Genomic DNA, 57,671 nt, shown 5'->3' on the forward strand with positions numbered 1-57,671 from the left:
TGCGAGCGCGTCGCCGGCCGCGTTGCCGGCGGTGTCGATGCCGGGCACTTCGGCCGGCAGCGTCACGACGAACTCGCTGCCTTCGCCGACCACGCTGCGCACGTCCACATGCCCGCGCAGCGTCGTCACGATTTCGCGCACGACGGCGAGCCCCATGCCGATCCCGTCCACATGCAGCCCGACCGCGTCGTTCGCGCGATAGAACGGCTCGAAGATCTTCGACAGGTGCGGCTTCGCGATGCCGGTGCCGGTGTCGCGCACGGCGATCTTCACTTGCTGGCCGGCGGGTGCGTCGACGAGTGTGATCGACACGTCGATCGATCCGCCGAGCGTGTATTTGACCGAGTTCTCGATCAGGTTCGACAGCACCTGGCGCAGCAGCTTGCGATCGGAACGGATCTGGAGGCCGTGCGGCTCGACCTGCTGCGCGACCGCGATCCGCTTGGCCGCGATCTTCTCGCGCAGCGGGTCGAGCACCTCGGCGATCAGCGACGCCATGCCGACGGTTTCCCGTTCGGCGAGGCGCTTCGTCGAGCGCAGCTTGATGTAGTCGGTCAGGTCCTTGACGAGCGCCTCGAGCGACAACGCGGAATTCTGCAGCCGCCGGATCGTTTTCAGGTTCGCATCCGACTGCGGGCGCGCGAGCAGGATCTCGACCGATCCGCAGATCGCCTGCAGCGGCGTGCGCAACTCGTGGCTGACCATCCCGAGGAACGCGTTCTTCGCCTCGATCATTTCGAACGCGCGGTCGGACGCCTTGCGTTCCGCGTCGAGCGCTGCGTCCTGCCGTTCGAGCAGGTCGTCACGCGTGCGCATCGTATAGAACAGCAGCAGGAACAGCGCACACAGGATCACGCCGAGCACGATGCCGAGGATCAGGATCGCGCGCTGCTTTTCCTTCAGCTGATGGAACGTGAAGTCGCGCTGCGCCATCTCGATCGCGCGGAAATAGTTCGCGAGGGCGTTGACCTTCGGCCAGTACGCGTTGACCTCGTCGATGACCTGCTGTGCGCCTTTCGGCGAGTCGCGCAGCAACGGCACGTTGCTTTTCAGGCGCGTCATGAATTCGCCGAGCGCGTCGATCTCGTTGCGCGCGCGCGGGATGCGCAGCCAGTATTCGGACACTTCCGACGGCCGCTGCAGAAAGCCGAACGACACCGACAGGCTGTCGAGCTGCATTTGCACGTGATCGAAGTCGTCGTCCTGGTGCGTCGCGTAGAGGATCAGCTGCCGGTCGAATCGCGTATAGACGTTCCGGTATTGCGCGGCGGTCCAGAACACGCCTTCGCGCGGCCCTTCGAGCACGCCCTCGTTGACCGAGGTGGCAAGCAGGTCCCACAGCAGGAACGCCCACGCGGCGAACCCCATGATCCACAGCGAGCCGAGGACCAGGATGATTTTTCTATTTTTCCATCGCCCGCGCTTCATTTCACCGTCAGGCCGATGATCTGCCACGCGAACTTGGCTTCGCCGAGCGGCGTCTTCAGTTCATCGGGATACTGGTCGCGCGGGTACATGATCCACAGCGGGCCGTAGTTGTCGTTGCCGAGCACCTTGCCGTTCATCGTCCGCGCGAGGATCACGCCGTAACGATCGGCGTCGGATACGGGAATCGTGAACGTGTACTCGTCGATGCAGCGGAATTCGATCTGCGTGCCGTGCGCGCCGACGGTCTTCAGGATGTCGGACAGGCGCGGGCCGGTGAAGGTCGCCTTCGGCGTCCAGCTCGTCGACGTGACGATCGTGTGCTGCGGCAGCGCCATCAGCGCCTGCTCGGAAAACACGTATGCGGTGTTGCCTTGCTGGTTGTGCTTGTCGATCTTGCCGTCGACGGTGAACGTGAACGACGAAGCGGCCCAGGTCGCGGCAGCCATGCCGAGCAGGCAGGCGGTCAGCAGGCTTTTGGTCCAGATGGTCGAAATTCGCATGTCTTGCCCTCGGTCGTGCGGTGGTGATTTGTCGTTGTGGTCTCAGTTCGCGGCGGCCGTGGCCGGCAGCGTGATCTTCAGTTCGCGCGCCACTTCGGCGAACAGGATCGGCAGGCGCACCGGCTTTTCCTCGCAGCGCGCGTTGTAGTGCGACACGATGTGCGCGATTTCGTCCTCGCTGGCTTCGCCGGTCGAGATCTTGCCGGTCAGCAGGAAGATCGGCGCGCCGCTGTTCTCGCTCGAGCGGATGCCGCGCACGAGTTCGGCGGCGGTCTGGTCGCCGAGCATCCAGTCGAGGATGTAGCCGTCGAAATCCTCGACCTCCAGTGCCTTGCGGAACGCCGCGCCGTCGAAATACGGGATCGCGTTCACGCCTTTCTCGATGAAATATTCACACACCGTTTCGGCGACATCCTGCGAATCGTCGACCACGGCGATCCGCGCCGCATACACGTTCGGCTGGGTCGAGCGCAGCTCGATGACGTCGACCGGATACGTGCGGCCCTCGCGCGCGTGCTGACGCTCGGTGATCAGCCATTCGCCCTGCCACTGCAGCGCGACGAAATCCGTCTCGCTCTGGCTGCTGGCCTTGGTCGAGATCGCCGCGCGGCAGCGAAAGCGCCGCGACTCGATCACGAGCGTCGCGTCGATCATTTCGGCGGCGGCCGGCTGCGTGCCCTTGTCGTCGAGCAGGATCGCGGGCGGTACGCCGAAGTGCGTCGCGATGTCCTGCAATTGCGACAGGTTCCACGGGATCAGGCCTTTCATCTTGCGCGTGACGACCGAGAAGCTCAGGCCGAGCACGTTCGCGATCGTCGTGTTGTGACTTCGCGGCGGAATGCCGTTCCGGTTCAATAGGTCGCGCACCTTGTTGGCGGTGATCAGATCGACGTTGGCCTGCTCGGTGGTGGACATCTCGATGGGGTCTCCAGGGGTTTTTGGCGAAGGTGAGCATATCAAAACTGACGTGTCACGCAAACTTCGAAAAAGCGAATGACCTTGACATGCCATTTTTCTTCATTATTATTGCTCACCACGTCACTATTGTTTGTCGCGTCATGTTTGGAGATCATTGACGACAACAGTCGGTACAGCGAAAAGCGACAACAATGAAACAGTGACTGAACGATTCGAAGAGAGAACCTGAGAGAGCCTTGGAGTGCGTGTCGGCGTCGGCGGATTGTATCCGTTGCGCCGCGCGCCGCCGGGTGCGAGCTCGCGGGGGTGGGATAGCTCGAAGAATTGCGGCGCCAATAAAACTTGAGGAAGGTAACAATGTACCGCCGTTTACTCGCACCGGGGCTGCTGTTGCTATTGGCCGCGTGCGCGCAGGATCCGTCCATCACCAGCAACACGGTGCGGATCTGCGACGACACAGGTTGTTCCGACCGTCCTAAAGATCAGGTGTCCTATCAAAAAAGGGACGATTCGGAGGACCAGGAAAGCCCGCGCATCGCTGCGCTGAAGCAGACCGCGAAGACCCAGCCGAAGGCCGCCTACGACCTCGGCCTGCGTTATTTCCGCGGCGACGGCGTGCGCCAGGACAGCTACCAGGCACTCAAGTGGATGCGCGAGGCCGCCGAGCGCGGCGACCTGCAGGCGCAGAAGGCGCTCGGCAGTTTCTACCTGTTCGGCCTCGAGGAAATGGGCTCCGACGCGCGTGAAGCGGAGAAGTGGCTGTCGATCGCGGCCGGCCGTGGCGACAAGGAATCGAAGAAGCTGCTCGACCTGGCGCGCAAGGCGAAGAAAGAAGATGAAGAAGACTGGAAATGGCGCACGGAATGGCGTGACCGCTATTACGGCTACTGGTACTCGGGCTATCCGTACTACGGCGTCTGGCAGCAGACGTACTGGTACTACTGACCGGGCCTGAAGCAACGGGGGCAGCAGCGGGGAGACCACCATCGCGCGCCAGCCGGGGGGCTTATCGAAGTTCGCACGAACACATAAGCCGAACAACGACTCTAATCGATCGACAACGACATGAAGACCATCCTTTCCCAACGTCTCACTCAAGGTGCGCTGGTGGCAGCGCTTTGCGCGTCCGTGGCAGGCTGCGGCGGCGTGGTGACGCCCGGCGGCCAGAACGCGGGCGTGACCGGTGCCGCTGCGGGCGGCACGAGCGCCGGCGCCGATTCGGGGCTGCAGCGCTGCACGTCGCCGCTCGGCACGATCGCCGTCGATGACGGCCGCAACGCCGACTGGTGGGGCCCGTTCGGCAGCGCAACGAAGATGACGACGATCGACCCGCTGCTGCGCCTGGCCGTGCAGCAGTCGAACTGCTTCGTGATCACGTCGATCGGCAACCAGAAGAGCGACGCGCGCCTGTCGCGCATCACGCAGCTGCAGCGCAACTCGGGCGAATACCGCGCGGGCTCGAAGCAGCAGAAGGGCCAGCGTGTCGCGGCCGACTATTACATGGAACCGCAGATCGTCATCAACGATTCGCCGATCGGCGGCATCGGCAGCATGATCGGCGGGCTGATCGGCAACAGCGCGGTCGCGGCGGTGGCCGGCCACCTGCAGACGAAGGCATCGGTCGTCACGCTGACGCTGTTCGACGTGCGCTCGGCCGTGCAGATCGCGGCGTCGGAAGGCAGCTCGACGGCGACCAACTACGGCGCGGCGCTGGGCGGCTTCGGCGGCGGCGTGGGCGGGGCGCTCGCCGGCTTCTCGTCGACGCCGGAAGGCAAGGCGACGGTCGTCGCGTTCATCGACGCGTACAACAAGATGGTCGTTGCACTGCGCAGCTACAAGGCGCAGGACGTCAAGGGCGGCCTCGGCCGCGGTGGCCAGCTCCAGGTCAACTGACGTTCTCCCGGGCCGGCGGTGCGCCGCCGGCCGGTTTCTGATTCGTGATGCTTGACTGCCCGTGCGCGCGGCGTGATCCGCGCGCACCGGCTTCGTTCGTCCTTTTTGCATTGAGGTGATCCCGATGAAAGCCGTTGCTCTGATCGCATTGACCTGTCTGGCGCTGACCGCTTGCGGCGGCGACGATTCCTCGCCCGCGGCGTCCGGTGGATCGGGCACGAGCAACAACGGCGGCACCGGTGGGACCGGCGGCACGGGGTCGGGCGGCACGGGAAGCGGCGGCAGCGGCGGTTCGGGTGGTTCCGGTGGCTCGGGCGGCGGCACGCTGACGTGGCGCTACGAGGCGCAGCCTGTCGCGGCCGACAAGGCGAGCTTCCTGACGCTGGTCAACAGCGAAGGCGCGAAGGGTTACCGTTATCTGGGCGACTACTACTACAGCTCGAGCAACGGCGGGACGCAATCGATCTTCGTGAACGACGGCACCGTGCAGACCTACACGTACCAGCTGCAGAACGCCCCGGCCGACATGACGTCCTTCGTCAACACGGCCAATGCGCAAGGGGCGAGCGGCTACCGCTACGAAGGCCCGCTCACGTTCGGCGATCTCTACCGCAAGGATGGCGGCTCGTCGGCCACGTACACGTACGCGACGACGGGCCTGCCGGCCGATGCCAACGCGTTCCTCACGCAGGCGAACGGCCAGGGCCAGTCGGGCTACTGGTTCCTGGGGCCGATCGCGGTGGCGTCGGTGCAGGCGAACATCTACATGAAGAACAACGCGTCGAGCGCGACCTATACGTACGACGCGCTGGCACCGACGTCGACCGTCAGCGACTTCATCGCTCAGGCCAACAGCGAAGGGGCGAAGGGCTATCGCGCGAAGGGCGCGATGGCGTTCGGCATGGCGATCTCGTGGGTCTACGTGAAGGACCAGACGCAATCGCCGACCTTCACGTACCAGTCGGCCGCGATCCAGTCGACCGGCGCGAGCTTCGTGCAGCAGTCGAACACGTTCGGCGGGCAGGGCAGCGCGTATTTGAGCGACATCGCGCTCGGTACCACGCCGCCGCTCGCGATGGCATCGTTCTATTTCACACCGAAGAACTGCACGGGCTTCCTGTGCACGACGCTGAATCCGCTCACGCAGAACTGAGCGAACCAGGCGGCTGCGACAGCCGCCGGCCGGGCATTGTTTTGAAGCGGGGCGAGCGTCGGAGAACGGCGCTCCCCCGCTTTTTTGCATCCGGCGCAGATCCGGCAATCATGACCGTCGTCCTGACCCTCGTCGATCGAATTGGGACGTGGATTTCGTTCAAGTTCCAAATCCGAATCCAATGATATTGGACTTGTACTAAACCGTTCATTCCGGACTGATTTTAGGAAAGTCGTTTGGCATGATCGTGGCATTCCAATCCCCTGGGCCACTTTCGTCCGCGATACCGGAGCCGGATGCAGATGCGTCCCGGTGCTCCGGCGTCGTCGCATTGCGACATGCCATACAGTCCGCTCCAATCCATTCGCCGCTATCAGAACATCTCGGTGTTCGGCGGCGGGATCGTCGTCACGATCCTGATCCTGATCGCCTGTGCGCTCGGGATGGGTTCGATCGTGTACGGCTATCTCGATGGCGAGCGGCACAACTTCCTGACGGGCATGGTGCAGACGCTCAACGAGATCAAGGTGAGCGAGACGTCGTTCCGCAACGGCGTGACCAATGCGCAGCTGATCTGGCGGGAAACCGGGCCGGTGCCCGACAGCGTCGTCGATGCGTTCTATGAAGCGGGCGAGCGCACCGCGATCAAGCCTTATCCGTCCGTCGTGTTCGGCGTATCGAAGCAGCCCGCCGACCGCACCGAGGTGGCCCGCTACCTGTCGTTGTCGGTGCTGCTGGCGCGCATCTGCGCGGCGAGTTCGATCAATCGCGGGCAGACGCTCGCCGGCTATCACTACAGCACGCGCGCGAGCCTGCTCGGGCTCGTGCCGGATTCGGGCGCAGGCGGCGGCGCGCTCGCGACCCCGGAGGGTCGCGTGCAGGTGATGGAGGCGCTGCGGATCGATTTCGGCACCAGCCCGGCGCAGGGGGCCGGCACCACCGGTCGCCCGCACGTGCACTGGTTGCCGCCGTTCATCGATCCGATATCGGGCGCCGCGCGCATCCGGCTCGCCGCGCAGGCGCAGGTCGACGGCGAACCGTTCGCGGTGCTCGTCACCGAATATGCGCCCGAGCACCTGCTGTCGTGGCAGCCCGAGCATCCGGTCGACGGCGTGTTCTTCGTGACGACCGGCGACAACCAACTCGTCTCGGCGAGCCCCGGCGTGGCCGGCGATGAAGCGCGCACCGGCCGCCTGCTGGCGCTCGATCCGTCGCGCGACCGCACGAAGCCCGAGCAGGCCGCGTTCCGCGACGGCTTCGTGATCTTCCACGGCACGCTCGATGCAACGGGCTGGACGCTGGCATATGCGTTGCCGTGGACGGACGTCGTCGCGAACGTCGCGTGGCGTGCGAGCCTGCTGCTCGGCGCATCGCTGCTCACCATCGCGATCATGTGGATCCTGCTCGTGCGCTTCCATCGCCGGGTGTTCGCGTCCGTCTATGCACGCTCGCAGCGCGTGTTCGACAGCGAAGCGCTGTGCCGCAGCGTGATCGAGACGGCGCCGATCGGCCTCGGCCTGATCTCGCGCGCCGATGGCCATTTCTTGCTCGTCAGCCCCGCGCTGGCCGAGATGATCGCGCGGCTCGGCAGCGACTACCGTGCACTGTCCGCGCAGGCGGTGGCGCGCTACGACGCGTTCATCGCGGGCGGCGCGGCCGGCGGCACGCTGCAGACCGATTTCGTGCTGGCCGAGGCGGATGTCGGCGCCGCGCCGCTGCATCTCGAGGTGAGTGCGTGCGGCGCGCGTTACCAGGAGATCGATGTGCTGATCGTCGCGGTCGCCGACGTCACTGCACGGCGGCAACTCGTTCAGCAGCTCGAGGAAGCGGTGCGCGCGGCCGATTCGGCGAACGCGGCCAAGTCGTCGTTCCTGGCGGCGATCACGCATGAAATCCGCACGCCGCTGAACGTGATCCTCGGCAATCTCGAACTGCTCGACCGTTCCGCGCTGGATGCGTCGCAGCACGGCCGCGTGCAGACGCTGCGAGCGGCCGCGTCGGGGCTGCTCGGCCTCGTCAGCGACATCCTCGATTTCTCGAAGATCGAAGCGGGGGCGATGACGGTCGAGGCGATCGAGTTCGACGTGATCGGCGTAGTCGAGCGCACGCTCGGCGCGTTCGCGCCGGTCGCGAAGGCGAAAGGGCTGTCGCTGTTCTGCGAAATCGACGTGAGCGACACGCAGCGGATGCGCGGCGACCCGACCCGGCTCGGGCAGGTGCTCGGCAACCTGCTGAGCAACGCGATCAAGTTCACCGCCAGCGGGCACGTGCTGGTGCGCGTGTCGGTGGCGTCGGCCGGACGCGGCGACGCCGAGCTGTCGATCGCGGTCGAGGACACCGGCATCGGCATCGCGGGCGCCGATCGGCACAAGCTGTTCAAGGCGTTCTCGCAAGTTGACGCGTCGATCACGCGCCGCTATGGCGGCACCGGGCTCGGGCTTGCGCTGTGCGATCGCCTTGCGGCCGCGATGGGCGGACGGATCGACGTGGCGAGCGTGCCGGGCACCGGCAGCCGCTTCACGTTGACGGTGCCGCTCGGCGTGGCGGTCATGCCGCTCGGCGCGCAACCCGCGCGCGGCGCGCGTGTGCCGGTGATCGTCGTCGCGCGTACCGAATGGCAGCGCTTCGCGTTGCCGCATCTGCGTGCATGGGGCTTCGACGTCGACGCGTACGAGCGCCCGGCGTGGATTTCGGCCGACCGTCGTGCGCGGGCCGCCGCGATCGTGCTGTTCGGCGATTCGGATGCGTGGTCGCGCGCGGAGCTCGACAGCCTGGGCGGCGACTGCCCGGTCGTGCTCGCCACGCCGGACGGCCCGCCGCAAGCGTACCGGGCGGGCAGGACGATACGTGTGTCGAGTTATGCGCTGGGTGGTTTCAAGGCTGCCCTGGCGAAAGCGATGACCGACACCGGCGTCCCTGCCACGCAACGGCCGGCGAGTACGCACGTGGAAGCCGTTCGTCCGGGCGCATGGCGCGTGGTACTCGCCGGCATCGATTCCGTCAGCAGCACGTTGTTGCGGGAACAACTGCACGTGCTGGGCTGCGAGGTGCAGGCGGCCCGTTCGGCAGAAGCGGCGCTCGACCTGCTGGCCACCGGCGCGTGGCACGTGCTGCTGGTGGATGCCAGCCTGCCGGACATGCCGGTCTGCTCGCTGGCGAACGCCGTGCGCGCGCTCGGCATGGGCAGCGACGTGGTAGTCGTGACGTCGCATGTCGCGCCCGTCGACCGGCGGCGGTATGCGGACGCGGGAATCGACTGCGTGCTGACGAAACCGGTAACGCTCGCGCATCTGCGCGGCACATTGGCAGACATCGCTCGACGGCGTGGTGCACCGGAGCAGGGAGTTGGAAAAGAACAGGACGTCGCGCGCTTCGCACACGGCGGCACGGTATGAACACGTGTCGACTGTCGTGGGGAGTGACGACGAGGTCCGAAGAAGGGAAGGCAGCGCGACGCATCGGCAACGGCGGCGCAGATCAATCAGGTGAGAAGAGGGGAAGACCGTGCGCTACATGGTGAAAGTCTTCGTGATGTTGCTCGATTTCGCCACGCTTCCCGAGAAGTCCCGAAGGGATTTCCTCGGCAGGATGAATGAATTCCTGATCATGTCGCCCCTGCAGAAGCGGCGCGCGATCACCGAATGGAAGCAGGCAATCGAGGAACGGGGCGAATCGGGCGAAGGCGTCCACAGACCATAACGACGATCCGGATGCCGGCAAGCAGTTGATGCGCGGCAGGCTCGCTGTTGCGCGAGTGATTGCGATGGCGAAGGATCGGGTGGGGCGTGGCGTTGCGCGGTGCGGCATTCCGGCCCGGGCAGCCACAGCATGCGTCGGCGCGTGTCTCGCGCCTATGCGTGGCGCCGGCCCGGAAGGGCCTGCCGATCGGCAACGCCCGCTCACGTTCGGCCGGCGCACCCATGCCGGGCATGTCGCAGGGCGACGCGACAGGGAGCTTGCCTCAGCCTGTCGGCCAGTGCTTACGGTCTTACCCGCGTTTTATCTTAAAATCGAGTCGCGCTTGCATTCTCCGATGGGTCGAATGCGACGGGTCGAATCGACGGCCTGTCGGCTGGATGGAACGGAACCGGAACGGTTGCCCGCATCCTGCGGCCGTCGGCGGATGCGCGATCAAAAGCCTCGGGGAGAAATGGGACGATGGATGAATTCTTTGTGCGTGTGATGGTGGCCGACGACCACCCGTCATCCGCGATCGGGATGTCGCAGGCGCTTGCCGATAGCAGCACGATCCGGCTCGTCGGCTCCGTGTCCAATTCGACCGATCTCGTGGCGGCACTCGACGAAAAACCGAGCGACGTGCTGGTGGTCGACTACGTGATGCCCGGCGGCAAGTTCGGCGACGGGCTCGTGCTGCTGTCGTTCCTGCAGCGCCGCTATCCGGCGCTGAAGCTCGTGACGATCACGATGATCGACAATCCCAGCGTGCTGCATGCGATCCGCAAGCAGGGCGTCGGGTGCATCCTGAGCAAGTCGGATGCGATTTCCCATCTCGTCGGCGCGGTGCACGCCGCGTACGTCGGCGCCAATTACCTGTCGCCGCATATCAAGCAACTGCTGGAGTCGGCGGGCACGACCGATACGGCTCGTCCGCTGACGACGCGCGAGATCGAGGTGGTGCGGCTGTTCGGCGCCGGCTACACGGTCGGCGAGATTGCCGCGCAGCTCCACCGCAGCAAGCAGACGATCAGCTCGCAGAAAACGAGCGCAATGAAGAAGCTCGGTATCGTGCGCGACGCCGACCTGATCCGCTATGCGAGCGACGGCAACCTGGTCGACGCGGCGGCGCCCGATGCGCCGGCCGCCAGCGAATAGCCGGCATGCCGAATGTGGCGATGCCGGCCGCATCGACGATCTCATCACGCGCCGGCGGCCCGGGCAGCCGTCCCGCTCGCCGCATGTGCGCGTCCCGCGCGTGATTTCCTCGTCCGGCGCCGCCGATAGCGATCCATGCCCGCAAAACTGAAACGACTTCTCGCGCACGCGGCGGCGGTAGGCCGCAAGCCATTCGATCCGGGCCGCGTCCGGCGGCAGCAGCAGGTGTTGCTGTACGGCGGTGGGAGCGCGGTCACGGCGTTCATCGTCGTCTGCGCGGCGCTGGTCATCCGGCTCGACGTGCAGGACAGCCTGGGTCAGGCGCGGGCGACGTTTCTGCAGCGCGGGGCCGAGTTGCACGCCAACCTGCAGACGGCGGACCGGGCACTGTCGGCTTTCGGCATTCGCACGGAGCAACTCTGGGACCAGCGTGTGCAACCGCCGCAGGATGCTGTTCAGTCCTTCTCGGCGGACCACGGCAGGTTGCTGGTCCGCGCTGCCGGCGGCTGGGAGCCGTTTCTCGCGATCGCCGAGGTTACGCCGGATCGGCCGGCCGAATCCTATGCACGCTATCTCGGCGCAACGCTCGCACAAATCGATCGAAGCTCGCACTATCCGCCGAGTCCCGCGAGCGCAGATCTCATTGGCGGTTACCTGATCGGGCTCGATGGCGCGTTCCTCGGTATCGTGGGCTCCGGGAACGTCGCGCGTGCACGATCGCTGCCGCCCGATATTGACGTGCCGGCACTGATTGCTCGCCTGAGGCCGACCGGCGAGACGAAGCAGAAGTCGGACATGCTGGGCGGCACGTTCACGCTCGATCGCCGTTACGACCCGATCCTCGGCCGCACGATCGTGCGCTTCGCGCGGAGGCTCGACGATGTAGCCGGTCACCCGTTCGCTTGGCTCATCTTCAACGGCACGTCCGACCTCGACGACATCATGATGCCGCGGTCCGACGATGAGGACGTGGCGGTTGTAGACGTGCGCGGCAGGATCGTGTTCGGGCGGCAGCGCGATCCGGCGATGATCGAACGCGCGATGAACGGCACGCGCGCTTCATCCGGCGGGCATGTTGTCGTGCGGCGGGTCGGCACGCGCTTCGTCATCAGCGACCGGTTGCCTGAATCCGGCCTGACCCTGATCACGGCTTTTTCGTGGCGCAGCGTGGCGAGCGCCACCGCTGTCGGCGTGAGCGTGACGCTGGCCGCCGCACTGTTTGCAATTTCGATGTTGTGGATCGCGATCGTCACGTTCGATCTCCGTGCGCTGCGTCCCGCGAACCGGCGCGCGATCCGCCTGATCGAAAGCGAAGCGTTCAACCGCACGCTGATCCGCACGGCGCCGGCCGGCTTGTTGCTGTTGTCTGCGGCCGACGGTGAAACGATGGTGCGCAACGATGCGGTGCTCGCGTACGACGACGGCGTATCGGGGCTGCCGCTCGGCAAGCGTATCTGGCAGGCTTGCCGCGAACGACAGCGGGCCGGCGCGGATGAGCGGCGCTTCGTCATGCAGCAGGAACTGGCCGTCGAGCGCGCCGGTCACGACATGACGTATCTCGCGGCGCACGTCGTGCGCACCAAGTTCCGGGGCGTCGACGTGCTGCTCTGCACGCTGACCGACGTCACGGCCCGCAAGCTGACCGAGGACAAGCTGCGCGAAGCGCGCGTAGCTGCGGACGACGCCAACAAGGCGAAATCGACGTTCCTCGCGACGATGAGCCACGAGATCCGCACGCCGCTCAATGCGATCATCGGCAACCTGGAGCTGATGGGGCGGGCCGAATTGCCGCCGACGGAGCAGCGCCGTCTGAAGACGATCGTGTCGTCGTCGGATGCGCTGCTGAACATCATCAACGACGTGCTCGACCTGTCGAAGGCGGAATCGAACCAGATGGCGCTGGAGCACATTCCGTTCGATCTGCGGCGTGTGCTGCAGGACGTCGCGTCGATCTTCCGGCCGCTTGCCGATGCGAAGGGGCTTTCGCTTGAATGCCATGTCGCGGCGGAGCTGGCCGACGGATACGTCGGCGATCCGACGCGGTTGCGTCAGCTGGTGTCGAACCTCGTCGGCAACGCGATCAAGTTTACGGAGCATGGCGGCATCACGATCGACGCGCGGCTGGCGCATGGCGGCGCGAGCGCCGGTTGCGTCGAGATTGTCGTGCGCGATACGGGCGTGGGTATTCCCGAAGAGGCGTTGCCGACGCTGTTTGACGTGTACATGCAGGCCGATGCATCGATCTATCGCCGCTTCGGCGGCACCGGGCTCGGCTTGCCACTGTGCCGCCGCATCGCGCGGTTGATGGACGGCGAACTGACGGTCGAGAGCCGGTTGGGCGAGGGCTCGACGTTCGTGGCAACGTTGCCGTTGGCCGACGCGCCGGCCGGCTGTCTGGATGCGGTGTCCGACCCGGATGAGGCGTCCGTCGCACCAACGTCTCCCCGCCGTGACGACATACCGCCACTGCGGGTACTCGTGGCCGAGGATCACCCGGCCAGCCGTGCGCTGCTGCGCGATCAGCTCGATGCGCTCGGCCACGATGCGACGATCGTCGAGAACGGCATGGAAGCGATGCGCGCATACTTCGCGCACCCGTTCGACATCGTGCTGACCGATCTGAGCATGCCGCAGCTCGACGGGTTCGCGCTGGCGAATTTCCTGCGCGAACAAGGGGCGAACGTGCCGGTGATCGCGATGACCGCGCACGCGACCGACGAAGATCGTGGCCGCTGCCGGCAAGTCGGCGTGGCCGAGGTGGTGCTCAAACCGTTGTCCATCGACAGTCTCGATGCGGCGCTGCGACGGCATGGCAGTCGCGATGGCGCGGTGGCCGGCGCGGTGGATTCCGGTGTACGCGAGGTCGCGCCGGTGATGACCGGCGAAATGCGACGGACTTTACGCGAGGCCACGCTGCGCTCGCTGGCTGCGATCGAAGCGGCGTTGTCCGGTGATGACGGAGAGGTGCTCCGGGTGGAACTCCATTCGATGCGCGGTGGCTTCGCGCTCGCCGGCGACAGGGCCGCGCGCGACGCATGTGCGCAGATGGAAGCGACCGTGAACACGGGCGGCGCGGCGGCATTCGAATTGCACTGGGCGGCGTTCCGGCAGGAGATGGAACATGCGCTGGAGCGGATCGACCGTTGAGGAAGCGCGACAATCGCCAAGGCGAGTCGCATTGCTTGCCGGGCATGGCGTCATGAAGCAGGCTCTATCTCGAATTGATATTGTCTGAAGCGAAATCGGGCAGCGGCCGTTTCATTAAAGAAAATTAAAACATCGCCCGCGAGTGGGGGGCAGTCGCGCGCCCCCGCAGCGCATGACCGAGGCCGAACACCCAACGGCCGGGCCGGCCCCGGCGATGCGTCCTGCTGCCCGCCGCAGCCGTACCTGTACGGACGGAAAGTTAAAACGATCTGACAATCAACGATTTAAAACGACCAATCTTCTAATTTCGTACTTGTACTAGCTGTTTTGACGCGACGGCGAAAGGTTGTCCTATCGCTCGCTTGCTTCTGCTCATCGAAAATAACGTCAGTGGAATTGATCTTCCACGCGTTTGAATACTGATTGATTAATTAATCGGTATTCGATCTCCGTAAATCAATTTTTTCAATAGAGATCCATCGATGAAACTCAGCAAACTCGTTCTGGCAATGGGCGTCACCACGGCACTGTTCGGCATGGCACACACGGCACAAGCCGAAACGGCGTCGAACACGGTGTCGAAGAAGATCACGCTGACCGCGCAGATCAACGACGCTCTGTTCGTGTCGAAGCCGGACGGCTCGACCTGGTACGGCACGGAAGAACTCTCGGCCACTGACTACACGCAAAAGAATTTCGAGAAGTCGCTGCCGGTTCGCATCTGGTCGTCGAACGCGGACGTCAACGTCTCGCTCGCACAACCGCTGAAGATGTCGAGTGGCAAGTTCGAAATGAAGGGTGTGAAGGTCGAGCTGTCGAGCAACGCGGGTGACACGGAAGTCAAGTTCGGCAAAGCCCAGACGATCAAGCAAGTGAGCGGGGCCGTCGGCAACTACGACGAAGTGCACAACCTGAAGATCAGTGCCGCGGCACCGGATGCGCCCGTAGGTGTCAGCACGAACGGCAGCTACAGCGGCGATCTCGTGATGGTGTTCGAGCCGGTCGCGGCAGCGGGCGGCGGCGAGACGACGAAGTAACTGTCCTGCACGGAACCCCGATCCCATCGGGGTTCCTCTTCCTGTGTAATTCCCGCCGAATTCCCGTGGCCGTTCATCCTATTCCTCCTTAGAAGAAAACAGCGTGTTCGCCTATCAAGCTCCTTTTCGATTCAACAAGCTGTGGTTGGGTGCATTTCTTTTTGTTTCGTCGCACTCATTTGCAGAGCTAAAGGTTACGTACGGCGTACCCGAAGGGTTCAGTGCGGCCGAACTGGACGATAGCGCGAACTATGTTGCGACCTTCAACGGACGCACGCTGCCGGGGTTCATCGGTTATTCGCAGAAGGACACGTCGCTGCAGTTCGATGCGGCGAAGTATGCAGCCAACGGCATTTCGCCGGACGACGTCGATACCATCCGGAACGTCATCTCCCAGCTCGATTACAAGCGTTGCAGCAAGGGCTGCGACGTGGTCATCGCCGGGTACTACGTCACCGTCGACAAGCTGAAGCGCTCGATCTCGATCCGCAATTCGAGCGCGGATTACATCGCGCCCGAAACGGGTTTCGGCCTCGTCAACAACCAGTCGATCGACTTGCGGGCGTCATCGGACGGCTACCGCGCGGTCAACGTCAACGGCAACACCTATGTCGGGCTCCCGTTCCAGAGCTTCGGCTACATGAGCTGGTACGCGAACCGTACCGAATCGAACAATTCCAGCGGCAGCCAGAAGGGGCTGTCGTCGTATTACCTGCAGAAGAATTTCTCCAGCACGTATGTGCGGGCAGGCAAGCAGAACAACATCGATTACGCGGCCGGATCGGTCAGTACGCTGTTGTCGCCGAGCTTCGACCAGTTCGTGACGGTCGGCAGCCAGACCCACCTGCGGGTCGAAAGCAAGGCAGGTTCGCTGGTGCTCTATGCATCGGCGGACGGCAACTACGAGTTCTACCGCAATGGCCGCCTGATCCTCAAGCGGCCCGCGGCAATCGGCCGTAACGAAATCAGCTTTGCCGATCTGCCGGGCGGCTACTACTCGGTCGAAGTCCGCCTGGTCGACCGCAACGGTAACGTCGTCAACCGGGAAACCCGCGAGGTCAACAACCTCAACTTCGGTGCGAACGGCGGCAACGCGTGGCACGTGACGGCCGGCAAGGAGATGGGCACCGGCGGCTATTTGCTCGAAGCCGCGATGAGCCGGAACTTCAAGCAGTTCTATCTCAATGCGTCGATGCTCGCGGGCAAGGGTGGACGCTGGGCGGCGGAAGTCAACGTCACGCGCCCGATGCAGCTCGGCGGCGTCGACATCACGCCCACGCTGGGCGTGTTGAGCGGCGAACGCAGCACCGGCGGCTACGCGAACATCTCGATGGCGAGCGAGGCGCTCGGCAGCCTGATGGTCAGCCGTTACCAGAACACGGAGGTGTCGCGCTTCTACTACGGTCAGCCGAGCACCGCCGTGAGCTACAGCCGCAACATTCGCGGCGTGACGTTCGGCTACAACTACCAGCGCTCGCGATACAGCGAGTCGCAGCAGGCTGAAGCGCGCTGGAACTACCGGCCGAACGGGCTGTGGGGCACGTTCGCGCTGGGCGTGCAGAAGGGCGGCTACCAGGGCAGCGGCGGCTATGGCGTGTATTTCAACATGACCATGATGCTGGATAAGGTGCAGGCGAGCTTCAGCGCCGCGCATTCCGGCGGGCAGACGCAGCTCAGCGGTGACGTTCGCAAGGATTTCCAGGATGGTTTCGGTACGACCAGCGTCGGCCTCACGGCGAGCCGGATTGGCACCGATTACAGCGTGAACACCTACGGCACCCGCTCCGGCACGCGTGGCGACGCGTCGCTGAACCTGGGCACGAGCAGCGCGGGCAGCAACATCGATTTCAACTACCGCGGCATGGTTGCGGCCAGTCGCCAGGGCGTTGCCTTCGGCCGCTACAGCTCAGGCGGCAGCGCGATGCTGTTGAAGACGCCGAACATCCCGGGCATGAAGTATGGCTTCAACGTCGAAGGCAGCCCGGTGGCCGGCAACAGTACCTATGCGGTACCGCTCAATGCCTATCGTGACGTGCCGTTCGCACGCGTGATGAGCAGCAGTGAAAAGGTCGACATGAACGTCGAGGTGCCGGCGAACATCGTCCGCGCCCATCCGGGCCAGGTCTATGCGGCAACGGCGAAGGTCGACATCAACATGGTGTACAGCGGCTTCCTGAAGGATGCGAACGGCAAGCCGATGAGCGGCAAGGTGGTCGAAACCGGCGACACGGTACACCCGAACGGTCTGTTCTCGATCGTCAGCAAGACGATGCTGTCGCAGATCACGCTCGACCAGAACGGGCATCAGTACACGTGCAGCCTGAAGGACGTAAACGGAAACGACTTCCGCTGCCAATGACGACGTATTCAACCAAATACAAGGATTGACGACATGAATTTGAACTTGCGAACCACGTTGCCGATCTTGTGCGGTCTGCTGTTTGCCGTGGCTCAACCGGCGCATGCCGAAGGCGAGCTGATGGTCATGCCCGCCACCACCAAGGTATTCAGCAACCACGACCAGAACGTCACGGTGAAGAACATGGGCGATGCACCGCTCTACCTGTCGATCTCGGTGCAGAAAGTGATGAATCCGGGCAAGACGCCGGAAGAGAAGCAGGATCTGGGTGAACTGCAGCATCCCGGCATGCTGGCCAGCCCGGACAAGCTCACACTCGGGCCGAGCCAGACGCGCTCGATCACGCTCAAGTCGCTCGCGGAACCGGCAAACGAGGAGTTGTATCGGCTCTATATCGTGCCGGTCAGGTCGCTCACCGTGGACAACGAGCCGCAGGACAAGATCAGTGCGCCGATGTCGGTGGCGGTCGGCTACGGCGTGCTGGTCAGGCACATGCCGCCGCCGGGCAAGCAGCGCGGTGGCTGGACGCATCGTTGCGAGAGCGGCGGGCTGACGCTCGAGAGCACGGGTAACGTGCGCCAGATCTTTACCGATGTGAAATATGACAAGGCGTCGCAGGCTCAAACGATCGCCGTCTTTCCGGGTACCCCCCAGCACTTTGCGACGAAGCGGATGACGTTGAATGCCGGCGACAAGCCGCAGACGCTGGAGTGCTCGTGATGATGCGCACCGCGCGCGTCGCAATCGGAATGCTCGCGGCGCTGGCCTGCACTGGCAGCATGGCCGCTGGCGTACTGAAGCTGTCGCGCGTGGAGCTGACGCTGGAGCCGGGGCAAGCAGCGGTGCGTGAGCTGTATGCCGAGAATGTGGGTGATACACCGCTCTATCTGAATATCGAGCAGCACCTGCTGACCAATCCGGGCGAATCGCCGGAGCATCTGGTGCCCGTTGCCGAAGTGGCGCAACCGACCTTGCTGGTATCGCCTGCGCGATTGACGCTGGCGCCGAATCAGAAATATCGAATAGCGCTGAAAGAACTGGCCGTGCCTGAGCAAACGCAAATCTGGCGCATCACGTTCCGGCCGAAGGAACGGATCGTTGTGGATGCCGAACAAGGAGAAGGCGCTCCGGCCCCGCTGTTCGTCAATGTCGGGTATGGCGTCGTGATTTACCAGCGTGCGGCACGAGTGCAGTAGTGCGTGTATCGAAGCGACACGCATCGGTGCGTGGGAGCGGCATGCAATCGCCCATCGGGTACCAAGCCGGCAAGGCCATTTCATCTCGTTATCGAATATGAGATGCCGGCCACGGAGGTCACTTGCCTGGGTACTGGACTTGACATATTGACCTAATCGGAATGAAGAGATCGATGATGAAATTCACAATTTTCCGGCAATGGCGAGGGTACGTACTTGGCGCGATTCTGGCGGTGCTTTCCTCCAATGCAGTTGCGTGGAAGCTACAGTACGCCAAGGTGATCGACAGCTATGGTAGATGCGAGTGGAGAAACAACGGCGACGGAACCAGTACGATCGATCTTGACGTTAGATTTCGATCCATTAAAGGTGCGCTTGGGAAAGATGATAAGGGTTACCCCAAGCCCGACTCCGTTTTTGCTTCCCGCGGTATCTTGGTTTATACGTACAACGCCGAGGGGAAGATGAATCCAAGCGAGGCCGTGGCCAAGTATGTCGCGATAAATGGTGCAAAAGCCACGGGCATTTTCAAGCGCGGCGATAATTACGTGATGTATTTCGTTGGGTTTGACGATAACGTACCTGAATGGACGATCAAGGATCCGTACTCGGTCACGGTCCAGGTGATGATCGACAATTCCGTGATCAAGGATTGGCCGGGCGTTGCCATTCGTGCCGGTAATTTTACGAGTAGCGACGACGTTGCCGAGAGCACGGGTGGAGCCTATGTCAGCAACATGGGCAGCAACAACGCATGTACGGTAGTCGATCCGGCAACTCCGCCGCCGCAACCACCGGCTGCTATCGAGATCAACATGGCGGCGCCGAACTGGAATCTGGGTGAATTGCCGCGCAACGATGGCACGAAATCGCTCAGTGGCCCGGCAGATCAACTTTGCTTTACGTACAGCGGCAAAGCAGCCTCTCACGCCTTTTTGATCGACGCGACGAGCGAGAACGGCATCGTGGGCGGCCGGTACCAGCTCAAGAATGCCAAAAAAACCCAGACGGTTCCGTACGACGTGACGCTCGACAGCGGCAGTGCAAGGTTCAATCTACCGAATGCGTACGGAGACCTGGTGAAACTGGATAAGGATCATAAAACCTGCTTCGTTCCGACGTTCAGGACGACGGTGGACATGAGCGTGGATCCGGACGACTTCAGCGACGTGTTGTCGTTCACGATCGTCACGAAGTCGTAGGAGGCAACATGCGGAAATTCATTCTGAACGGAATGCTGGCGGCGGTGGTGTGCCTGCCGATGTTCGCGTCGGCGGCAGCGTCGCCGGAAGAATTAGTCCTGTTGATCAACGGCAAGAGGACGAGCACGGTCACGGCCAAGGTCGTGCGTCCGAACAACCTGATCATCACCGATGAAAAGGGCACCTGGTTCCCGCAGGGTCTGACGATGCAGCAGTTGGGCGCCTGGGAGACTGCCTATGAGGTCGAGGCGCGGTTGCACGTGGTGTCGACAACGGGCAAGTTCCAGGTCCGCATGGATCAGCCGCTCGATATCCGGAATCAGGCCAAGCCGACGCTCGCGTTCCGGAAGACGGCCGTCAGCATCGGTGCCGAAGGTGGGGAGCCGAAACCGATGGTCGTCGGGCAGGCGATCGAGTTCGACAACCCGACGCCACCGTCGCCGAATGTCGATTCTGAGGGCTTTTACAGCCTGGCGGTTTCTGCGTTTCCGCCGGAAGGCGATTTCAAGAGCACGGCGGGCACCTACACGGGCGAGCTGTCGCTGGTGTTCGAACCGATCGTGCCGAAGCAAAAGTAGCGATGGCGGCCTCCGATGCCGGAGGCGATTCAGTTTCCGACCGCCCGCCGTGTTGCGGGCGGTGTTCTTTCCGTTTCCAGTTTCCGATTGTCGTCGACGTCCTTCCGTGCGTGCCGTGCAGGTGCATGACGGCGCGAGCCGGACGGCGGTCCCGGCCTGTTTTCCCCAAGGGCCGACTCACCAGGATCCGAACATGAGATTGCATGCATTCTTTCTTTCGATTGCGGTAGCGGCCGTCGGATTCGTTCCCGGCCTTGCCGCTGCGACGATCGATGTGTTTCCGAAGGAGACCGTGCTCGACTCGCGCACGACCACCGTACAGATCGTCAACAACGGAGATCGTCCCGAATATGTGACCATTTCGTTGTCGCGCTTGCTCAATCCCGGCGTGCCGCTGAAGGACGAGAAGCTCGAACCGGTCGGCGAAGAGGCGCAGCCGACGCTGGTTGCGTTTCCGTTCAAGTTGAGTCTCGCACCCGGGCAGACCAAGAAGATCATCGTGAAGTCGCTGAAGGCGGTTCAGAACGAGACGGTGTACCGGCTGGACGTCAAGCCCTCGATCAAGGCGATGACGCAGGGGCATCAGACGACCGCAGGGACGGTCGTCGTCAACTTCGGGTTCAGCACGCTGGTCCGGCAGATGCCGGAGCGCGAGAGTGCGAAGTTGTCCGTTGTGTGCGACGCGCAGGGGGCGCGGCTGACTGCGACGGGTACCGTGCGTTATCCGGTGAAGGGCGCCAAGGTGGATGGGGAGATCACGGAACCCTTCAATGTGTATCCGGGCGTGCCGCAAACGCTGGAAGGGCGTGTCGTCGAGGTTCCGGAGCAGAAGACTTGCCGGGGTGGTGAGGCTCCGGTGAGTGCGGGCGCGACTGAACCCGGTCATCGGTGATCGAGGCGTTGCATCACCTTTAGTGGTTCAAGTGCGGAGGCCGGTGTCGTGATGCGCGACGCCGGCCTTTTTCTATTCTTCCGTGAATTTCATTCGTCCGGGTTGCTGTCGACAAGTGCCACACCGCTTCTGACATGCGCGATGCTTGACGATTAGTCTGCCTTTGAGTAGGTGCGGTCTATTCAAGAAAGATTGGGACAAATCCAGTTCGAAAATTAAAAAACTTAGTACCTGTCCGATTTTTCGTGTGAGCCCGTGCTGGCAGTATTCGTACTTCACCGTGTCGCCGGCAAAGAAATTAATCAATGTCCGACCGGGTAGCTATTTCGAATCGATGAGTTACGTCGTCTGAATCTGAAAATTGATGATGTTTGGCGTTGATTGGTAACTCTTTGAAACGATATGAATCTGCAATCCTAAATAGGGGAGCGGTCTTCATTCGAGCGCGGCGCCTGTACGGGTCGTGACGACGCGACGGGCGGAAAGAATCGCACCGGTGTCGTTGGTCTGCTTCGAGGGGAGATCGACCAGGTGTTATGCATTCGTTCGAACATGCTCGAAATACTCATGTCGTCAGCAGAAGAGCCGTCTGGTATCGGCTGGTGGATGTGTGTCTGCTGGTAGCCGCCGCAGCGGTGGCGAAGCAATGGGCGGCCGACTCAACGTATTCGCTGTCCGATGCGATGCTGATCGCGCTGTTGATGCCGCTCATGCTGATCCTGTTCTCGACGAACGGCATGCAGGGCAAACCCGTGCGGCGCGCGATTGCCGGGTTGCTGGTCGTGCTGGCGGGCGGCGCAACCATCGGGGCACTGTTCGGTGGACAGGGCACGCCCATGCCTGAATGGCTGGCGTGTTGGTTTGTCTTGTCTGCGCTCGGTTGTGTGGCGTTGCGCTGCGTGCAGCGAAGGTTGGCCGGTCGCGTGGCGGAGTCGGGCGCGAAGCGTCGCCCCGTAGCTGTCGTCGGGCTGGGCGAGTACGGCTTCGTGTTCGCACGGCATGCCGAACAACGCGAGGACGCCCGGGTACGCGTCGTCGCGATATTCGACAAGGCGCCGGCGTCGGCGGTCGACGCAGATACCGCCAACGTCCACCGCGATCTGGCGAGCTTCGTGGCCTGCGCACGCCGTGAGGACGTCGAGGAAGTCTGGATCGTGCTGCCGCTTTCTGCGGCCGATAGCGTCAACGAGATCGTTCGCGCGTTCAGCAAGGATCTCGTGGACATCCGCTTCATACCGGATCTGACGGAGATGGCGCCGTTTGGTCCGCCTCGGGCGAATCCTTCGTTTGGTCCGGCGCTCGATCTCGTCGTGCGCCCGCTGTCCGCGCAGGCGCTGGCAGGCAAGGCTGCGTTCGATCGTGTGTTCGCGTGTGCGGCGTTGATCGCGATCGCCCCGCTGATGGTGGCCATCTCGATCGCGATCAAGTTGTCGTCGCCGGGCCCGGTGCTGTTCCGGCAGCAGCGGATGGGCGCCTACGGGCGGCCGTTCACGATCTACAAGTTCAGGACGATGCACACGCATGACGCGGGTGCGTCAGGGGAAATCCGTCAGGCGACGCGAGGCGATCCGCGCGTGACGCGTATCGGTGCGTTGCTGCGGCGGACGAGCCTCGACGAATTGCCGCAGTTCTTCAACGTGCTGGTGGGCGACATGTCGGTGGTTGGCCCGCGGCCGCATGCGGTGGAGCACGACATCTTCTATCAGGACCTCGTCGATGGGTATATCCAGCGTTATCGGGTCAAGCCGGGCATTACCGGCTGGGCACAAGTCAACGGCTTGCGAGGCGAAACCGATCGCATCGAAAAAATGCAGTGGCGGATCGAGCACGACTTGTATTACCTGCGGCACTGGTCCCTTGCATTCGATGTGCGCATCGTGCTGGCAACGCTGCTTAACGTAAAGGCACACAGCAATGCGTACTGATCGAACTCTTCCTGCGCGCACGCGCGTTGTGCCGGCCACACGTCTCCGGCCGATAGCCCGTTGCGCGACCGCGTGGCTGATATGTGCCGTGCTGGCCGGGTGCGCTTATGCACCCGGCATGCGAATGACTGCATCGGTCGATCCGCAGAATCCGCAAGTGGTCTATGCCGACACTGACAGCAATGGCGCGCAAACCGATCGGCATGCTCCGATCGTCGAACTCGATCTCGGTCGCGTCCGGCAGATGCGTGGTCACGCTGTGCAGGCGTCGCTCGATGTGTCGCGCGCGCTCGCAGGGACAGCTGTGCCCTACACGATTGGTCCCGGTGACGTGCTGCGAATCGTCGTCTGGAACCATCCCGAACTGGCTGCCGCGCAGGGGCCGCAGCAACAGGGCGCCACGCGCGACGCCGATCCGGTCGCCGGGTTCGTCGTCGATCAGGACGGCGCACTGTCTTTTCCATATGCAGGACGGATCGAGGTCGCTGGATTGCGGCCGGAGCAGGCGCGCGAACGCGTCGCGGCCGCGTTGTCCCGCTACTTTCGCGATCCGCAAGTCACGCTCGGCGTTGCGTCGTTCCGGTCGCGCCAGGTGTTCGTCGAGGGTGAGGTGCGCAATCCGGGCGTGCTGTCGTTGAACGACGTGCCGACGACGCTTTACGACGCGATCGGCCGTGCGGGCGGGCTGAGCGATTCGGCCGATCGCAGCAGGATCGAGCTGATCCGTGCGGGCACGTCGCACACGCTCGACCTGACGCAACAGGCGGCCGGGCATGCCGGTGCCGCGCGTGTCGCGTTGAAGCCGGGCGACCTGCTGCGCGTTACGTCGCGCAACGACAGCTTCGTCTACGTGATCGGCGAGGTTGGCAAGCCGGTCGCCGCGACGCCGGACCGCAACGGGCGCATCACGCTGGCCGACGCACTAGTGCAGGCCGGCGGCCTGAATCCCGGCTCGGCCGATGCCGCGCAGATGTACGTGATCCGCGGTTCGCTCGACGAGCAGCCGCAGGTGTTCCACCTCGACGGCACATCGCCGGTCTCGATGCTCGTCGCGAAGGAATTCGACCTGCAGCCGAAGGACATCGTCTACGTCGATGCGAACAATCTGGTGCGCGCGAGCCGCGTGCTGAACCTGCTGCTGCCCGCCATCAATGCCGGCCTGACGGCCGGGCTGGTCACGAAGTGACGCATGGCGATGCCGTGCGAATTTCATGACACCTACTACGCATTCCTAATTCATGATCGCTCACGTTCTCTTTGTCTGCAGCGGCAATCTGTGCCGCAGCCCGATGGCCGCCGGCCTGTTTGCTTGCTTGCTGCCCGAGGTGGCGGTGACGTCGGCCGGCCTCGATGCGCCGGTCGGCCACCCGGCCGCGCCGGAAGCGGTCGCGGTGCTGCGATCGCATGGCATCGATCTGTCCGGCCATCGCGCGGTACGTCTGTCGGACGCGATGTGCCGGGCCGCCGACCTGATTCTCGTGATGACCGTGGCGCAACGCCGCGAGATCGAAGCGCGTCATCCATTCGCGCGCGGCAAGGTGTTCCTCGTCCGTGAGTTCGATCGTGTCGACGTGTTCGACCCCGTCGGTGAATCGCGCGAACGCTTCGACGCGTGCTACGCGTTGCTCGCGACGGGTCTGGCCGACTGGATCGCCCATCTCGGCTACGCGGGCCGGCGCCGCGCGGGAGGATGGCAATGACGAGGGCCACTGCACCGGAAGTCGGGTTCGACTTCGCCGCGTTGCTCGATACGTTCCTGATTCATCGCCGGACGATGGCGGCAGTCTTCGCGTCGGTCACGATCGCGGGTGTCGGCTGGGCCGTGCTGTCGCCACCGGTTTATCAGGCCGACATTCTCGTTCAGGTCGAGGACAGCAGCACGGATTCAATGGCGCGTTCGGCGTTCGGCGATCTGTCGTCGATGTTCGGCATCAAGACGTCCGCCGAGACGGAAAAGCGCGTGCTCGGATCGCGCTTCGTCGTCGCGCGCGCCGTTGACCGGCAGCGTCTGTTCATCGATGCGCGGCCGGTGCGTTTCCCGGTGGTCGGCGATGCGCTGGCGAGAATGACGGCGGGTGGAGAGTCGTCGGGCGGGGCTGGATGGGGCGGTTATGCATGGGGTGACGCGCATGTTGCGATCGACCTGTTCGACGTGCCGTCCCGGTTCGAAGGCAACCGGTACGACCTCGTCGTGCTGCCGGGGGGACGTTATGCGCTGTCGGGGCCGGGGCTTGAAGGGCAAGTGACCGGTGAGGTCGGACAACGCATCCGGTTCGACGGCCCGAGTGGGCCGATCGCATTGAAGATTGATGCGCTTGAAGGAGCACCGGGCACGCGCTTCGAACTCGTCCGGCATGCGCGGCTCGACGCGATCGTGCGCTTGCAGGACGCACTGCGCGTGGCCGAAGCAGGCAAGGATTCGAATGTGCTGAGTGTCCGGCTGAGGGGCGCCGATGCACACCGGATCACGGCGACGCTCAACGAAATCGCCGGGTTCTACGTCGAGCAGAATGCTGCGCGCAAGGCAGCCGAGGCCGCGCGATCGCTCGATTTTCTCGAACGGCAGCTTCCGGAACTGCGGCGCACGCTCGACGATTCCGAGGCGGGGCTCGCGGCTTTGCGTAGCAAGCTGGGGTCGGTCGACGTCGCGGGCGATGCGCAGGCGATCCTGCAGGCGGCGACCGACAACGAGACGCAGCGTGTGCAGTTGCGCCAGAAGCGTGCCGAGCTGTTGAGCCGTTTCACGGCGGAGCATGAATCCGTCGTGTCGCTCGACCGGCAGATCGCCGTGCTCGGCGCGCAGGCAAATGAAATTGGCACCCGGATCGCGCAACTGCCGAAGCGGCAGGGCGAGCTCGTGCGGCTCGAGCGCGACGTGAAGGTGAACAGCCAGCTCTACGTCGGCCTGCTCGACAACATCGAGCAGTTGAAGCTGCTGCGGGCGAGCCGGATCGGCAACGTCCGCGTGCTGGATCTCGCCGAGGAGCCGCAGCGGCCGATCCGCTTCCGGCGGGTACTCGGCATCGCGGGCGCCTGCCTGCTCGGCGCACTGCTCGCGATGGCGGCTGCCTACGTGCGCGGGCTGCTGTGCCGGGCACCGTCCGATCCGGCGGAACTCGAGGACGCAACCGGCTTGCGGGTAGTGGCCGCCGTGCCGCGCGTGAGCGGCAGGCGCGGCTCGCGCGCCGCTCGCGGCACCGACTTGCGGCCGCTCGCGAACCGCGATCCTGACGATCCGGCGATCGAGGCATTGCGCAGCCTGCGGGTCACCTTGCAGTTTGCGATGCGCAGGTCGGACAACAACGTCGTACTGATCACGGGGCCCACACCTGGCGTCGGCAAGTCGTTCGTGTCGGCCAATCTCGCACTGGTGACCGCGGCGGTCGGCCAGCGCGTGCTGCTCGTCGACGGCGACTTGCGGCGCGGCCGGCTCGACGAGATGTTCGGTGCCGCGCAGGCCAGTTTTGCCGACGTACTCGCGGGCGATTCGCCGGTCGATGACGCGATTCGTGCGACGGAGCATTCCAATCTCGATTTCATGGCGTCCGGCGTAGGCGGGCGCAATGCAGCGGACCTGCTCAATGCCGGGACGCTGCCGGCCGTCATGGCCGAACTGGCGGGCCGCTATGACGTCGTCGTGATCGACAGCCCGCCGCTGCTGCTGGTGACCGACGCGACGCTGATGGCACCGTTTGCCACAGGCAATGTGTACGTGGTTGCCCGCGCCGGGCGTACCGAGCGTGGCGAATTGCAGGAGGCAGCACGTCGCTTGCGCCACGTCGGCGTCGAGGTGAACGGCGTGATCCATAACGGCATTGATCCGCATGCCGGCCGGTTCCGCTACGGCATGAAGTACGCGACCTATCGGTATGGCGCGTCGAAGGGCCGCGATGCCGAAACCATGCAGGAGGTTCGGCCATGAGCGCCGCGACGAGACGGGATGCGACGGCGCTCGTGCTGCTCGTGCTGAGCGCGGGCGGAGCGGCGGTGCTGGCATTCGCGGTGCAGGCCGTGCTCGCGCGCACGTGGGATGTCGAAGCCTATGGCCATTTTTCGACGGCCTTGGCCGTCGTGACGATCGCCGCGCCGGCGATCGGGTTCGGCGTGCCGGCATTCTGGCTGCGCGCATACGGGATGGAAGGCGCGCGCGCCGCCCGCTGGGTACCGGCGTCGCTGCGCTTCATCTGCATCAGTGCGGCCGTGACCACGGCGGCGGTCGCCGCGTGGGCGTGCCTTGGCGTCCACGAAAGCGACACGGCGAACCTGTTGCTGTGGATGCTGCCGGCCCTGCTCGGCCAGAGTGCAATCGAGCTGTGTGGTGCGCGGTATCAACTCGAAGGCCGGTTTGCACGGGTGAGCGCATGGCAGCTCGTACAGCATGCGGCACGGCTCGTCGTCGCGCTGCTGGCCGGTTGGCTGCATGCGGGCGCGATGCCGGTTGCCATCGCTTTCGGCGTGATTGCCCTCTGCATGACGGCCGGCGCGTGGCGGTCGATTCGCGCGCTGCGCAACGGGCGGGCTGTGCTCGACGGTCACGGTGGCCGGGCGGAGACGAGCGATCCGGTCCAACCGGTACCCGGTGTTGCAAAGGTTGCGCGGCAGGCATTTCCATTCGGCATCGCGAGCCTGTTGTATTTCGCCTATGCGCAGGGTGTCCTGATCGTCGCGGCCGTCGTGCTCGGGCCACGCGACGTAAGCGCGTACAACGTCGTCGTCACGACGATGGCCGCGGTCTACCTGCTGCCCGCCGTGCTGTTCCAGAAACTGCTGATGCCGCGCCTGCACCGCTGGGCGGCGACCGATCCGGAGCGCCTGCGGCATGCGTTTCGTGCCGGCAATCGCTGGATGGCGATGGCGGGCGTGGCAGCGGGCGCGGTGCTCGCCCTGGTGGCGCCCGTCGTCGTTCCGCTCGCATTCGGTGAGCGCTATCGCGACGTCGTCCCGCTCGTGCAATGGATGGCGCTTTGCGCACCGCTTCGATTCGTGACGACCAGTGCATCGTCGGTGATGACCACGGGCGATTTCGTCGCGATTCGGAATCGGTGTGCGTTCGTCGCGCTCGTCGTCAGCATCGGGCTCGGTGCGGGCCTGATGCCGGTCTGGGGATTGGCCGGTGCGGTGGCCGCGACGATCGCGGGCGAGGCGCTCTGGTGTGTGCTGGCGCTGGCGGCGGGACGGCGTTGCGTGGCTTTTGTGCAGTCGCCGCGCTTCCCGACCGGAACCGTCGAGGCGCCGGACGCCACGTGCGGCGTGTCGGCCGAATCCGCCCGCCCGCCGGTCGCGCCGGTCAGCGTGATCGTGCCGTGTCATCGCAGCGTCGCGACGCTCGAGCGGGCCGTGGCGTCGGTCTACGCGCAGACGTGGCGGCCCGCCGAGCTGATCCTGGTCGACGATGCGAGCCCCGACGACACGCTCGCCTGTATCGACAGCCTGCGTTCGAAATACGGCGACGAATGGATTCGCGTGATCGCGCTGCCGCGCAACGGCGGTCCGGGCGTGGCACGCAATATCGGCTGGTTCTTTGCGACACAGCGCTTCGTCGCGTTCCTCGATGCCGACGATACGTGGCATCCGGACAAGATCGCGCGCCAGTGCGGCTGGATGGAGGCGAATCCCAAAGCGGCGATCACAGGCCATCCGGTGCAGCAGCTTGCGGAGGGCGCCGCGCTGCGGGCCGATCATGCGGAGCATCGCGCGCCCGTGCCGGTCTCGCGCCGCGCCGTCCTGTTCTCGAACCGCTTTACGCCGTCGAGCGTGATGGTGCGTGCCGATGTCGCGGCCCGTTTCGACGAGCGCAAGCGTCATGCCGAAGACTATTTCATGCTGCTGCAGCTCGTGCTGGTCGAGCGCGGCGGCGCCTATCTGTTCGACATGCCGCTGTCGTACGTCTACAAGGCGCAATTCGGCGCAGGGGGCCTGAGCGGCCAACTGTGGAAGATCCAGCAGGGTGAGCAGCACAACTATCGGCACTTCCGCCGAGTCGGCGCGATTGGCCGCGTCGAGTGGTGCGTCTACGCGGTGCTGAGCTTCGCGAAGTACCTGCGTCGATGCGCGTTGTCGGGTCGGTTCGCATGAGCTGGCGCGTGTGGTTGAAGCGGAGCGTTCGATGATTCACTACCTCGTTCCGCTCGCGATCTTCTATTTCGGCATTGCACTGTGCACGACCTATGGCGGCACGAGCCGGACGGTGCTGCTGGCCGCGGCATTGCCGATGGTCGCGCTCGTCGCGTTGCGCGGGCACGCCGGTACCGACACTGCGGCTTACTACGCCGCGTTTTCCGGACTGGAAGCGGGTGCCGGCTACGGGTCGGAGCCAATCTTCCAGGCACTGACCGGGTTGCTCTGGTCCGTCTGGCCCGATCCGCGCTTCGTCGTCAACGGCATCTCGCTGCTGATCGCGCTGACCCTGCTGTGGGCGCTCGGCGGCGCGCGATACGGCGCGTGGTTCGGCGGTCTGCTGATCGTGCCCGGCATGTTCTACGAGCTGTCGATGAACGTGATGCGGTTCGGGCTCGCGGCTGCGCTGTTCCTGGTCGCGACACGCGTGCCGGCACACGAGCGGCCCTGGCGCTACGTCGTCTTCACCGTGTTGGGCGCAGGCATGCATTACTCGTCGGTCCTGCTCTTCGTCCTGTTTCCCGCCGTTACGCGCCGCGGGCAGGGCCCGGTGCTCATGTTCGGCGTGTTGTGTGCATTCGTGGCGGCGATCGCGATGCCCGCCTACCTCGGCGACAAGACCGATCTGTATGTGGGCATGGCTGCGCCGAATGCGTCGTCGGGCCTGCTGTTCGTCCTGCTGCAGACCAGCATGCTCGCCACGCTATGGCGCTTTCGCGGCGAGTTCGCCGTGCCCCGTGCGGGGTTCTGGCTGCTGGCAGGGCTGGAAGCAGCGTTCTACGGCCTCACGCGGATCAGCTATGCCGGCATCCGCTTCCAGTTGCTGCTCACGTTCCTGATGGCCGTGGTGATGCTGCGCCAGTACCGGCCCGCGAACGGCCGCATGTCGCACGCACTCGTCGTGTGCCTTCTCCTCATCGGCCTCGTCGCGCTGGCGGGCCGGTTCAACAACATGCTCGATGAAGCCGGGCGCGGTGCGTCTCCGTTCCTGCCGTACCGCGTGTTGCCGGCACTCGAAGCGATCTTCCGATAAACAGAAGACCAGACCCATGAAACCCTCTCCCAGAAAAATCGTGCACATGACGGAGGCGCTCGGCGGTGGCGTGCTTCACTGCATCGCGCTGCTCGCCAACGCACAGGCTGCGGCCGGCGATCAGGTGATCGTCGTGCATTCGGTCCGGCCCGACACGCCGTCGTCCGACGTACTCGATACGTGGTTCGATGCCCGGGTCGAGCGTCGCGTGCTGCCGATGTCGACTTCGATTGGGCCGCGCGACGTGCTCGCATTGCTCCGGGTCACTGCCTGCCTGCGGCGCTTGCGGGCCGACGTGATCCATCTTCATTCGTCGAAGGCCGGCGCGCTTGGCCGGATGGCCGCGCGCCTGCTTGGCAGCGCGAATCGAACCCTTTACTCGCCGCACGGTTTTGCGTTCCTGCGGCGAGACATTTCGAGCCGGCGGGCGCGGATGCTGATCGGGATCGAGCGGATCCTGCACGCCATCGGCGGCCAACTGGTTGCGTGCTCGCGCAGCGAGGCGCGCTATGCGGCGATGCTGTTGTCGCGCAAGCGTGTGCACATCGTCGACAATGCCGTCGATCTGAGCCGCTTCGTCGAACCGGGTGACGTTCCGGCACGCACGACGGCCGTGGTCTGCACGTCCGGTCGGGTCGTGTATCAGAAGGCGCCCTGGAGATTCGCGCGGCTTGCGCAATCGCTCGCCGGCCGATACGACGTGCGGTGTACCTGGTTAGGCGACGGCGCTTCCGATCAGGTTCACCAGTGGCTCGCCGGTGCCCCTGTCGAGCCCTCGGGCTGGATCGACCCGGATGCGATGCGCGATGCACTGGCGCGCAGCGACGTGTATGTCCTGCCGTCGCTGTGGGAGGGCATGCCGATCGCGCTGATCGAGGCGCAGGCGATGGGGTTGCCGGCCGTGGCGAGCCGCATCGTCGGCAATCGGGACATCGTCGAGCATGGCGTGACCGGTTTTCTCGTCGACAACGATGACGAATTGCTGCACTACACGGAACGGCTGTTGCTGGATGCCGCGTTGCGGCGGCGTATGGGTGATGCGGCACGCGCCCGCGCGTTCGCGCGCTTTGGCGCGGCGCGGTTCGTGCGGGGGTTCGACGCACTCTACGACGCCGCAAGCGGGTGCTGCGCGCCGCGTCTGCCGTTGCGTCGCGGATGGCGCGAGGAAACGCCATGAACGAGGCGACACCACTCACACGACCGGGCGAGCGAGTCCGCACGACGCGACGGCGTGCGGTTCGAATCGCGTTCTTCGGCTTTTACGGGCGCCACAATTTCGGCGATGACTTGTTCGGTTATGTGCTGCAGCGGATGGCCGAGCGCGCGGGTGATGTGAAGCCGATGGTCGTCGGCGCGTCGGTGCGGCCCGAACTTTGCGCGGCATGGCGATGGAAGCCGCTGGGGCGCTACTTGGCTTGCAGTGGCTGGATGGGAACGATTGCGCGCTTCGTGACCTATTGTGCGGCGATGATGCGGGCCGACGTCGCTGTGTTCGGCGGCGGGTCGCTGTTCGGCGCGCAAGCGTCGCTGGCATTCGCGCGTCTGATCGTCGTCGGGGGGGCGCTGATGCGCAAGCCGGTCGCCGCGCTCGGTATTTCGGTGGGACCGTTCGACGAAAGCAGGCGGCGCGGGAAGTTCCTGAGCCTGGCGGCGCGGCTCGACGCGCTCGCGGTGCGCGATTCGGCATCGATGGATGAATTGCGCGGTACCGCGGTCAGGCATCCCGCTTTACTGCTTGGCGACCTGGCGTTCGCGTTGCCGGCGCTTTATCGGCCGTCGCGAGCGGACGGGCCGCGCACGCTGATCGTTGCCGTGCATCTGATGGGCTATGTCGAGCATACCGTGGCCATCTTGCGCGACGCGGATCGGAGCGGCCGTTTCGAGCGTGTGTGTTTCGTCGCGCTGGATGACGCCAGTGCACGCGTAGCCGACGCGATACGCAGGCGCTACACGCCGCAGACGGTGCAACTCGATGACGTCCGCTATACCGAGTCGATCGAGTCGATCGTCGATGTCCTGGCAGGGGCGTCATGCATCGTGACGTCGAAGTTGCATGGAGCGATCACCGGGCATGTTTACGGTGTGCCGGTACTGCTGTTCTGCTATCAGCGCAAATGCGCGGATTTTCTCGACGACCATCGGTTGCCTGGGCCGCGCGATCCGATGCCGGCTCCGGGCGATTGCGTGGCGGCAGTCCAGGCGCTGATGGTGGCGCAGAGCGATGACGTCGACGAAGCGTGTTATCTACGTGCGGAACGGCATCGCCGCGTATTCGCCGATTTCATTCGTACCGTGGCGGGATTGCGCGACTGACGACGGGTCGGGTTTCCCGGGGGCGGCAGAGGTGCGGTGCATCCGTGCCGAGGCGGCATTGTTCTGCCGGAAGGGCCTAGACCCTTCCGGAACATTCCGAAATTCCGATCGATTCACCCGCCATAAAACGCACGAAGACGGCGTGAACTCTTCGACCCCGAACGAACACGGGCGGCAAAGATGGCCTGCCGGCCACCTCGCCGCCCGATGGGTTCAACCGATTACTGCTCGATTACCAGCCGGTCTTGCCGTCAACCGTACCCCAGTTATCGCCGACGAGCTGCATGCCCGCCGACGGACCTGACGCGGTGCTCGACTCGATGCTCCCGAAGTTCAGGGCGACCAGGCTGCCGCGGAGGATCGGTACCGGCAACGGACCGGTGCCGATCCGGGTGCTCGACTGCGACGACCGGATGGCGCCCATGTTCAGTGCTACCAGGCCACCGAGATCCGAGTTCACGCCGTCGATCGAACCTGACGACTGGCTGTTTTCGATCACGTTGACGTTGGCGCCGGCCAAGCCGCCAACCCACGAAAGGTCCGCGGTGACGGTGCCGGCCGACGACGACTGGCGGATCACGCCGTTGAAGTCGTTCAGGCCGACGAGCCCGCCCGCGTTCGATTCCCTGCCGGCCGTGACGTTGCCGCTGGCCGATGCTCGCGCGATCGTACCCCCGTTGGTGCCGACCAGCCCGCCCGTGTTCGAGCGCGTGCCGGCGGTCACGTTGCCGCTGGCGGACGCATTCTCGATCGTGCCCGTATTGTGGCCGACCAGCCCGCCCACGGGTGCCGCCACGTAGGCTTGCACGTCGCCGGCTGCGCTCACATTTTCGATAGCACCGCGGTCGTTGCGGCCGACGAGGCCGCCCACCGGGCCGCCGCCGAATGCATCGATCTCGACCTCGGACGATGCGTTGGCAATCCGGCCGCGTTCGTTCAGGCCGACGAGACCGCCCGTTGCCGCGGCATGCATCGTCTTGATCGAGCCGCTGGCCGACGCGTGCTCGATCGAGCCGCCGAGGGCCCGGCCGACCAGCCCGCCGACATTGCTGCCCTCGCCCGCCGAGATCGTCGTGACCGCCGACACGTTGCGCAGCGTGCCGCCGTCGTTCATGCCGACGAGCCCGCCGACGTTCAAGCCTTCGCCGGCTGCGATGCGGCCGCTGGCGGACGAATTTGCAATGGTCCCGGTGTTTCGGCCGACCAGCATGCCCGCGCCCTGGCCATACACGGGGAAGCGGTAGGTCCGTGCAATCTTGATGTCGGCGCTCGCGCTGCTGCGCTCGATCGTTGCGCGCGTGCCTTCGTTTTCGCCGGCGATGCCGCCGATGCTGATCGTGTCGCGGGTGCCGTCAAGCCGCCCGCTGAAGTGGGCGTTGTCGATTGCGCCGTCGCGGTTCGAGCCGACGATCCCGCCGATCACGGCGATACCGTTGCCGTTGTGGACGACGCTCATGTTCGTGGCCGCGACGTCATGGATCCGGCCGCCGTAGTTGATGCCGACAAGCCCGCCCATGAATGCGTTGGGGGACGTCGACGCGCTGTTGACGTTGAGCGAATCGAGTTTCAGGTTGCCGATCGATCCCATGTTCGCCGAGAACAGGCCGACCCTGGTGTTGCCGGGGTTGCTGATGGTCAGGCGACGGACGGTGTTGCCCAGGCCGTCGAACGTGCCGTTGAACGTCTTGCTGCCGCCGATGCTGTTGAAGCCGGCGTTTGCACCATCAATGGCGTTGCCGAGCACGTAGCGGCCGTTCAGGTCCGCGTCGACGTTGCGCAGGTCGGCAAGCGTGTGCAGCACCTTGTAGCCTTCGCCATTCGAGCTGTAGGACGCGTTGTCGCCCGACAGCGTAACGACGCCCTTGTCGTTTGCAAGCGTGTGGCCGTTGGTCGAATTCAGCTCGAGGTGTGCGTTACGGCCGGTGAGCGTCACGGCGTCGTTCACGCGGATCCGGTTCGCGGCGTTGACGGCCAGGCTCGCATTCGCGCCGGTGGCCGACAGCGTTTGATTCAGGTCGACGTTGCCCTTCTGCGACGTGAGCGTCAGTGCGTTGTCGCTCGTCCATGCGACCGGGCCGCCGACCGTCAGGTCGCCCTTCGTGTTCGTCAGCGCGACGTTCGTCGTGCCGAGGTTGCGCGACAGCGTGTCGGCGTCGATCGACCCGCCGGTGACGGTCGTGCCGTTCACGCCAGCGTTGGCGGCTTCGATCGTCCACGTGCCGGCCGTGTTGCCCGCGCGCGTATCGACTTGCGCGTCGTTCGCGACTTTCACGCGTTCGCCGCGCGTCGTGACCGAGCCGGCCGGTGCGCCCGCGTCGGCCGTGCTCGCGTCGAGGGTGCCGCCGACGTTCACGGTGCCGCCGTCGAGCGTGATCTTGCCGCCGCGCGTGCTGAGGCCGCGCGCTTCGATCGTGCCGGTGTTGTTGACCACGGCGCCGAGCAGGTTGCCGGCCGCGCGGGCTGTCATCAGCACCTCGCCGCCGTCGGCTTTCAGCAGGCCGCCGTTGTTCGCTTGAGCATCGACCGCACCGCCATCGACCTGGACGTTCAGCAGGCCGTTGCCGTCGAAGTTGACGGTGAACGCGTTGCCGGCGCCGAGCGCGACGCGGCCCATCTTGGCCTGGATCACGCCGTTATTGGACACGCGTGCGCCGAGCAGCGCGACGCTGCCACCGTCGGCGGCGGTGATGCCGCCGTCGTTGACTATCGACGCGGCGGAGTTGCCGGAGAAGCGGTAGTTGCCTGCGAGGAAGTCTGCATCCGACAGGTTCTGCGTGGACGCGACGAGCCCGCCGACGTTCACCTGTGCACCGGAGCCAAACAGCACGCCGTTCGGGTTGACGAGGAACACGCGGCCGTTGGCGGAAATCTGGCCGTCGATGCGGCTGCCGTTGGTGCCGATCACGCGGTTGAGCGCGAGGGACTGGCTGTTCGGCTGGTGGAAGTTGACGCGTTCGCCGCCGCTCACGCTGAAGTCCTGCCAGTTCGTGATGAGCTTGTCGGTGTGCTGGTTGATGTTCATCGTGCGGCCGCCGTCGGTGCGCACGATGTCGGCCTGGCCGGACATGATTGTTTCGCCGGTGGGCAGTGCGAACGCGGGCAGCGCGGCGAAGCCGAGCAGCGAGACGGCGGTCACGGCGGCGCGCTTGCCGCCGGTTGCCTTGCCGCGGCGGCGCGCGGTTTCCCCGGCCGCGGTCCAGCATCGCTGGGCGCCGTTCCATACCAATGCATAGGTCTTGTTCATCGTTGTTGTTTCCTCAGGGTTGGTTCGCTTCGTCGGCACGACACTGGGTGCGCGACGAACCGAAGCAGGTGGGGCGGATGGATTCGCCCTTTCGGAATGCGGGCAGCGGGGCTGCCCGCCGGTGCGGTCCGGCCGATGCGAAGACGTGGCCGGACCGCGTTACCGGCCGCTCAGAAATACTGCGCGGCCTGCAACCAGACGCTCGGCGCACGCGTGACCGCCTGAGAGCGGTCCGCGTTGCCGAGCGGCCATGCGGCGGTGATGCTGATCTGCCGGTTGGCGCCGTACCAGCTCGCGCCGACCCCCGTGCCGGACAGTTGCAGCGTGTTGAGCTCGTTGCGCACCCATGGCTGCTTGTTGATCTGCATCCGGCCCGTGTCGACGAAGGTGCTGACCTGCCAGCCCGGCGTGGCGAGATAGCGCAGCTCGGCGCTGGCCTGCCAGCCCTGGTCGCCGCTGCCCGCGCCGAGTGCATAGGCGCGCACGCCGTACGGGCCGCCGAGGCTGAATTTTTCCGACGAGTCGAGATTGCGCGACGCGAGTTGCGCGCTGAATTGCGTATAGAACTGCAGACGCGAGCCCAGCGCCTGCAGCCGCATCGCACTCACGTTGAGCTTCGCGAAACTGCCGTGCGTGTGCGAGAACCGGTTCATGCCGAGCGGATCGTTGCCGCGCATCCGGCCGAGGCCGAGCGTCGCCGAGAACACATTGCGGCCGCCGCCGAACCGGTCGTCGTTGCTGTTGCCGGTGACGGCGAACGACCACAGGTCCACGCGCTTGTCGCTGACGAGCTCGAACACGCCGTAGTCGTCGCGCAGGTGCTTGTTCTCGTAGGTGACCTGCGCACTGGCGCTCGCGCGCCGGCTGCGCAGCAGCGGCTGCGTGACGAACGCGCTGCGCACGCTCGCGCGACCGTGATAGCCGAGCGGGCGCATCTGCTTGCCGAGCCGGTAGCCCATGTCGGAATAAGCGATGCCGATCCGCGTCGACGCGGGGCCGACCGGCACCTGGTACATGGCGCGGTAGTACTGCTGGTTCGTATTGCTGGTGAGGCCGCGTAGCGAGAATTGATCGCCGAGCCGCAGTGGCGAGTTGACGGTCGCGGCGCCGGTGGCACGGTAGCGGCCCGTGACCGGATCGCCGTAGTTGTCGAGTTCGAGCGAGCCCGTGGCGAACGGTGCGCGCGCCGCATCGACGATCAGGTCGGTGGTGCCGGGGGCCTCGCCCGCGCGCAGCGTGCCGCTGGCCGTGACGCCCGGCAGTTCGTCGAGCAGCGTCAGGCTGCGTTCGAGATCGGCGCCGCGCACGACGTCGCCGGGCTGCAGCGCGCCGAGCGGCTGGCGCAGCACGCCGTCGAGCACGCGCGAGTTGTTGCGGAGTTCGATCCTGCCGTAGCGGCCCTCGACGATCGCGATGCGCACGATGCCGTCCTCGATATCCTGTTGTGGCAGGTAGGCACGCGCGAATACGTAGCCGCGTTCGCGGTAAGCGATGGTGATCCGGTCGGCCGCGGAACGAAGTTCGTCGAAGCCAAGATCGCGGCCGACGAGCTCGGCGAGCAGCGCCTGCAGCCGCGCCGAGTCGAGTACCTGGTTGCCTTCGATGTGGAATGCGCGAACGGGCACGCGCGCGCCGGCTTCAGCATCGGATGGTGTGGCAGGCGGGGACGCGTCGCTCGACGGCGGCATCGCGATTTCGGGCGATGCGGGCGCGGGAAGCGCCGGACGGACGGTTTCAACGTCGCGCAGCGACTGCCCGGCATTCGGCACCTGCGCGTGCGCGAGATCGGATTGCGACAGCGCGACGCCGACTACGCACGCGGAACGCAGAACGGAGCGAAGCGTGCCGCCAGCGCCAGGCGCGGAGTGGGCACGGCGCGCGGCCACCTGATTGCGGCCGGGTGGAGGGATCGCCTGTCGAGCCGGATCGCGGATGGCAGACAGACAGGTGAAACAGCGAGCGGTGCGAATTTCTGACCTCGAGCGTGTGGGCACCTGCCCCGGCACGTCGATGGTCGAACCGGTCAATCAGGATGCCGGCCGATGGTACGAAACGCTTTCGCTGTTGAATATTGAACAAGTACGAGCGGTCATCGATTAATGCTCAGTCTTGTCGGATTTTTCTGATCGGGACGTACGTGTGCGAAAAAACCGGACGCCGGCGTCCTGCATGGGGACGACCGGCGTGCGCACACATCGGCGTGATCGGGCGTGCGGGCCGGATGTTTCGCACACTTCCGACGGGCGGCGGGCGGGCAGCACCTGTCACGCCGCCAGTTCGTCGCGACAGCGTCAACCGTTCCTGAAAGTCTCGTGGTACGCGCTCAACGCCGGCACGCCGCCGAGATGCGCATACAGCACCTTCGACCCCGGTTCGAATTCCCCGAGCCGTACCTTGTCGATCATCCCGTGCATCGACTTCCCTTCGTACACCGGATCCGTCAGCATGCCTTCGAGCCGCGCACACAGGCGAATCGCTTCGAGCGTGCCGTCGTTCGGCAGCCCGTATTCGGGGCCGGCGTAGCGCGTGTCGAGCACGACGTCCGCCGTGGTGATCGGCCGGCCGAGATCGACGAGCTCGGCAGTGTGCCGCGCGATGCGCGTGATCTGCTCGTGCGTGCGCTCGGGTGTGGCCGACGCATCGATCCCGATCACGCGGTCGGCGCGGCCGTCGGCCGCGAAGCCGACGACCATCCCCGCCTGCGTGCTGCCCGTGACCGAGCACACGACGATGTAGTCGAACTTGAAGCCGAGTTGGGCCTCCTGCGCCCGCACTTCTTCCGCGAAACCGACGAAGCCGAGCCCGCCGAGCGGATGCTCGGAACAGCCGGCCGGAATCGGGTAAGGCTTGCCGCCCGCCTGCCGCACGCTCTCCATCGCTTCTTCCCAACTGCGGCGAATGCCGATGTCGAAGCCGTCGGACACGAGCCGCACGTCCGCGCCCATCATGCGCGACAGCTGGATGTTGCCGACGCGGCCGTACACCGGATCCTCGTAGTTGACCCAGTGCTCCTGCACGAGCACGCATTTCATCCCGAGATGCGCGGCGACGGCCGCGACCTGGCGTGTCTGGTTCGACTGCACGCCGCCGATCGACACGAGCGTATCCGCGCCCTGCTCGAGTGCGTCGGGGACGAGGTATTCGAGCTTGCGCGTCTTGTTGCCGCCGAACGCCAGGCCGCTGTTGCAGTCCTCGCGCTTCGCATACAGCTCGACCTTGCCGCCGAGGTGCTCGCTCAGGCGCTTGAGCGGCTGGATCGGCGTCGGGCCGAACGTGAGCGGATAACGGGGGAAACGTTGCAGGTTCATCGACGTGCTCCGGAAAGCGGTGGGCAGGGCGGGTAATCGGTTTGCTCGGGGGCGGCCGGCAGGCCGTGTTCCGACGAGAAAAATGATAGGCAGAAGCGCGAGAAATGAGCTTGCGAAATAATTTGCTGAAGACTACGTTATCGACGATATGAGAACGCGATAAACAATTTTGATTCGTTGAGCAGGAGGATGACGCAATGAAATTAGATCGAGGCAGCGCATCGCCGGCCGACGCCGCACCGGCGCTCGATCGCATCGACCGCGCGATCCTGCGGCAACTGCAGCAGGACGCGTCGATCTCCAACGTGAGCCTCGCGGCGAAGGTGAAGCTGAGCGCGCCGGCGTGCCTGCGGCGCGTCGAGCGGCTGAAGGAAATGGGGTTGATCCGCGGCATCGTCGCGCTGCTCGACCCGAAGCCGCTCGGTGCGGGGATGCTGGTCGTGATCGGCTTCGTGCTCGATCGCTCTACGCCCGAAGCGTTCGCCGCGTTCGAGAAGGCGGCGCAGAAAGTGTCGGGGTGTGTGGAGTGCCACGTTGTGACCGGGGAGTTCGACTACTTCATGCTGGTGCGCACGCGCGACAACGAGAGCTTCAACCGGCTGCACGCCGAACAGCTGCTGTATCTGCCGGGCGTGCGGCAGGTGCGTTCGTTCATGGTGCTCAAGGAGATTCTGTCGACGCATGCGCTGCCGCTGTAAGCGCGCGTGATCGGCGAATGCGCGCGGGACCGGCGCCGGGCATACCCGCCAAGCCGTCCATTTGCCGACAAAACCGCGACAGTCTCCCGACGCAATCGAAAGGGACCGAACGAAACACGCGCCAGCGCGTCGCACCTTCACGACGCCGAGCGAAGCGATCGCGTATGCTCGTCCGGTCGCCGGCGCAGGCAGCCACCGCAGCCGGTTCATTCGTGTGACGACCCATCAACGAGCGAGGGCAGCATGGCTAAACAGACGATGGCGGAATACCTGGCGAAGACGCTGGCGGCAGCGGGCGTCGAGCGCATCTGGGGCGTGACGGGGGACAGCCTGAACGGCCTGTCGTTCAGCCTGAGCCAGATCGGCTCGATCCGCTGGATGCATACGCGGCACGAGGAAAGCGCCGCGTTCGCGGCCGGCGCGGATGCCGCGTCGACCGGGCGGCTCGCGGTGTGCGCGGGCAGTTGCGGCCCCGGCAACCTGCACCTGATCAACGGACTCTACGATTGCCACCGCAATCACCAGCCGGTGCTCGCGATCGCCGCGCACATTCCGTCGACCGAGATCGGCCTCGGCTACTTCCAGGAAACCCATCCACAGGAGCTGTTCCGCGAATGCAGCCACTTCGCGGAGCTCGTGACGAACGCGTCGCAGTTCCCGCGCGTGCTCGCGCGCGCGATGCGCACCGCGATCGACGAGCGCGGCGTCGCGGTGATCGTGCTGCCGGGCGACATCGCGCTCGGCGACGGCCCGGAAGAAGCGCCCGCGTGGAGCGAATCGTCACCGCCGTCGATCCTGCCGGCCGATTCCGATCTCGACCGGCTCGCGGCGCTGCTCAATGCGTCCGACGCGGTCACGCTGCTGTGCGGCAGCGGCACGCAGGGCGCGCACGATGAAGTGGTCGCGCTGGCCGATACGCTCGGCGCGCCGGTCGTGCATGCGCTGCGCGGCAAGCAGTTCGTCGAATGGGACAACCCGTTCGACGTCGGGATGACGGGGCTGATCGGCTTCAGCTCGGGCTATCACGCGATGGAATCGTGCGACACGCTGCTGATGCTCGGCACGGATTTTCCGTACCGGCCGTTCTACCCGTCGAATGCGAAGGTCGCGCAGATCGACTGGAAGGGCTCGCAGCTCGGCCATCGTGCGCCGCTCGCGCTCGGCCTGGTCGGCACCGTGAAGGAAACGATCGCGGCATTGCTGCCGCGGCTCACGCGCAAGACGCAGCGGCGCTTCCTCGAGCACGCGTTGAAGCACTATGCGGCCGCGCGCAAGGGGCTCGACGATCTCGCGGTGGCCGAGCCGCCGGGCCGCGCGATCCATCCGCAATACCTGACGAAGATCGTCGACGAAGTCGCGGCGGAAGACGCGATCTTCACGGCCGATGTCGGCACGCCGACGCTGTGGGCCGCGCGCTACCTGACGATGAACGGCAAGCGGCAACTGCACGGCTCGTTCAATCACGGCTCGATGGCGAACGCGATGCCGCAGGCGCTCGGCGCGCAGGGCGCGCATCCGGGGCGGCAGGTGGTGTCGCTGTCGGGCGACGGCGGGCTGTCGATGCTGCTCGGCGATCTGCTGACCGCACGCCAGCTCAAGCTGCCGATCAAGATCGTCGTGTACAACAACAGCCTGCTCGGCTTCGTGTCGATGGAGCTGAAGGCGGCCGGCTATCTCGACACGAACGTCGACCTGAGCCCGACCGATTTCGCGGCGATCGCGAAGGGCGCGGGCATTTTCAGCGTGCGCGTCGAGCATTCGGAGAACGTCGAGGAAGCGCTGCGCATGGCCTTCGCGCATGACGGGCCGGCGGTCGTCGACGTCGTCACGTCGAAGTACGAGCTCGCGATGCCGCCGAAGATCGAGATCGCGCATGCGAAGGGCTTCAGCCTGTTCATGCTGCGCGCGATCCTGAGCGGGCGCGGCGACGAGATCGTCGAGCTGGCGAGAACCAACCTGCGGTAATGCGGTGCCGCGCGCGATGCTTCCGGCAGCGCGCGTGGCGTATCGCATCGACGAACGCGCCGGGGTGCGTTCGTCTCCGCAGGACGAATTGAACAATACGAAAACATGGCAATCGAGATTCGTGCCTACGAGGCATCCGACCTGCATACGCTGTCGGCCATCTGGTTCGACGCGTCGCTGCTCGCGCATCCGTTTCTCGGCGAAGCGCGGCTGCGCGAGCAGCGCGCGCTGATCGAAGCGGTTTATCTACCCCAGGCGGAAACCTGGGTCGCGTGTCGGGCCGGCGAACCGGTCGGGTTCATCGGGCTGCTCGATGGTTCGATCGGGGGATTGTTCGTCGCGCCGGCAATGCAGGGCCACGGGATCGGCCGCGCGCTGGTCGAGCATGCGCTCGCGCTCAAGGGCGCGCTCGATCTGGAGGTGTACGCCGACAATCGCGATGCCTGCGCGTTCTATGCGCGGCTCGGCTTCGAGGAAGTTTCGCGTCGTGATGAGGATGACGAAGGTTTGCCGTTCGCGAACATCTTGATGCGCGCCACGCGTTAAGGGGCGGGCCGGCAGGGCCCGTGCGCCGAGCGGCACGGCATCAGCCCCGCGAGGATGTTCCGGTGCGTTTGCCTGCGCCTGCGCTCAGGCCGGCGTCGCTTCGCGCCCGGCCGCCACCCACTCGCGCACGGCCTCGACGAACAGCCGCAGCGCCGCCGGCGGATGCCGGTTTGCCGGATAGTAGAGGCACAGCGCGCCGAAATCCTGGCTCCATTCCGGCAACACACGCACGAGCCGCCCGGCGGCGACGTGCTCGGCCACGCGCGATTCCGTCACCCACGCAATGCCGATGCCGGCCAGCGCGGCGTCGATCATCAGCCCCTGGTTGCCGAGCGTCATCGGCCCGTCGACATCCACGCTGACGCGCTTGCCCTTGCGGATCAGATCCCATCGATAGAGTGCGCCGCTTTCGAACCGGTAGCGGATGCAGCGGTGATCCACGAGATCCTGCGGCCGCTCCGGCGGCGCGTGTCGCGACAGATAGTCGGGCGACGCCACCGCGACGAAGCGGATCGTGTCGCCGAACTTCACCGCGATCATGTCGCGCGGCACGTCTTCATGAACGCGGATGCCGGCGTCGAAGCCGTGCTCGACGATGTCGATCAGCCGCGAATCGGTGACGAACTCGACATGGATGTCCGGATAGCGTGCGACGAACGCGGGCAGCACATGCCGGATCAGCGGGCGCGCCGCCGCTTCCGACGCACTGATCCGGATCTGGCCGGATGGACGGTTGCGGGCGGTGGCTGCGTCGTTCAGCGCATCTTCGAGATCGGCCACCGCGGGCCGCACGCGCAGCAGCAACTGCTCGCCGGCCTCGGTCAGCGCGACGGAGCGCGTGGTGCGGTTGAAGAGGCGCACGCCGAGCCGCGCTTCGAGGTGACGCACCGCATGGCTCAGCGCCGACGGCGATACGCCCAGGATGCGCGCCGCACCGCTGAAGCTGCGCTGTTCCGCGATCGTGATGAAGGTCGTGAGTTCGCCGATGCCGGTGCGGAGCATTTATGAATTTTCCTCAGTAACGCATGAAATGGTACGCCGATTGTTGAGCGCTATCCATCAACCTACACTGGCTTCCTCGGCATTCAGTCGAACCTTTTCATCTTCAGCAGGAGAGCGTCATGCAAAAACGCATGCTTGGTAAGAGCGGCCTCGAAGTCTCGGCAATCGGGCTCGGCTGCATGGGATTGAGTTACGGCTATGGCCCCGCGACCGACACCGCGAGCGGCATCGCATTGATCCGTGCCGCGTTCGAGCGCGGCGTGACGTTCTTCGACACGGCGGAAGCGTACGGCCCGTTCGTCAACGAGGAGCTGGTCGGCGAGGCGGTCGCGCCGTTTCGCGACCAGGTCGTGATCGCCACCAAGTTCGGCTTCGAGGACGGCCAGGCGATGAAGGGTGTCGACAGCCGGCCGTCGCATATCCGCGACGTGGCCGACGCGGCGCTGAAGCGGCTGAAGATCGATCGCATCGACCTGTTCTACCAGCATCGCGTCGATCCGAACGTACCGATCGAGGACGTGGCCGGCACGGTCAAGGACCTGATCCGCGAAGGCAAGGTCGCGCATTTCGGGCTGTCGGAAGCCGGTGAGCAGACGATTCGTCGCGCGCACGCGGTGCAGCCGGTCGCCGCGCTGCAAAGCGAGTATTCGCTGTGGTGGCGCGAGCCGGAGGCGCGGATCCTGCCGACGCTCGAGGAACTCGGGATCGGCTTCGTGCCATTCAGCCCGCTCGGTAAAGGTTTTCTGACCGGCGCGATCGATGCGAACACGACGTTCGCGGAGAACGATTTCCGCAATGTCGTGCCGCGCTTCTCGGAGGAAAACCGCAAGGCGAACGCGGGCCTCGTCGACCTGCTCGGCCGGATCGCGACCGACAAGGGCGCGACGCGCGCGCAGATCGCGCTGGCCTGGCTGCTGGCCCGCAAGCCGTGGATCGTGCCGATTCCGGGCACGACGAAGCTGCACCGGCTCGACGAGAACGTGGGTGCGGCGGAAGTCGTGCTGACGGCCGACGATCTCGCCGCGATCGAGACTGCGCTGCAGCAGATCAGGATCGTCGGCGAGCGCTATCCCGCGCACTTCCAGCAGCGGGTCGATCGCTGACCGGGCAGTCCGGCGGCCGATCGGGTACGAATTGATCAGCGGAATCAGGGACAATCTTCACGTCGCCTTAAGTTTGCGTTTCCTAGAATCGATTTGAACGTCGCTCTTCCTGCGACGGACCGATTCGTCCAGGAGGATGCGCATGCCGAAGCCCCGTGTCGCCGTAGCCCTGTTCCACGAAGCCGCCGACGCATCGAGGCCGACGGCGCAACTGCTCAAGGGCTGCCCATGATGTGGCCGAACGCGTGGCGTGTCTCGGCACTGTTCGTGCGCGAGTGGGTCGGCCGTCCGGCCGCGGTGGGCGCGTTGTGCCCGAGTTCGCGGCAGCTGGCGCGCGAGATGGCCGATGCGGTGCCGGATGGCGACGGGCTGGTCGTCGAGCTCGGCGGCGGCACCGGCGCGATCACCGCGGCGTTGCTCGAACGCGGTGTCGCGCCACGGCGGCTCGTCGTGGTCGAGCGTTCGCCGGCGTTCGTCCAGCATCTGCGGCGACGCTTTCCGGGCATCTCGATCGTGTCGGGCGACGCGCGGCAGCTCGAGCGGCTGCTGCCGCCCGAGGCGCGCGTCGACGCGATCGTGTCGTGCCTGCCGCTGCGCACGCTGCCGCGTCAGGATGTGGCGGCGATCGTCGACCAGTGCCACCGCGTGCTGTCCGCCGACGGCGTGATGATTCAGTTCACGTACGACCTGCGGCTGCCTGGCCGTCATCCGCTCGGCGATTCGGCATTTGTTGCCTGCGGCAGCCGGATCGTGTGGGCAAACATACCGCCTGCGCGCATCGTGACCGTGCGCAGCGTCACCGCCGAACACGCGGAATGATGCCGCTGCGCGCGGGGCGCCCGATCGTGGCGCCTCACTTGTGCCTTTCATAAATCCTTCTATACCTTCCAATTACAATTCATATTGCCGTCACATCAGGTTCCTACCATCGCCTTTCATTTCGAAAGCATCAATGGCGGGGGGAACCGGCAACATGAATCGAATCAAACTGGCGGCGCTGCTGTGTGCGGGCGCCTTTGCACTTGCCGGATGCGGCAGCGACGACGGCCCGACCAGCACGGCGCCCGGCCCCACGAAGCCGCTGGCCGCGCGCAACGTGATCTTCTTCCTCGGCGACGGCATGGGGATCACGACGCTGACGGCCGCGCGCATCTTTGCGGTCGGTGAAGACGGCGCGCTGACGATCGACACGCTGCCGGAAACCGCGTTCGTGAAGACCTATTCCAACGATGCGCAGGTGACGGACAGCGCGCCGTCGATGTCGGCGTACATGACCGGCGTCAAGACCAACAACGAAGTGATCTCGATGTCGCCCGACACGAAGGCGATCGAGCCGACCGCGAGCCTCACCGGCAACTGCGGCGCGAACAACGGCAAATCGGCGACGACGCTGCTCGAGATCGCGAAGGCGCAGGGGCTGGCCACCGGTGTCGTGACGACCACGCGCGTCACGCACGCCACGCCCGCGGCGACGTATGCACACGTGTGCCATCGCGACGCCGAGAACGACATCGCCGCGCAGCTCGTGCCGGGCGGCGCGGGCTACAACGGCGCGCTGGGCGACGGCGTCGACGTCGTGCTCGGCGGCGGCACGCAATTCTTCGTGCCGAAGGACGGCGGCGGCAAACGCACCGACGGGCGCAACCTGGTCAACGAGCTGAAGGCGAAGGGCTATGCGGTCGCGCAGAACCGCGACGACCTGCTGGCGGCCGATGCGACGAAGGGCGGCAAGCTGGTCGGCCTGTTCTCGTCGAGCCACATGAGCTACGACCTCGATCGCGGGGCGACCAAGGAGCCGAGCCTCACCGACATGGCGACGCGCGCGCTCGACGTGCTGCAGAAGAACCCGAACGGCTATTTCCTGATGGTCGAAGGCGGCCGGATCGACCACGCGCTGCACGACACCAATGCGAAGCGCGCGCTGCAGGACACGGTCGCGTTCGACAACGCGATCAAGGCCACGATCGACAAGGTGCGCAAGACCGATCCCGACCTGAAGAACACGCTGATCGTCGTCACGGCCGACCACGATCACACGCTGGTGCTGAACGGCTATGCGGCGCGCACCGGCAAGACCGAGGCGGGCAAGCCCGGCGTGCTGGGCGTGCTGCGCAGCTACCAGACGGGCGCGGTCGCGAAGGACGCGGACGGCGCGCCGTACACGATCATCGGCTTCGGCAACGGCGAGAACCGCGTGCAGGGCAGCCGCGCGGGCACGGCACTCACCGATGCGGTGACGGGCGCCGACGACTATCGCCAGGAAGCGGTCGTGCGCATGGACAAGGGCAACGAGACGCACGGCGGCACCGATGTGTTCCTCGGTGCGATCGGCCGCGGCGCGGATGCATTCCACGGCGTGATCGAGAACAACAAGGTGTTCGAGCTGGTGCGCAACGCGGTGCAGCTGTGAGCGCCGACCATACGGGTACAGGGGAATACAGGATGTCGACCATCAAGTGCATCGCGGCGGCGCTGGCCGTCGCGGGTTTCGCGTGCGGCGCGGCGCAGGCCGCCGGCCAGGCGAAGAACGTGATTTTCTTTCTCGGCGACGGCATGGGGCCGACGACCGTGACGGCGAGCCGGATCTACAAGGTCGGTGAGTCGGGACAACTGACGATGGAGAAGCTGGCTCGCACCGCGCGCGTCAAGACCTTCTCGAACGACGCGCAGACGACCGACAGCGCACCGTCGATGGCCGCGTACATGACCGGCGTGAAGATGAACAACGAAGTGCTGTCGATGTCGTCCGACACGCGCGCGGTCGCGCCGGGCAACGACGCGAACGGCAACAAGACCGTCAACAACTGCGTGACGGGCAACGGCCAGCCGGTCGCGACGTTGCTGGAGCTCGCGAAGGCGCGCGGCAAGGCGGTGGGTGCGATCACGACGACCGAGCTCACGCACGCGACGCCTGCCGCGACCTATTCGCACATTTGCCATCGCGATGCGCAGTACGACATCGCCGCGCAGGCGTCGCCGGGCGGCGCAGGCTACAACGCGGCGCTCGGCGACGGCGTCGACGTGTTGATGGGCGGCGGCCGCAACCACTGGACGCCGTTCGATCCGGTGGCCAACAAGCGCGGGCGTGCGGACGGCCGCAACCTGCTCAACGAGATGAAGGCGAAGGGCTACACGGTCGTCGCGAACAAGGATCAGCTCGCGCAGGCCGGCAACGGCAAGCTGGTTGGACTCTTCAGTTCGACGAGCCATCTGGAGTATGAACTCGACCGCGTCGCGGGCAAGGGCGAAGGGCCGACGCAGCCGAGCCTCGCGGAGATGACGTCGAAGGCGATCGACGTGCTGTCGAAGAATTCGAACGGCTATTTCCTGATGGTCGAAGGCGGCCGGATCGATCACGCGCTGCACGGCACCAATGCGAAACGCGCGCTGGAGGACACGGCGGCGTTCGACGAAGCGATCCGCGTCGCGCTGTCGAAGGTCGACCTGTCGAACACGCTGATCGTCGTGACGGCCGACCACGACCACACGATGACGATCAACGGCTATTCGAAGCGCGGCAACCCGATTCTCGACATCAGCCGCAACTATCGCGACGGCCAGCCGAGCAAGGACGCCGACGGCAACACTTACACGACGCTCGTGTTCGGCAACGGCGCGAACCGGCCGAACGTGCGTGCGTCGGTCGATTCGGCCACCGCGACGAACGAGGCGTATCTGCAGGAAGTGGGCGTGCGGATGGGCAGCGCGGGCTCGGAGACGCACGGCGGCGGCGACGTGATGCTGTTCGCCGACGGCGCGGACGCGAAGGCGTTCAAGGGCACGATCGACAACACGAAGGTGTTCGGTCTCGTGCGCTCGGCGTTCGGTTTCTGAATCCGTTGACTGCATGAGGAACGGGAACGACCGATGAAACGTCAGCTTCTCTGCGCGCTCGCTTGCGGGTGGGTTGCGCTGCCGGCCCTTGCAGCGGCCGATCTCGACGCCGTGCTGCTGCACGAAAGCCGCACGGTGTCGGCCGACGGCGTGACGCGCACGACGATGTATCGCGAACGGATGGTGCGGCGCGACGCTCACGTGTGGGTCGAACGCGTGCTGCCCGTCGCGGCGGCAGGTGGTCACGGTGACGATCATGACCATGACCACGACGCGGGCGCTCGCGCCGGCGTGCAGCCGGCCGCTGCCCACGCCGGCCACGCGGGCCACAAGCACTTCAACTTCCAGGCAGCCGCGCGGCACGTGACCTACGACGGCAAGACGGCGCGCATCGAGTACGTCGATACGGCGAACCGGACGGTCGTCAGCGTACCGCCGGCCGAGTACGAAACCACGGGCTTCGACGGCTCGTGGGACAACGCGTACTACGTCACGCCGCCGTCGCAGTTGAAGCGGCTCGCGGTCGCGAAGCGCGGCGACACGCCCGGTACCCGCTGGTACGAGCAGGCGGTCGACACACCCGGCGCGCGCGGCGTGAACCGGATCCTGTGGAACGAGACGCTGCAGGCGCCGCTGTCGGTCGAATACCGGAGTGCCGACGGCCGTGTCGTGCGCAAGCTGACCTTGACGCCGGCACCGGCCGCGCGGCGCGAGACGTTGCCGTGGCAGACGCTCGCCAGCTATACGCGCAAGGAATACGCGGACTATCTCGACTGATCGACGATTTCGACCGTCTGTACGCGGGGCTTGCGGTCAGGCCGGCCGGTATCGTCAAGCGATACGGCCGGGCCCTGGCCGATTTTTTTGCGGCCAACCGGCAGCCATTGCCGATGACACGCTAGAAGCGCGCGCCGTCCGGCACGCGCGTGGAAGGCCGCGACGCGATCCGCTTGATGTAGCGGTCGAGCGGTGTCGCATAGCCGCGCGCGATCGCCGCGCTCAGTGCGGCCGACAGCGCCAGATATGCAATCAGCAACAGCAGCTTCGTGTCGCCATGCGTGGCCGACGGCGGCCAGATCGTACGCAGCCCGCCGAGCACGATCAGGTGGAACAGGTACAGCTCATAGCTGAGCCTGCCGGCCCGGTGCAGCGGCGCGAGCAGGCGGCCCGGCACGCGCTCGCCGTTGACGTGCGCGCCGATCAGCAGCACGGCCGTGCCGAGCGCCATCGCGGTGACGCCGGCGACATGGCTTTCCGCGATCGGCCAGGCCAGATAGAGCGCGGCCATCGCCGCCGCGACGGGCCACTGCACGAGCGGCGCGGCCAGCCGCTGCCCGTTCACGCGTTCGGCCAGCAGCGCGGTGCAGCAGCCGATCGCAATTCCGTCGAACGACGCGAAGTACGCGTAGAGGAACCCGCCTTCGTCGCCGGCGTGCGTGAAGCGGTACAGGGGCCCGATCGCGGCGATGACCACCCAGAACGCGGCCAGCCGCGCGTCGCGGCGCAACGCGATGCACAGCAGCGGAAACGACAGGTAGAACACCTCTTCGACCGACAGCGACCACAGCACGCCGAGCGCGTAGTTGACCCATCCGTACGCGCCGATCAGCACGTTCATCCAGAACGTCAGCGACGCGAGATTCACGAGCCAGAACGACACGGCGATGCCTTCCGGCGCATGGTTCTGGAAGATCGGCACGCCGGCTGCCGCGAGGCCGTTGACGAGCGCGAGCAGCAGGAGCAGGCACGGGACGATGCGTGCGACGCGCGACACGTAGAACGCGCGCACGTCGACCGCGCCGAGGCTGCCCCAGCGGCGCCGCGCATTCGACGTGATCAGGTAGCCGGAAATCACGAAGAACATCGTCACGCCGTAGTTGCCGTTGCGCGCCACCGCATGCACTGCATCCCAGCCGATCAGGCGCGCAAGCGACGTGTCGCGCAGCGAGTAGGGGATGTTGAAGTGATGCAGCAGGACGAGCACGATCGACACGCCGCGCAGCAGGTCGATCCGCGCGTTGCGCGGCCCGGTGCTCATTGCGGCCTGCCCGGTTCGGCGAGGGCCGGCAGCGTCGCCAGGAACGTATCGCGTGCACGCAGGCCGGCATTCGGCGTCTGCCGCTTGTCGTCCTGCATCAGGTACGCGAACACCAGCTTGCGCGGCCCCTTGGCCGCCCACCCCACGAACCAGCCGTAAGCGTGCGACGCATCGTACTTGCGCCCCGGCGACCCGGTCCCCGTCTTGCCGTGCACGACCCAGCCGTCGGGCTGCGTGTCGATCAGCGTGATGCGCTCGGTCATGTCGAATGCGTGCGCGCTGACGGGCAGTGTCCGGTTCGCGATCTTGCGCATGAAGCCGATCTGTTCGAGCGGCGAGATGCGCAGCGACGCGTTGACCCATGCGCCCATCACGCCGTTCAGTTCGCCCTGCTGGCTGGTCACGTCCGCGTTGCCGTAGCCGAATGCGTTCGTGTACTGCTGGAAGCGCGCCTGCCCGAGCGCCTGCGTGACCTGCTGCGAGTACCAGAACACCGACAGCTTCATCCAGCGCGCCGGGTCGGTCGGCTCGCGCCACGGCGCGCCGCCCCAGTCGGGGTAGCCGGCGTGGAAGTCGAGCGTCGGTGTGTGCGCGTCTTTCAGGACGCCCGCATCGAAGCCCATCAGGCTGATCGCGACCTTGAACGTCGACGCCGGCGTCACGCGGGTCGCGCAATCGCCTTGCTGCACGAGTACCTGGCCGGTGGCGGCGTCGGCGACAACCGTGCAGATCGGGCGGGCATGAGACGTCGCGGCGGCCAGCAGGCCGGCGGCGAAGGTGAACAGCGCGCGGCGCCAGTGCTTCAAGTGACACTCCTTCGGGTGGGGTGGCGCACAGTGTATCGACGTATCGCCGTCTGTCGACCTGTCACGGTTGACGGGGCGGCCTGGCGCATCACGAGCCGCGACGACGGGATCGCGCCCGGATCTTCGCGGATATCGTGTGGTCACGCATGCAATGCGCCGCTGCTCAATAGCCGGCGATCGCGTAGTAGATCCCGAGGCACGCAACGGCGATGAGCGGGAGCGCGATGACGGTGAAGGCGATTCGACCGATGCCGCGCAGGCGCGTCACGCCGGCATACAGGCACAGGGCCCCGAAAAACAGCGTCAATGGCCAGTAGATGGCGCCGTAAATGACCGGGACGATCCAGAGCGGCAGGTCGATGCCGATGTCACTCATTTTTGCTTCGTCACGTCGACCCGGTGCCGGCCATCGCGGTCCATTCCGCAGGCGACCGACCCATGAAAAACTGGGTTCGCCATGTCGCAATGCCGAGATTGACCGCGCGGACGCTCACCACGTTGACGAGATCCTGTTGTCGCAGCCAGGCCGATGAGGCAAGCGCTGCGTGCGCGACAGCGGTCGCCCCGACCTTGTTCATCAGCGCCGGCGTGCTCGTGAGCACGGTGAGGGTGGCGATCGCTTTCGGTGGCTGGCCCGCCGGGCCGACCACGCGCGTGTTGCCGATCCAGACACCGCTCTGGATCACGCCCGGAACGGTGGATGTCGCACGCTGGATCTGGTGGATATCGGCCATGCGATCGTCATCGATCAGCCGCGTTGTGGCAAAACGACTGCCGACGAACAGAAGCAGGCCAAGGACGGCCAGGATCGCCCAGTGCTTCCGGCCAACCGGAGCGGCATCCTCGACGGGCGCCGCGACATGCACGACCCTGCTGGCGGTGAGCAGATCCTGTACGGACTGGCGGCTCGGCCTGTTGAAAACGAACAGATACAGCAATGCCAGGCCCCAGAAGAACACGATCGTGCCGTTTGCCGTGGCGAGCCATGCCATGCCCGGATCGTGAAGCGCGGGCAGGTCGATAAAGCTGATGCCGCCGAGTGTCAGCGGAACGGCGATCAGCGCGTACCGTGCCCAGGCGCGAACGTACCCGGGACCGGAGCCGTCGGGGGTGGCGCAATCGGCAACACGGATATTCATCACCCGCTTGCCGAGCGACTGGTGCCGATGCCCGCCCTCGAGCAGGCCAAAGTAGATGGACCCGATCAGGAAGCCGATCAGCCTTCCCCAATCGCCAATCGTCGACAGGGCATCGAAGAACAGGATCGCGATCGCCAGCCCGATCAAGCCGAGCAGGATTGAATCGATCGAAAACGCGGCGGTGCGTCGCCAGAAGCCGGCGGCGCCGTGTGATTTTTGGTCTGTATTGCGCTCCATTGCCGTGGCCCCCGATGCGTTATGTTCGTCGAGCCGTTCAGGCTCTTTGCGGCGCGCGGCCGCAGGATTGCATGGGCCGGCACCGATTCGATCGTGACAGTCGGATCATATCGACCGGCTCAACGCAAAATTGCAAACTATTGTGAGTAATGCGCAAGCGCGAACGGCCTTCATGCCGCCTGCGCTGATCGTCGATCGATCCGGGCGCGGCGCGGATTGCGACGCCGGACGGACAGCGCAGGCCTCGCGAGCGTATCGGCCCGGCGTGGGATCGAGACGGGCACCCGCAGACATGAAAGGCTGAAAGCGATTGTCGTGGATTCTCGCGAGGCCGTCGAACGCGTGGGTCGGGTTCGACGGGGCAGCCGCTGTCGCGCACTCGTGCCGCAAAGCGGCTCGGAGCCATGAAAAAGCCCGCCGGCAGGCTTGCGCCTGCGGGCGGGCAAAGACACCTCGGGCAGACCCGCGCGGGTGTCGCGTGAAGAACGGAGAACCGGGTTGCGTCAGAACTTGTGGCGCAGCGCGAGGCGCACGGCCACCTGGTTCGACGTCGACGACGGTGCGTCGGTGCCGGGGATGAACGCGTTGTCGAGGATCGAATTCGTCTTGTCGCCGGCGATGTGCTGGTACGCGGCCTGCACGTACACGTCGGTGCGCTTCGACAGGTTGTAGTCGGCCATCAGCCCGACCGAGTGGATCTTCGGCTTCGCGTCGCCGGTCGATGCGTCGTACTTCTCGAGCGACAGCACGTACTGCGCGCCGACCATGAACGCCGGCGTGATCTGGTACGAACCGTTCACCTCGAAGTTCTGGTACTTGATCGCGCTGACCGTCGCGCCCGGGGCGATGATCGCGCCCGGCGTGCCGAGGTAGCCGTTGCCGGTCGGGTTCTTGTAGTTCGAGTTCGTGTACGCGAAGCCGACCGTTGCCGGGCCGAACGTGTAGTTGATGCCCGCGCCGAACACGCGCATGCGCTCGGCGATATAGCTCGCGTCGTTCGCGGTGATCGCGCCGGCCGAGCCGTCGCCCGGGTGGTTCGCCTGCAGGTACGCAGCGCCGATCAGCAGGCCGTTGTTCTGGTACTGCGCGCCGAAGCTGTACGCGCGGTTGTCCGAGAAGTTCGTGCTGTTGCTGAAGCTGTAGGCACCGCCGAACTGGAAGCCGCCGAAGTTCGGGCTCGCGTACTTCACCGTGTTGTCGAGACGGAACGAGTTGTCGGTGTTGTCGTTGTCGAACGGGTGCGCGAGCAGGTAGCCGCCCCAGTTGCCGTTGGCCGTGGTCGGCGCGAGATAGTCGACGACGGAGTCGTACTGGCGGCCGAACGTCAGCGTGCCGTACTGGGTCTGGCTCAGGCCGACGTAGGCCTGTCGGCCGAACATGCGGCCGCCCTGGCCGAGCCGGCCGCTGTTCACGTCGAAGCCGTTTTCGAGCTGGAAGATCGCCTTCATGCCGCCGCCGAGATCCTCGCTGCCCTTCAGGCCCCAGCGGCTGCCCTGCGCGTAGCCGCTCGCCATCTCGTAGACGTGGCCGGTGCCGACGTTGTTCGTGTAGTTCAGGCCTTCGTCGATCACGCCGTACAGCGTGACGCTGCTTTGCGCGAACACGGGGGCTGCGAAGGTTGCCGTTACGGCGAGCGCCGTCAGGGTCTTTTTCATTGAGAGATCTCCGGGATATCCAGCTTGTATCGGTTGTCGTGGGCACGTCCGGCGAGGCGCACCCCGTCATCCGGGGCGACCCGGTGCAGCGCGTGCGGCTCCGGGTCGCGCAAGGCGCGGCGGCGCGGCAACCGGCAGCGTCGGGTCGTGTCTCCTCCGATGACACCGCGCATTCTTCCCAAGCCGAAAAGGAATCGAAAGCGAGTAATTTCGATGGATGGGATCGGGTTCGCCAATGGGGGCGCGACAGGCCGTTTCGATAGTCGAAACGGGCTGGGCGGCGTCGCGCTGCAACGCCGGTCGCGCCACGGCCGAACGGGGGGGCGACGCAGCCCGCGCCGGGTCGTGCGCGGGCGGGTGAAATCGGCCGTGAAGCCCGTCCGGCGGGCTTGGCCGGGTGCCCGGAGATCGATTGACGCTGCCGATAGCAATGATCGGAATTACTCGTTTCCCTAAACAAATTGGCGGCGGAAACATGCAGGCTGACCGGACGTGGATGCGTTCACGATTCGCCGGTCGCCGCGCATGCCGCGACGCACAAACAACAGATTCGATTTGGAGACGACCCACCATGCAGATTCGACGACTGAAAACGGTCCTTCTCGCCGCCGCGGCGATCCTGTCCGCGCCAGCCGCCCACGCGGCCGGCGGCGCGTGCGCCGACGGCAAGACGGTCCATTTCGCGGGCATCACGTGGGAGAGCGGGTCGTTCGCGACCGAAGTGCTGCGGCAGATCATGGAGAAGGGCTACGGCTGCAAGACGGACGTCGTGCCGGGCAGCACGGCCGCCACCGAAACGGCGCTCGCGCGCAACGACCTGCAGATCTGGGCCGAGCAGTGGACGGGCCGTAGCGAGATCACCGCGAAGGCCGTCTCGTCGGGCGCCGTGAAGCTGATCGGCGATACGCTGCCGGGCGGCACGACCGAAGGCTGGTTCGTGCCCGACTACGTGGTGAAGGGCGATCCGGCGCGCAACATCAAGCCGGTCGCGCCGGGGCTCGTGTCGGTCGACGATCTGCCGAAGTACAAGCAGGTGTTCGCGGACGAGGAGGAACCGGACAAAGGCCGCTTCCTGAACTGCCCGACGGGCTGGGACTGCGAGCGCGTGAACTCGCGCTTGCTGCGCGTATTGAAGCTCGACCAGTCGTACACGAACTTCCACCCGGGCACCGGTGCGGCGCTCGACGCGGCGATCGCGTCCGCGTACCAGCGCGGCGCGCCGATCGTGTTCTATTACTGGGGCCCGGCCGCGCTGATGGCGAAATACAAGTTCACCGCGCTGAAGATGCCGGCCTATAACGAAGCATGCTGGAAGACGTTGCGCGACGAGAGCAGCACGCACCAGTGCGCGTCGTCGTACATGGTGTCGCGGCTGACGGTCGGCGTGTCGAAGCCGTTCGCCGATGCGAATCCCGATCTCGTCGGTGTATTCGGCAAGGTGCGTTTTCCAATGGACTTCCTGAACCAGACGATCCTCGAGATGACGACGAAGAAGATCGACGGCGCGGCGATGGCCACGCAGTTCCTGAAGACCCGCCAGGACATGTGGAAGCAGTGGGTGCCGGCCGACGTCGCGCAGAAGATCGCCGGCAGCCTGAAGGGCGCGTAACCTGCGCGCGGCGGCGGGCCCGTGCCTGCCGCCGCCGTCACGCGCCTTCGCGGCGCGACGGAGGATCAACATGAACGGCTTCTTTCTGCACCTGTCGATCGCCGACTGGGTGAACAGCGCGCTCGAGACGTTCGTCGCGCAATACGGCGACGGCTTCCATCACTTCAGCGTGCTGGTACTGCGCTACCTGCTCGTGCCGCTCGAAGGCGCGCTGCGCGTGGCGCCGCCGTGGCTCGTGCTGCTGGTCGTCGGCGCGATCGCGTGGAATGCGACACGCCGTATCGGCCTCGGCGTGCTCTTCATGCTGCTGCTCTACGCGATCGGCTGCTTCGGCCTGTGGGACAAGCTGATGCAGACGCTCGCGCTGATGCTCGTCTCGACGGTGCTGTCGGTCGCGATCGGCGTGCCGGTCGGCATCCTCGCGTCGCGCAGCGCCTGGCTGCGCCGGATGCTGCTGCCCGTGCTCGACGTGATGCAGACATTGCCGAGCTTCGTGTACCTGATCCCGGTGCTGATGCTGTTCGGCCTCGGCAAGGTGCCCGCGATCCTCGCGACGATCATCTACGCGCTGCCGCCGCTGATCCGCCTGACCGATCTCGGCATCCGCCAGGTCGACCCGGACGTGACGGAAGCCGCGCGCGCGTTCGGCACGACGCGCTGGCAACTACTCGTCAACGTGCAGTTGCCGCTGGCGCGGCCGAGCATCATGGCCGGCATCAACCAGACGACGATGATGGCGCTGTCGATGGTCGTGATCGCGTCGATGATCGGCTCGCGCGGGCTCGGCGAGGACGTGCTCGCGGGCATCCAGACGCTCGACGTCGGCAAGGGCACGCAGGCTGGCCTCGCGATCGTGATTCTCGCGATCGTGATCGACCGGATCAGCCAGGGCTTCGGCCAGGAGCGGCGCGCACGGCGGCGGCTCGCGCAGCAGCGCCGGCAGAAGGGCGCGTCGCGCGTGCCGTACCGGTTGCCGCGCAAGGCGCAGTCGGCGGGCGTCGATTCGAATCAGGCGACGCAGTCGTCGCGTGCATAGGAACGGAGACAGACATGGCGACCATCGACGTCAAACACGTGTACAAGCTGTTCGGGCCGCCCGCCGCGCATGCGCGCGTGCTCGACCTGCTGCGCTCGGGCAAGCGCAAGGCCGAGGTGCTGGCCGAAACGGGCTGCAACGTCGGGCTCAACGACGTGAGCCTCGGCATCGAGTCGGGCGAGATCTTCGTGATCATGGGGCTGTCGGGCTCCGGGAAATCGACACTCGTGCGGCACTTCAACCGGCTGATCGAGCCGACGGCCGGCGAGATCGTGATCGACGGCAGCGACGTGATCAAGCTCGACGCGCACGGGCTGCGCGAGCTGCGCCGCTTCAAGGTCAGCATGGTGTTCCAGAACTTCGGGCTGCTGCCGCACCAGACCGTGCTCGACAACGCCGCGTATGCGCTGCGCACGCGCGGCGAGAAGCGGCACGATGCGGCCGAGGCGGCGCGCAACTGGCTGACGAAAGTCGGGCTCGACGGCTATGGCGATCACTATCCGGACGAGCTGTCGGGCGGGATGCGGCAGCGCGTCGGGCTGGCGCGCGCGCTGGCGGCCGATACGGACGTGCTGCTGATGGACGAGGCGTTCTCCGCGCTCGATCCGCTGATTCGTACCGAGATGCAGGATCAGTTGCTCGAGCTGCAGACGACGCTGTCGAAGACGATCGTGTTCATCACGCACGATCTCGACGAAGCGCTGCGGATCGGCGACCGGATAGCGATTCTGCGTGACGGTACGCTCGTGCAGGTCGGGACGCCGGACGATATCCTGTCGCGGCCGGCGGATGACTATGTGAGAAGGTTCGTGGAGAAGCGTTCGAGCGTGAATTGAACGATGGCCGTTCCGGGCGGGAAACCGGGGCGGGGGCATGAAGGACGGCACGCCGCGATATGCGGCGTGCCGTTTTTTTGCCGGTGCCACG

The 57,671-nt window shown here is 65.6% G+C and carries 46 protein-coding genes; 34 read left to right on the forward strand and 12 right to left on the reverse strand.

Annotation, left to right across the window (positions count from 1 at the left end; all coding sequences use genetic code 11):
- The 3 genes from atsR to G3O00_RS06455 all read right to left on the reverse strand — a co-directional run.
- Positions 1–1,428: hybrid sensor histidine kinase/response regulator AtsR (atsR, locus tag G3O00_RS06445; RefSeq protein ID WP_206142471.1), on the reverse strand; the 1,428-nt coding region annotated here is incomplete at its 3' end.
- Positions 1,425–1,928, reverse strand: a complete 504-nt coding sequence (locus G3O00_RS06450) for a molybdopterin-dependent oxidoreductase (RefSeq protein ID WP_011356477.1) — start codon at positions 1,926–1,928, stop codon at positions 1,425–1,427. The genes atsR and G3O00_RS06450, both read right to left, overlap by 4 nt.
- Before the next feature lie 42 nt (positions 1,929–1,970).
- The gene (locus G3O00_RS06455) at positions 1,971–2,843 is read right to left on the reverse strand and encodes a helix-turn-helix domain-containing protein (protein ID WP_174929950.1); all 873 of its coding nucleotides are present in this window, start codon (positions 2,841–2,843) and stop codon (positions 1,971–1,973) included.
- Between the two features lie 360 nt (positions 2,844–3,203).
- On the opposite strand from G3O00_RS06455, the gene G3O00_RS06460 reads away from it, so the two are divergent.
- The 22 genes from G3O00_RS06460 to G3O00_RS06565 all read left to right on the forward strand — a co-directional run bounded on the left by G3O00_RS06460 (position 3,204) and on the right by G3O00_RS06565 (position 32,524).
- The gene (locus G3O00_RS06460; RefSeq protein WP_039369757.1) at positions 3,204–3,791 is read left to right on the forward strand and encodes an SEL1-like repeat protein; all 588 of its coding nucleotides are present in this window, start codon (positions 3,204–3,206) and stop codon (positions 3,789–3,791) included.
- Between the two features lie 120 nt (positions 3,792–3,911).
- Complete coding sequence (locus G3O00_RS06465; RefSeq protein WP_174929951.1) at positions 3,912–4,739, forward strand: hypothetical protein; 828 nt, start codon at positions 3,912–3,914, stop codon at positions 4,737–4,739.
- A 124-nt stretch (positions 4,740–4,863) separates the two neighbouring features.
- Positions 4,864–5,892, forward strand: a complete 1,029-nt coding sequence (locus tag G3O00_RS06470) for a hypothetical protein (RefSeq protein ID WP_206142472.1) — start codon at positions 4,864–4,866, stop codon at positions 5,890–5,892.
- Between the two features lie 338 nt (positions 5,893–6,230).
- Positions 6,231–9,287 carry an ATP-binding protein gene (locus G3O00_RS06475; RefSeq protein WP_241024995.1) on the forward strand — a complete coding sequence of 1,019 codons (3,057 nt, stop codon included), beginning with the start codon at positions 6,231–6,233 and terminating at the stop codon, positions 9,285–9,287.
- 109 nt (positions 9,288–9,396) lie between these two features.
- Positions 9,397–9,591, forward strand: coding sequence for a hypothetical protein (locus tag G3O00_RS06480; RefSeq protein ID WP_041493404.1), 195 nt, complete (start codon positions 9,397–9,399; stop codon positions 9,589–9,591).
- Between the two features lie 459 nt (positions 9,592–10,050).
- Complete coding sequence (locus G3O00_RS06485; RefSeq protein ID WP_011356470.1) at positions 10,051–10,725, forward strand: response regulator; 675 nt, start codon at positions 10,051–10,053, stop codon at positions 10,723–10,725.
- A gap of 135 nt (positions 10,726–10,860) precedes the next feature.
- Entirely contained in the window at positions 10,861–13,872 is a 3,012-nt protein-coding gene (locus tag G3O00_RS06490; RefSeq protein ID WP_206142474.1) for a sensor histidine kinase, read from the forward strand.
- A gap of 482 nt (positions 13,873–14,354) precedes the next feature.
- Positions 14,355–14,909 (forward strand): CS1 type fimbrial major subunit, encoded by a 555-nt coding sequence (locus G3O00_RS06495; protein WP_206142475.1) that lies wholly within the window; start codon positions 14,355–14,357, stop codon positions 14,907–14,909.
- Positions 14,910–15,012: 103 nt separating this feature from the next.
- Positions 15,013–17,268: a TcfC E-set like domain-containing protein gene (locus tag G3O00_RS06500; RefSeq protein WP_206142476.1), complete on the forward strand. Its 2,256-nt coding sequence runs from the start codon at positions 15,013–15,015 to the stop codon at positions 17,266–17,268.
- Between the two features lie 33 nt (positions 17,269–17,301).
- Positions 17,302–17,988: a pilus assembly protein gene (locus G3O00_RS06505; RefSeq protein WP_206142477.1), complete on the forward strand. Its 687-nt coding sequence runs from the start codon at positions 17,302–17,304 to the stop codon at positions 17,986–17,988.
- Positions 17,988–18,464 carry a hypothetical protein gene (locus G3O00_RS06510; protein WP_206142506.1) on the forward strand — a complete coding sequence of 159 codons (477 nt, stop codon included), beginning with the start codon at positions 17,988–17,990 and terminating at the stop codon, positions 18,462–18,464. Before G3O00_RS06505 ends, G3O00_RS06510 begins: the two co-directional genes overlap by 1 nt.
- Before the next feature lie 173 nt (positions 18,465–18,637).
- Positions 18,638–19,666, forward strand: a complete 1,029-nt coding sequence (locus G3O00_RS06515) for a hypothetical protein (RefSeq protein ID WP_206142478.1) — start codon at positions 18,638–18,640, stop codon at positions 19,664–19,666.
- 32 nt (positions 19,667–19,698) lie between these two features.
- Entirely contained in the window at positions 19,699–20,244 is a 546-nt protein-coding gene (locus tag G3O00_RS06520) for a hypothetical protein (RefSeq protein WP_241024997.1), read from the forward strand.
- 193 nt (positions 20,245–20,437) lie between these two features.
- On the forward strand, positions 20,438–21,136 hold the full coding sequence (locus tag G3O00_RS06525) for a hypothetical protein (protein ID WP_206142480.1): 699 nt from the start codon (positions 20,438–20,440) through the stop codon (positions 21,134–21,136).
- Between the two features lie 536 nt (positions 21,137–21,672).
- Positions 21,673–23,061 carry an undecaprenyl-phosphate glucose phosphotransferase gene (locus G3O00_RS06530; RefSeq protein WP_206142481.1) on the forward strand — a complete coding sequence of 463 codons (1,389 nt, stop codon included), beginning with the start codon at positions 21,673–21,675 and terminating at the stop codon, positions 23,059–23,061.
- A gap of 118 nt (positions 23,062–23,179) precedes the next feature.
- A complete protein-coding gene (locus G3O00_RS06535; protein WP_241024998.1) occupies positions 23,180–24,247 on the forward strand; it encodes a polysaccharide biosynthesis/export family protein in 1,068 nt (355 codons plus the stop codon).
- A 52-nt stretch (positions 24,248–24,299) separates the two neighbouring features.
- Positions 24,300–24,761, forward strand: coding sequence for a low molecular weight phosphotyrosine protein phosphatase (locus G3O00_RS06540; RefSeq protein ID WP_206142482.1), 462 nt, complete (start codon positions 24,300–24,302; stop codon positions 24,759–24,761).
- On the forward strand, positions 24,758–26,983 hold the full coding sequence (locus tag G3O00_RS06545; RefSeq protein ID WP_206142483.1) for a polysaccharide biosynthesis tyrosine autokinase: 2,226 nt from the start codon (positions 24,758–24,760) through the stop codon (positions 26,981–26,983). The genes G3O00_RS06540 and G3O00_RS06545 overlap by 4 nt, the downstream gene beginning before the upstream one ends.
- Positions 26,980–29,136, forward strand: coding sequence for a glycosyltransferase (locus G3O00_RS06550; protein ID WP_206142484.1), 2,157 nt, complete (start codon positions 26,980–26,982; stop codon positions 29,134–29,136). Before G3O00_RS06545 ends, G3O00_RS06550 begins: the two co-directional genes overlap by 4 nt.
- A 31-nt stretch (positions 29,137–29,167) precedes the next feature.
- Positions 29,168–30,211 carry an EpsG family protein gene (locus tag G3O00_RS06555; RefSeq protein WP_206142485.1) on the forward strand — a complete coding sequence of 348 codons (1,044 nt, stop codon included), beginning with the start codon at positions 29,168–29,170 and terminating at the stop codon, positions 30,209–30,211.
- A gap of 16 nt (positions 30,212–30,227) precedes the next feature.
- The gene (locus G3O00_RS06560) at positions 30,228–31,388 is read left to right on the forward strand and encodes a glycosyltransferase (protein WP_206142486.1); all 1,161 of its coding nucleotides are present in this window, start codon (positions 30,228–30,230) and stop codon (positions 31,386–31,388) included.
- Positions 31,385–32,524 (forward strand): polysaccharide pyruvyl transferase family protein, encoded by a 1,140-nt coding sequence (locus tag G3O00_RS06565; protein WP_206142487.1) that lies wholly within the window; start codon positions 31,385–31,387, stop codon positions 32,522–32,524. The genes G3O00_RS06560 and G3O00_RS06565 overlap by 4 nt, the downstream gene beginning before the upstream one ends.
- A 232-nt stretch (positions 32,525–32,756) precedes the next feature.
- Here G3O00_RS06565 and G3O00_RS06570 read toward each other — a convergent pair whose 3' ends face one another.
- Both G3O00_RS06570 and G3O00_RS06575 read right to left on the reverse strand, forming a co-directional pair.
- Complete coding sequence (locus G3O00_RS06570) at positions 32,757–35,768, reverse strand: GLUG motif-containing protein (protein WP_206142488.1); 3,012 nt, start codon at positions 35,766–35,768, stop codon at positions 32,757–32,759.
- Between the two features lie 170 nt (positions 35,769–35,938).
- Entirely contained in the window at positions 35,939–37,456 is a 1,518-nt protein-coding gene (locus G3O00_RS06575; protein WP_241025000.1) for a ShlB/FhaC/HecB family hemolysin secretion/activation protein, read from the reverse strand.
- Between the two features lie 244 nt (positions 37,457–37,700).
- On the opposite strand from G3O00_RS06575, the gene G3O00_RS06580 reads away from it, so the two are divergent.
- Positions 37,701–37,868, forward strand: coding sequence for a hypothetical protein (locus tag G3O00_RS06580; RefSeq protein WP_174929705.1), 168 nt, complete (start codon positions 37,701–37,703; stop codon positions 37,866–37,868).
- 191 nt (positions 37,869–38,059) lie between these two features.
- Here the strand turns inward: G3O00_RS06580 and G3O00_RS06585 are convergent, their stop codons facing one another.
- Positions 38,060–39,076 (reverse strand): 1-aminocyclopropane-1-carboxylate deaminase, encoded by a 1,017-nt coding sequence (locus G3O00_RS06585; protein ID WP_206142489.1) that lies wholly within the window; start codon positions 39,074–39,076, stop codon positions 38,060–38,062.
- A gap of 197 nt (positions 39,077–39,273) precedes the next feature.
- Here G3O00_RS06585 and G3O00_RS06590 point away from each other — a divergent pair, with 197 nt between their 5' ends.
- The 3 genes from G3O00_RS06590 to G3O00_RS06600 all read left to right on the forward strand — a co-directional run bounded on the left by G3O00_RS06590 (position 39,274) and on the right by G3O00_RS06600 (position 42,285).
- Positions 39,274–39,774: an Lrp/AsnC family transcriptional regulator gene (locus G3O00_RS06590; RefSeq protein ID WP_011660086.1), complete on the forward strand. Its 501-nt coding sequence runs from the start codon at positions 39,274–39,276 to the stop codon at positions 39,772–39,774.
- A gap of 243 nt (positions 39,775–40,017) precedes the next feature.
- Positions 40,018–41,739 carry a ubiquinone-dependent pyruvate dehydrogenase gene (poxB, locus tag G3O00_RS06595; protein ID WP_206142490.1) on the forward strand — a complete coding sequence of 574 codons (1,722 nt, stop codon included), beginning with the start codon at positions 40,018–40,020 and terminating at the stop codon, positions 41,737–41,739.
- Between the two features lie 105 nt (positions 41,740–41,844).
- Positions 41,845–42,285 (forward strand): GNAT family N-acetyltransferase, encoded by a 441-nt coding sequence (locus G3O00_RS06600; protein WP_174929973.1) that lies wholly within the window; start codon positions 41,845–41,847, stop codon positions 42,283–42,285.
- An 84-nt stretch (positions 42,286–42,369) separates the two neighbouring features.
- Here G3O00_RS06600 and G3O00_RS06605 read toward each other — a convergent pair whose 3' ends face one another.
- Positions 42,370–43,287, reverse strand: a complete 918-nt coding sequence (locus tag G3O00_RS06605) for a LysR family transcriptional regulator (protein WP_206142491.1) — start codon at positions 43,285–43,287, stop codon at positions 42,370–42,372.
- Between the two features lie 119 nt (positions 43,288–43,406).
- Here G3O00_RS06605 and G3O00_RS06610 point away from each other — a divergent pair, with 119 nt between their 5' ends.
- The 5 genes from G3O00_RS06610 (at position 43,407) to G3O00_RS06630 (ending at position 49,001) form a co-directional block, all read left to right on the forward strand.
- Positions 43,407–44,390 (forward strand): aldo/keto reductase, encoded by a 984-nt coding sequence (locus G3O00_RS06610; RefSeq protein ID WP_206142492.1) that lies wholly within the window; start codon positions 43,407–43,409, stop codon positions 44,388–44,390.
- Positions 44,391–44,618: 228 nt separating this feature from the next.
- The gene (locus G3O00_RS06615; protein WP_206142493.1) at positions 44,619–45,209 is read left to right on the forward strand and encodes a methyltransferase domain-containing protein; all 591 of its coding nucleotides are present in this window, start codon (positions 44,619–44,621) and stop codon (positions 45,207–45,209) included.
- A gap of 154 nt (positions 45,210–45,363) precedes the next feature.
- Positions 45,364–46,800: an alkaline phosphatase gene (locus tag G3O00_RS06620; RefSeq protein WP_011356443.1), complete on the forward strand. Its 1,437-nt coding sequence runs from the start codon at positions 45,364–45,366 to the stop codon at positions 46,798–46,800.
- 32 nt (positions 46,801–46,832) lie between these two features.
- Positions 46,833–48,224: an alkaline phosphatase gene (locus G3O00_RS06625; RefSeq protein ID WP_011356442.1), complete on the forward strand. Its 1,392-nt coding sequence runs from the start codon at positions 46,833–46,835 to the stop codon at positions 48,222–48,224.
- Positions 48,225–48,257: 33 nt separating this feature from the next.
- Positions 48,258–49,001 carry a hypothetical protein gene (locus G3O00_RS06630; RefSeq protein WP_206142494.1) on the forward strand — a complete coding sequence of 248 codons (744 nt, stop codon included), beginning with the start codon at positions 48,258–48,260 and terminating at the stop codon, positions 48,999–49,001.
- 121 nt (positions 49,002–49,122) lie between these two features.
- Here the strand turns inward: G3O00_RS06630 and G3O00_RS06635 are convergent, their stop codons facing one another.
- The 5 genes from G3O00_RS06635 to G3O00_RS06655 form a co-directional block, all read right to left on the reverse strand.
- The gene (locus tag G3O00_RS06635; RefSeq protein ID WP_206142495.1) at positions 49,123–50,262 is read right to left on the reverse strand and encodes an acyltransferase; all 1,140 of its coding nucleotides are present in this window, start codon (positions 50,260–50,262) and stop codon (positions 49,123–49,125) included.
- A complete protein-coding gene (gene blaOXA / locus G3O00_RS06640; protein WP_206142496.1) occupies positions 50,259–51,068 on the reverse strand; it encodes an OXA-1043 family class D beta-lactamase in 810 nt (269 codons plus the stop codon). Before blaOXA ends, G3O00_RS06635 begins: the two co-directional genes overlap by 4 nt.
- A gap of 163 nt (positions 51,069–51,231) precedes the next feature.
- Positions 51,232–51,444, reverse strand: a complete 213-nt coding sequence (locus tag G3O00_RS06645) for a hypothetical protein (RefSeq protein ID WP_206142497.1) — start codon at positions 51,442–51,444, stop codon at positions 51,232–51,234.
- A gap of 10 nt (positions 51,445–51,454) precedes the next feature.
- A complete protein-coding gene (locus G3O00_RS06650; protein WP_206142498.1) occupies positions 51,455–52,444 on the reverse strand; it encodes an RDD family protein in 990 nt (329 codons plus the stop codon).
- Between the two features lie 503 nt (positions 52,445–52,947).
- Positions 52,948–54,099, reverse strand: coding sequence for a porin (locus tag G3O00_RS06655; RefSeq protein ID WP_206142499.1), 1,152 nt, complete (start codon positions 54,097–54,099; stop codon positions 52,948–52,950).
- Between the two features lie 571 nt (positions 54,100–54,670).
- Between G3O00_RS06655 and G3O00_RS06660 the strand changes: the two genes are divergently transcribed.
- From G3O00_RS06660 to G3O00_RS06670, 3 genes are all read left to right on the forward strand, one after another.
- Positions 54,671–55,708 carry an ABC transporter substrate-binding protein gene (locus tag G3O00_RS06660; protein ID WP_174914168.1) on the forward strand — a complete coding sequence of 346 codons (1,038 nt, stop codon included), beginning with the start codon at positions 54,671–54,673 and terminating at the stop codon, positions 55,706–55,708.
- A gap of 70 nt (positions 55,709–55,778) precedes the next feature.
- Positions 55,779–56,744, forward strand: a complete 966-nt coding sequence (locus tag G3O00_RS06665; RefSeq protein ID WP_011356434.1) for a proline/glycine betaine ABC transporter permease — start codon at positions 55,779–55,781, stop codon at positions 56,742–56,744.
- Positions 56,745–56,758: 14 nt separating this feature from the next.
- Entirely contained in the window at positions 56,759–57,580 is an 822-nt protein-coding gene (locus tag G3O00_RS06670; protein ID WP_011356433.1) for a betaine/proline/choline family ABC transporter ATP-binding protein, read from the forward strand.
- Positions 57,581–57,671: the final 91 nt, after the last annotated feature.

Origin of the sequence: Burkholderia sp. Ac-20384 (genome assembly GCF_017104605.1) — a bacterium.
Lineage (GTDB): Bacteria > Pseudomonadota > Gammaproteobacteria > Burkholderiales > Burkholderiaceae > Burkholderia > Burkholderia lata.

Excerpts from the sequence above, each read along its gene's own strand:
- G3O00_RS06450 (WP_011356477.1), bottom strand. The coding sequence starts at position 1,928 with ATGCGAATTTCGACCATCTGGACCAAAAGCCTGCTGACCGCCTGCCTG.
- G3O00_RS06455 (WP_174929950.1), bottom strand. The coding sequence starts at position 2,843 with ATGTCCACCACCGAGCAGGCCAACGTCGATCTGATCACCGCCAACAAG.
- G3O00_RS06460 (WP_039369757.1), top strand. The coding sequence starts at position 3,204 with ATGTACCGCCGTTTACTCGCACCGGGGCTGCTGTTGCTATTGGCCGCG.
- G3O00_RS06465 (WP_174929951.1), top strand. The coding sequence starts at position 3,912 with ATGAAGACCATCCTTTCCCAACGTCTCACTCAAGGTGCGCTGGTGGCA.
- G3O00_RS06470 (WP_206142472.1), top strand. The coding sequence starts at position 4,864 with ATGAAAGCCGTTGCTCTGATCGCATTGACCTGTCTGGCGCTGACCGCT.
- G3O00_RS06475 (WP_241024995.1), top strand. The coding sequence starts at position 6,231 with ATGCCATACAGTCCGCTCCAATCCATTCGCCGCTATCAGAACATCTCG.
- G3O00_RS06485 (WP_011356470.1), top strand. The coding sequence starts at position 10,051 with ATGGATGAATTCTTTGTGCGTGTGATGGTGGCCGACGACCACCCGTCA.
- G3O00_RS06490 (WP_206142474.1), top strand. The coding sequence starts at position 10,861 with ATGCCCGCAAAACTGAAACGACTTCTCGCGCACGCGGCGGCGGTAGGC.
- G3O00_RS06495 (WP_206142475.1), top strand. The coding sequence starts at position 14,355 with ATGAAACTCAGCAAACTCGTTCTGGCAATGGGCGTCACCACGGCACTG.
- G3O00_RS06505 (WP_206142477.1), top strand. The coding sequence starts at position 17,302 with ATGAATTTGAACTTGCGAACCACGTTGCCGATCTTGTGCGGTCTGCTG.
- G3O00_RS06510 (WP_206142506.1), top strand. The coding sequence starts at position 17,988 with ATGATGCGCACCGCGCGCGTCGCAATCGGAATGCTCGCGGCGCTGGCC.
- G3O00_RS06515 (WP_206142478.1), top strand. The coding sequence starts at position 18,638 with ATGATGAAATTCACAATTTTCCGGCAATGGCGAGGGTACGTACTTGGC.
- G3O00_RS06520 (WP_241024997.1), top strand. The coding sequence starts at position 19,699 with ATGCTGGCGGCGGTGGTGTGCCTGCCGATGTTCGCGTCGGCGGCAGCG.
- G3O00_RS06525 (WP_206142480.1), top strand. The coding sequence starts at position 20,438 with ATGAGATTGCATGCATTCTTTCTTTCGATTGCGGTAGCGGCCGTCGGA.
- G3O00_RS06530 (WP_206142481.1), top strand. The coding sequence starts at position 21,673 with ATGCATTCGTTCGAACATGCTCGAAATACTCATGTCGTCAGCAGAAGA.
- G3O00_RS06535 (WP_241024998.1), top strand. The coding sequence starts at position 23,180 with ATGCGAATGACTGCATCGGTCGATCCGCAGAATCCGCAAGTGGTCTAT.
- G3O00_RS06540 (WP_206142482.1), top strand. The coding sequence starts at position 24,300 with ATGATCGCTCACGTTCTCTTTGTCTGCAGCGGCAATCTGTGCCGCAGC.
- G3O00_RS06545 (WP_206142483.1), top strand. The coding sequence starts at position 24,758 with ATGACGAGGGCCACTGCACCGGAAGTCGGGTTCGACTTCGCCGCGTTG.
- G3O00_RS06550 (WP_206142484.1), top strand. The coding sequence starts at position 26,980 with ATGAGCGCCGCGACGAGACGGGATGCGACGGCGCTCGTGCTGCTCGTG.
- G3O00_RS06555 (WP_206142485.1), top strand. The coding sequence starts at position 29,168 with ATGATTCACTACCTCGTTCCGCTCGCGATCTTCTATTTCGGCATTGCA.
- G3O00_RS06560 (WP_206142486.1), top strand. The coding sequence starts at position 30,228 with ATGAAACCCTCTCCCAGAAAAATCGTGCACATGACGGAGGCGCTCGGC.
- G3O00_RS06565 (WP_206142487.1), top strand. The coding sequence starts at position 31,385 with ATGAACGAGGCGACACCACTCACACGACCGGGCGAGCGAGTCCGCACG.
- G3O00_RS06570 (WP_206142488.1), bottom strand. The coding sequence starts at position 35,768 with ATGAACAAGACCTATGCATTGGTATGGAACGGCGCCCAGCGATGCTGG.
- G3O00_RS06575 (WP_241025000.1), bottom strand. The coding sequence starts at position 37,456 with ATGCCGCCGTCGAGCGACGCGTCCCCGCCTGCCACACCATCCGATGCT.
- G3O00_RS06580 (WP_174929705.1), top strand. The coding sequence starts at position 37,701 with ATGGCAGACAGACAGGTGAAACAGCGAGCGGTGCGAATTTCTGACCTC.
- G3O00_RS06585 (WP_206142489.1), bottom strand. The coding sequence starts at position 39,076 with ATGAACCTGCAACGTTTCCCCCGTTATCCGCTCACGTTCGGCCCGACG.
- G3O00_RS06590 (WP_011660086.1), top strand. The coding sequence starts at position 39,274 with ATGAAATTAGATCGAGGCAGCGCATCGCCGGCCGACGCCGCACCGGCG.
- poxB (WP_206142490.1), top strand. The coding sequence starts at position 40,018 with ATGGCTAAACAGACGATGGCGGAATACCTGGCGAAGACGCTGGCGGCA.
- G3O00_RS06600 (WP_174929973.1), top strand. The coding sequence starts at position 41,845 with ATGGCAATCGAGATTCGTGCCTACGAGGCATCCGACCTGCATACGCTG.
- G3O00_RS06605 (WP_206142491.1), bottom strand. The coding sequence starts at position 43,287 with ATGCTCCGCACCGGCATCGGCGAACTCACGACCTTCATCACGATCGCG.
- G3O00_RS06610 (WP_206142492.1), top strand. The coding sequence starts at position 43,407 with ATGCAAAAACGCATGCTTGGTAAGAGCGGCCTCGAAGTCTCGGCAATC.
- G3O00_RS06615 (WP_206142493.1), top strand. The coding sequence starts at position 44,619 with ATGATGTGGCCGAACGCGTGGCGTGTCTCGGCACTGTTCGTGCGCGAG.
- G3O00_RS06620 (WP_011356443.1), top strand. The coding sequence starts at position 45,364 with ATGAATCGAATCAAACTGGCGGCGCTGCTGTGTGCGGGCGCCTTTGCA.
- G3O00_RS06625 (WP_011356442.1), top strand. The coding sequence starts at position 46,833 with ATGTCGACCATCAAGTGCATCGCGGCGGCGCTGGCCGTCGCGGGTTTC.
- G3O00_RS06630 (WP_206142494.1), top strand. The coding sequence starts at position 48,258 with ATGAAACGTCAGCTTCTCTGCGCGCTCGCTTGCGGGTGGGTTGCGCTG.
- G3O00_RS06635 (WP_206142495.1), bottom strand. The coding sequence starts at position 50,262 with ATGAGCACCGGGCCGCGCAACGCGCGGATCGACCTGCTGCGCGGCGTG.
- G3O00_RS06645 (WP_206142497.1), bottom strand. The coding sequence starts at position 51,444 with ATGAGTGACATCGGCATCGACCTGCCGCTCTGGATCGTCCCGGTCATT.
- G3O00_RS06650 (WP_206142498.1), bottom strand. The coding sequence starts at position 52,444 with ATGGAGCGCAATACAGACCAAAAATCACACGGCGCCGCCGGCTTCTGG.
- G3O00_RS06655 (WP_206142499.1), bottom strand. The coding sequence starts at position 54,099 with ATGAAAAAGACCCTGACGGCGCTCGCCGTAACGGCAACCTTCGCAGCC.
- G3O00_RS06660 (WP_174914168.1), top strand. The coding sequence starts at position 54,671 with ATGCAGATTCGACGACTGAAAACGGTCCTTCTCGCCGCCGCGGCGATC.
- G3O00_RS06665 (WP_011356434.1), top strand. The coding sequence starts at position 55,779 with ATGAACGGCTTCTTTCTGCACCTGTCGATCGCCGACTGGGTGAACAGC.
- G3O00_RS06670 (WP_011356433.1), top strand. The coding sequence starts at position 56,759 with ATGGCGACCATCGACGTCAAACACGTGTACAAGCTGTTCGGGCCGCCC.